Origin of the sequence: Undibacterium sp. RTI2.2 (assembly GCF_035018705.1) — a bacterium.
Taxonomy (GTDB): domain Bacteria; phylum Pseudomonadota; class Gammaproteobacteria; order Burkholderiales; family Burkholderiaceae_D; genus Undibacterium.
This window is the reverse complement of sequence record NZ_JASJXN010000006.1, coordinates 57,672-115,342: the sequence shown is the minus strand read 5'-3', so window position 1 is coordinate 115,342 and position 57,671 is coordinate 57,672. Positions and strand designations below refer to the sequence as shown.

Annotated in this window: 49 protein-coding genes (1 of these 49 only partly in view); 16 read left to right on the top strand and 33 right to left on the bottom strand. The window is 47.9% G+C overall.

The window, feature by feature from the left end; translation table 11 throughout:
• Positions 1-51: 51 nt before the first annotated feature.
• Positions 52-1,098 carry a LacI family DNA-binding transcriptional regulator gene (locus QN395_RS05255; RefSeq protein WP_323492638.1) on the bottom strand — a complete coding sequence of 349 codons (1,047 nt, stop codon included), beginning with the start codon at positions 1,096-1,098 and terminating at the stop codon, positions 52-54.
• 319 nt (positions 1,099-1,417) lie between these two features.
• Between QN395_RS05255 and QN395_RS05250 the strand changes: the two genes are divergently transcribed.
• Positions 1,418-2,773 carry a GH1 family beta-glucosidase gene (locus QN395_RS05250; RefSeq protein WP_323492639.1) on the top strand — a complete coding sequence of 452 codons (1,356 nt, stop codon included), beginning with the start codon at positions 1,418-1,420 and terminating at the stop codon, positions 2,771-2,773.
• 152 nt (positions 2,774-2,925) lie between these two features.
• On the opposite strand, the gene QN395_RS05245 is transcribed toward QN395_RS05250, so the two are convergent.
• Positions 2,926-4,128, bottom strand: a complete 1,203-nt coding sequence (locus QN395_RS05245; RefSeq protein WP_323492640.1) for a cation:proton antiporter — start codon at positions 4,126-4,128, stop codon at positions 2,926-2,928.
• Positions 4,129-4,717: 589 nt separating this feature from the next.
• Complete coding sequence (locus QN395_RS05240; protein WP_323492641.1) at positions 4,718-7,123, bottom strand: TonB-dependent receptor; 2,406 nt, start codon at positions 7,121-7,123, stop codon at positions 4,718-4,720.
• Between the two features lie 237 nt (positions 7,124-7,360).
• Between QN395_RS05240 and QN395_RS05235 the strand changes: the two genes are divergently transcribed.
• Entirely contained in the window at positions 7,361-8,941 is a 1,581-nt protein-coding gene (locus QN395_RS05235; protein ID WP_323492642.1) for a tryptophan halogenase family protein, read from the top strand.
• A gap of 564 nt (positions 8,942-9,505) precedes the next feature.
• On the opposite strand, the gene QN395_RS05230 is transcribed toward QN395_RS05235, so the two are convergent.
• The 4 genes from QN395_RS05230 to QN395_RS05215 all read right to left on the bottom strand — a co-directional run bounded on the left by QN395_RS05230 (position 9,506) and on the right by QN395_RS05215 (position 12,883).
• The gene (locus tag QN395_RS05230; protein WP_322120007.1) at positions 9,506-10,525 is read right to left on the bottom strand and encodes an alpha/beta hydrolase; all 1,020 of its coding nucleotides are present in this window, start codon (positions 10,523-10,525) and stop codon (positions 9,506-9,508) included.
• A gap of 415 nt (positions 10,526-10,940) precedes the next feature.
• Entirely contained in the window at positions 10,941-11,408 is a 468-nt protein-coding gene (locus QN395_RS05225) for a MarR family transcriptional regulator (protein ID WP_322120008.1), read from the bottom strand.
• 258 nt (positions 11,409-11,666) lie between these two features.
• Positions 11,667-12,077 carry a cupin domain-containing protein gene (locus QN395_RS05220; RefSeq protein ID WP_322120009.1) on the bottom strand — a complete coding sequence of 137 codons (411 nt, stop codon included), beginning with the start codon at positions 12,075-12,077 and terminating at the stop codon, positions 11,667-11,669.
• Between the two features lie 389 nt (positions 12,078-12,466).
• Complete coding sequence (locus QN395_RS05215; RefSeq protein ID WP_322120010.1) at positions 12,467-12,883, bottom strand: BLUF domain-containing protein; 417 nt, start codon at positions 12,881-12,883, stop codon at positions 12,467-12,469.
• A gap of 522 nt (positions 12,884-13,405) precedes the next feature.
• On the opposite strand from QN395_RS05215, the gene QN395_RS05210 reads away from it, so the two are divergent.
• Entirely contained in the window at positions 13,406-14,647 is a 1,242-nt protein-coding gene (locus QN395_RS05210; protein ID WP_323492649.1) for an MFS transporter, read from the top strand.
• A 228-nt stretch (positions 14,648-14,875) separates the two neighbouring features.
• Positions 14,876-16,447 carry an oligopeptide:H+ symporter gene (locus QN395_RS05205; protein WP_323492645.1) on the top strand — a complete coding sequence of 524 codons (1,572 nt, stop codon included), beginning with the start codon at positions 14,876-14,878 and terminating at the stop codon, positions 16,445-16,447.
• 297 nt (positions 16,448-16,744) lie between these two features.
• Here the strand turns inward: QN395_RS05205 and ybeY are convergent, their stop codons facing one another.
• The 4 genes from ybeY to QN395_RS05185 form a co-directional block, all read right to left on the bottom strand.
• On the bottom strand, positions 16,745-17,197 hold the full coding sequence (gene ybeY / locus QN395_RS05200; protein ID WP_322120012.1) for an rRNA maturation RNase YbeY: 453 nt from the start codon (positions 17,195-17,197) through the stop codon (positions 16,745-16,747).
• Positions 17,197-18,357 (bottom strand): PhoH family protein, encoded by a 1,161-nt coding sequence (locus QN395_RS05195; RefSeq protein WP_323492646.1) that lies wholly within the window; start codon positions 18,355-18,357, stop codon positions 17,197-17,199. Before QN395_RS05195 ends, ybeY begins: the two co-directional genes overlap by 1 nt.
• A gap of 83 nt (positions 18,358-18,440) precedes the next feature.
• Positions 18,441-19,784, bottom strand: a complete 1,344-nt coding sequence (gene miaB / locus QN395_RS05190; RefSeq protein ID WP_323492647.1) for a tRNA (N6-isopentenyl adenosine(37)-C2)-methylthiotransferase MiaB — start codon at positions 19,782-19,784, stop codon at positions 18,441-18,443.
• Positions 19,785-19,961: 177 nt separating this feature from the next.
• On the bottom strand, positions 19,962-20,324 hold the full coding sequence (locus QN395_RS05185) for a hypothetical protein (protein ID WP_322120015.1): 363 nt from the start codon (positions 20,322-20,324) through the stop codon (positions 19,962-19,964).
• A gap of 661 nt (positions 20,325-20,985) precedes the next feature.
• Between QN395_RS05185 and QN395_RS05180 the strand changes: the two genes are divergently transcribed.
• The 4 genes from QN395_RS05180 to QN395_RS05165 all read left to right on the top strand — a co-directional run bounded on the left by QN395_RS05180 (position 20,986) and on the right by QN395_RS05165 (position 24,577).
• Positions 20,986-21,282 (top strand): hypothetical protein, encoded by a 297-nt coding sequence (locus QN395_RS05180; RefSeq protein WP_322120016.1) that lies wholly within the window; start codon positions 20,986-20,988, stop codon positions 21,280-21,282.
• Between the two features lie 81 nt (positions 21,283-21,363).
• Complete coding sequence (locus tag QN395_RS05175; protein ID WP_322120017.1) at positions 21,364-23,535, top strand: tetratricopeptide repeat protein; 2,172 nt, start codon at positions 21,364-21,366, stop codon at positions 23,533-23,535.
• Between the two features lie 226 nt (positions 23,536-23,761).
• A complete protein-coding gene (locus tag QN395_RS05170; RefSeq protein ID WP_323492160.1) occupies positions 23,762-24,274 on the top strand; it encodes a flavin reductase family protein in 513 nt (170 codons plus the stop codon).
• 42 nt (positions 24,275-24,316) lie between these two features.
• Complete coding sequence (locus tag QN395_RS05165) at positions 24,317-24,577, top strand: SemiSWEET transporter (protein ID WP_323492159.1); 261 nt, start codon at positions 24,317-24,319, stop codon at positions 24,575-24,577.
• A 45-nt stretch (positions 24,578-24,622) separates the two neighbouring features.
• On the opposite strand, the gene QN395_RS05160 is transcribed toward QN395_RS05165, so the two are convergent.
• From QN395_RS05160 to QN395_RS05120, 9 genes are all read right to left on the bottom strand, one after another.
• Positions 24,623-25,660: an L-threonylcarbamoyladenylate synthase gene (locus tag QN395_RS05160; RefSeq protein WP_322120020.1), complete on the bottom strand. Its 1,038-nt coding sequence runs from the start codon at positions 25,658-25,660 to the stop codon at positions 24,623-24,625.
• A gap of 52 nt (positions 25,661-25,712) precedes the next feature.
• Positions 25,713-26,918 (bottom strand): 5-(carboxyamino)imidazole ribonucleotide synthase, encoded by a 1,206-nt coding sequence (locus tag QN395_RS05155; protein ID WP_323492158.1) that lies wholly within the window; start codon positions 26,916-26,918, stop codon positions 25,713-25,715.
• A gap of 486 nt (positions 26,919-27,404) precedes the next feature.
• A complete protein-coding gene (purE, locus tag QN395_RS05150; RefSeq protein ID WP_322120022.1) occupies positions 27,405-27,932 on the bottom strand; it encodes a 5-(carboxyamino)imidazole ribonucleotide mutase in 528 nt (175 codons plus the stop codon).
• A gap of 2 nt (positions 27,933-27,934) precedes the next feature.
• Positions 27,935-28,831 (bottom strand): phosphoribosylaminoimidazolesuccinocarboxamide synthase, encoded by an 897-nt coding sequence (locus QN395_RS05145; RefSeq protein WP_322120023.1) that lies wholly within the window; start codon positions 28,829-28,831, stop codon positions 27,935-27,937.
• A 102-nt stretch (positions 28,832-28,933) separates the two neighbouring features.
• Positions 28,934-29,998 carry a class II fructose-bisphosphate aldolase gene (fba, locus tag QN395_RS05140; protein ID WP_323492157.1) on the bottom strand — a complete coding sequence of 355 codons (1,065 nt, stop codon included), beginning with the start codon at positions 29,996-29,998 and terminating at the stop codon, positions 28,934-28,936.
• A 109-nt stretch (positions 29,999-30,107) separates the two neighbouring features.
• Positions 30,108-31,541 carry a pyruvate kinase gene (pyk, locus tag QN395_RS05135; RefSeq protein ID WP_323492156.1) on the bottom strand — a complete coding sequence of 478 codons (1,434 nt, stop codon included), beginning with the start codon at positions 31,539-31,541 and terminating at the stop codon, positions 30,108-30,110.
• Between the two features lie 74 nt (positions 31,542-31,615).
• The gene (locus tag QN395_RS05130; RefSeq protein ID WP_323492155.1) at positions 31,616-32,809 is read right to left on the bottom strand and encodes a phosphoglycerate kinase; all 1,194 of its coding nucleotides are present in this window, start codon (positions 32,807-32,809) and stop codon (positions 31,616-31,618) included.
• A 191-nt stretch (positions 32,810-33,000) separates the two neighbouring features.
• Positions 33,001-33,324: an AzlD domain-containing protein gene (locus QN395_RS05125; protein WP_323492154.1), complete on the bottom strand. Its 324-nt coding sequence runs from the start codon at positions 33,322-33,324 to the stop codon at positions 33,001-33,003.
• Positions 33,321-34,154, bottom strand: coding sequence for an AzlC family ABC transporter permease (locus QN395_RS05120; protein ID WP_323492153.1), 834 nt, complete (start codon positions 34,152-34,154; stop codon positions 33,321-33,323). Before QN395_RS05120 ends, QN395_RS05125 begins: the two co-directional genes overlap by 4 nt.
• A 301-nt stretch (positions 34,155-34,455) precedes the next feature.
• Here QN395_RS05120 and QN395_RS05115 point away from each other — a divergent pair, with 301 nt between their 5' ends.
• From QN395_RS05115 to QN395_RS05095, 5 genes are all read left to right on the top strand, one after another.
• Positions 34,456-34,668, top strand: a complete 213-nt coding sequence (locus QN395_RS05115) for a zinc-finger domain-containing protein (RefSeq protein WP_323492152.1) — start codon at positions 34,456-34,458, stop codon at positions 34,666-34,668.
• Between the two features lie 137 nt (positions 34,669-34,805).
• Positions 34,806-35,237: a nuclear transport factor 2 family protein gene (locus QN395_RS05110; RefSeq protein ID WP_323492151.1), complete on the top strand. Its 432-nt coding sequence runs from the start codon at positions 34,806-34,808 to the stop codon at positions 35,235-35,237.
• Between the two features lie 44 nt (positions 35,238-35,281).
• On the top strand, positions 35,282-36,238 hold the full coding sequence (locus tag QN395_RS05105) for a YheT family hydrolase (protein WP_323492150.1): 957 nt from the start codon (positions 35,282-35,284) through the stop codon (positions 36,236-36,238).
• Between the two features lie 17 nt (positions 36,239-36,255).
• A complete protein-coding gene (locus tag QN395_RS05100) occupies positions 36,256-36,867 on the top strand; it encodes a DUF2946 family protein (protein WP_323492149.1) in 612 nt (203 codons plus the stop codon).
• Positions 36,868-36,960: 93 nt separating this feature from the next.
• A complete protein-coding gene (locus QN395_RS05095; protein WP_323492148.1) occupies positions 36,961-37,935 on the top strand; it encodes a phytanoyl-CoA dioxygenase family protein in 975 nt (324 codons plus the stop codon).
• Between the two features lie 54 nt (positions 37,936-37,989).
• On the opposite strand, the gene QN395_RS05090 is transcribed toward QN395_RS05095, so the two are convergent.
• The 3 genes from QN395_RS05090 to QN395_RS05080 form a co-directional block, all read right to left on the bottom strand.
• Positions 37,990-40,329: a xanthine dehydrogenase family protein molybdopterin-binding subunit gene (locus tag QN395_RS05090; protein ID WP_322120034.1), complete on the bottom strand. Its 2,340-nt coding sequence runs from the start codon at positions 40,327-40,329 to the stop codon at positions 37,990-37,992.
• Positions 40,322-40,864, bottom strand: coding sequence for a (2Fe-2S)-binding protein (locus QN395_RS05085; RefSeq protein ID WP_322120035.1), 543 nt, complete (start codon positions 40,862-40,864; stop codon positions 40,322-40,324). The genes QN395_RS05090 and QN395_RS05085 overlap by 8 nt, the downstream gene beginning before the upstream one ends.
• An 88-nt stretch (positions 40,865-40,952) precedes the next feature.
• Positions 40,953-42,281, bottom strand: a complete 1,329-nt coding sequence (locus QN395_RS05080; protein ID WP_322120036.1) for a cytochrome c — start codon at positions 42,279-42,281, stop codon at positions 40,953-40,955.
• Positions 42,282-42,840: 559 nt separating this feature from the next.
• Here QN395_RS05080 and QN395_RS05075 point away from each other — a divergent pair.
• Both QN395_RS05075 and QN395_RS05070 read left to right on the top strand, forming a co-directional pair.
• Complete coding sequence (locus QN395_RS05075) at positions 42,841-44,118, top strand: MFS transporter (RefSeq protein ID WP_322120037.1); 1,278 nt, start codon at positions 42,841-42,843, stop codon at positions 44,116-44,118.
• Between the two features lie 163 nt (positions 44,119-44,281).
• The gene (locus tag QN395_RS05070; RefSeq protein ID WP_323492147.1) at positions 44,282-45,493 is read left to right on the top strand and encodes a DUF2252 domain-containing protein; all 1,212 of its coding nucleotides are present in this window, start codon (positions 44,282-44,284) and stop codon (positions 45,491-45,493) included.
• 513 nt (positions 45,494-46,006) lie between these two features.
• Here the strand turns inward: QN395_RS05070 and QN395_RS05065 are convergent.
• From QN395_RS05065 to QN395_RS05035, 7 genes are all read right to left on the bottom strand, one after another.
• On the bottom strand, positions 46,007-46,198 hold the full coding sequence (locus QN395_RS05065) for a DUF4177 domain-containing protein (RefSeq protein WP_322120039.1): 192 nt from the start codon (positions 46,196-46,198) through the stop codon (positions 46,007-46,009).
• Between the two features lie 239 nt (positions 46,199-46,437).
• Positions 46,438-46,926, bottom strand: coding sequence for an MgtC/SapB family protein (locus QN395_RS05060; RefSeq protein WP_322120040.1), 489 nt, complete (start codon positions 46,924-46,926; stop codon positions 46,438-46,440).
• 234 nt (positions 46,927-47,160) lie between these two features.
• The gene (locus QN395_RS05055) at positions 47,161-48,792 is read right to left on the bottom strand and encodes a methyl-accepting chemotaxis protein (protein WP_322120041.1); all 1,632 of its coding nucleotides are present in this window, start codon (positions 48,790-48,792) and stop codon (positions 47,161-47,163) included.
• Positions 48,793-49,249: 457 nt separating this feature from the next.
• Positions 49,250-50,155, bottom strand: coding sequence for a serine hydrolase (locus QN395_RS05050; RefSeq protein WP_322120042.1), 906 nt, complete (start codon positions 50,153-50,155; stop codon positions 49,250-49,252).
• Positions 50,156-50,317: 162 nt separating this feature from the next.
• Positions 50,318-50,848 (bottom strand): peptidoglycan-associated lipoprotein Pal, encoded by a 531-nt coding sequence (pal, locus tag QN395_RS05045; RefSeq protein WP_322120043.1) that lies wholly within the window; start codon positions 50,846-50,848, stop codon positions 50,318-50,320.
• 204 nt (positions 50,849-51,052) lie between these two features.
• Positions 51,053-52,471 carry an ATP-binding protein gene (locus tag QN395_RS05040; RefSeq protein WP_322120044.1) on the bottom strand — a complete coding sequence of 473 codons (1,419 nt, stop codon included), beginning with the start codon at positions 52,469-52,471 and terminating at the stop codon, positions 51,053-51,055.
• The gene (locus tag QN395_RS05035) at positions 52,468-53,130 is read right to left on the bottom strand and encodes a response regulator transcription factor (protein WP_322120045.1); all 663 of its coding nucleotides are present in this window, start codon (positions 53,128-53,130) and stop codon (positions 52,468-52,470) included. The genes QN395_RS05040 and QN395_RS05035 overlap by 4 nt, the downstream gene beginning before the upstream one ends.
• Before the next feature lie 725 nt (positions 53,131-53,855).
• On the opposite strand from QN395_RS05035, the gene QN395_RS05030 reads away from it, so the two are divergent.
• Positions 53,856-56,054: a prolyl oligopeptidase family serine peptidase gene (locus tag QN395_RS05030; RefSeq protein ID WP_322120046.1), complete on the top strand. Its 2,199-nt coding sequence runs from the start codon at positions 53,856-53,858 to the stop codon at positions 56,052-56,054.
• 89 nt (positions 56,055-56,143) lie between these two features.
• Here QN395_RS05030 and QN395_RS05025 read toward each other — a convergent pair whose 3' ends face one another.
• From QN395_RS05025 to ssuC, 3 genes are all read right to left on the bottom strand, one after another.
• Positions 56,144-56,359 carry a TOBE domain-containing protein gene (locus tag QN395_RS05025; RefSeq protein ID WP_322120047.1) on the bottom strand — a complete coding sequence of 72 codons (216 nt, stop codon included), beginning with the start codon at positions 56,357-56,359 and terminating at the stop codon, positions 56,144-56,146.
• A gap of 107 nt (positions 56,360-56,466) precedes the next feature.
• Positions 56,467-57,312 carry an ATP-binding cassette domain-containing protein gene (locus QN395_RS05020; protein WP_322121633.1) on the bottom strand — a complete coding sequence of 282 codons (846 nt, stop codon included), beginning with the start codon at positions 57,310-57,312 and terminating at the stop codon, positions 56,467-56,469.
• A gap of 164 nt (positions 57,313-57,476) precedes the next feature.
• Positions 57,477-57,671: the final stretch of an aliphatic sulfonate ABC transporter permease SsuC gene (gene ssuC, locus QN395_RS05015; protein WP_323492146.1), read on the bottom strand. The gene runs 732 nt beyond the window's last position; only the last 195 of its 927 coding nucleotides appear in the window; its start codon lies off the right edge, out of view; the stop codon is at positions 57,477-57,479.

Below are 57,671 nucleotides of genomic sequence, written 5' to 3'. Positions count from 1 at the left end.
AGCCTGATTTTTAGCTCTTTTTTGTATCAAGAATGTCATAAAGTAGCGACATCATCTGAAGCGACGTGTAGTTTCTCTGACAATCAATTCCAACTTGGGCAGCTCGACATCCACTTTTTTACCGCTGATCAGTCCGAGTAAAGTAGTCGTTGCCAGTAATCCCATTTCATACAAAGGCTGATGTATCGTCGTCAACGGCGGTGTAGTGTAAAGCGAGCCGGGCAAATCATCGAAGCCGATCAGGGAGATATCATCCGGTACCCGTATCCCTTTGCGGTACAAGCTCAGCCGTACACCATAGGCAATCTGGTCATTCGCAGCAAACACAGCGCTAAACTGCTGCTGAGTATCGAACAGACGATTGACTGCCACTAAACCGCTGGCCTCATGGAAATCGCCTTCAACCACCAGGTTCGCATCAAATTCCAGATTGGCGCTTTTGAGTGCGCGCTGGTATCCGAGCAAACGTTCGCTGGCATCAGAGTTATCGGCAGGGCCAGTGACGAAGGCAATGCGGCGATGTCCTAACTCAATTAAATGGCGCACAGCAAGGTAGGCACCGCTTTCATTGTCTAGCTTAAATCCAATCGCCGTCTCGCTTTGCAATGCACGCCCCGTCGCGACGATGGGCTTTTGATGTGAAAAATGCAGCACATCTTTATCCGCAATATGCCCTGACAGCAAAATAATCCCATCCACTTTGCGAGCCAGCAATAACTTAATCCGGGCCGCCTCTTCTTGCGCATCCCAATGCCCACTGACGATCACGGAGGCATAACCAGTTCCTTTTAAACCATCATCAACACCGCGTAAGGTCTCATCAAAAAACGGACTAGAAATATCTTGTACGACGATACCGATCGTCATCGAGCGACCGCTTTTAAGGCTTTGTGCCAGTTGGTTTGGCTCAAAGTGCATCTGCTCAATGGCGGTTTCTACTGCTTTACGTTTATCTGCAGAGACTTTGGCAGTGCCATTCAGAATCCGTGACACCGTGCTGGGCGAAACGCCCGCCTGACGCGCCACATCCATCAAAGTCACGGGATTATTGCTTGAAGCATTGTTATCCGAATCGGTATTGATTTGTTTCTCGACCACGTGTGCCTTCTCAACTATGCGAATTGAAGATGAATTAACGATGAATATCTTGGTAAGTCTGTGAAAAGCTTTTCGTAGCGAGAATAACATGGATTATTCAAGGTTTTATGAATTGATCAACTCATCACAAATAAAACCATCTTCCCCATCCGTTCCCCTCTGACCGCAGCTTCAAGATGAAAGCTTTCACTGCAGTTCAGCGCCCTCCAAAAAACGCAATGAAAATAAAGATTGTTGATTGACAGGCGATATCCCCAATGTTAAATTCTAAGCACTCGTGAAAACGATTTCAAACAAAAGAAATAGATGAGACCCACACATGCAAAATCACGACTCAGCAACAGAATTTTCTCCCGCATTTACCTGGGGTGTGGCAACCAGCGCCTACCAAATTGAAGGTGCTGCCGCCGTTGACGGACGCGGGCCCTCTATCTGGGACACCTTTACCCATACACCGGGCAAGATCATCGATGGCAGTACCGGCGACGTCGCTTGCGACCATTATCATCGCTACGCCGAAGACATCGACATCATCGCCTCGCTCAATGTCAGCGCATATCGCTTCTCTATCTCTTGGTCACGTGTGCAGCCTTTGGGCTATGGCGCATGGAATGAAAAAGGCTTTGAGTTTTATTCCAATCTGATCGCCAGACTGGCCGAGAAAAATATTCTGGCGCATGTGACTTTGTATCACTGGGATTTACCGCAAGGTTTGCAAGATCAGGGCGGCTGGCTCCATCGTGACACCCCTGCCCGTTTTGCTGACTATGCGGCAGAAGTAGCGCGTCGCTTTGGTAACCGGGTAGCCACCATCGCTACTCATAATGAACCTTGGTGTACTGCTAATCTGGGTTTTGGTAATGGGCAGTTTGCGCCCGGCATTGCAGATACCGCTGCATCAATTCAGGTATCTCATCACCTATTGTTATCGCATGGATGGGCGATGAAAGCGATGCGTCAAGCTCTGCAAAAGATCGGTAGTTCCGCAAAATTAGGTATCGTTTTAAACCAATGGACGGCCATGCCAGCAACCAACTCAGCCGCCGATATAGCAGAGGCAGAATGGGAATACGCACGCTCGGTGCAATGGTTTATGGATCCGATTTTTAAAGGTCGGTACCCGCAAAAAGCGCTTGATCGCATGGACATGAGCAAGTTTGACGTGCACGCTAATGACATGGCAAACATTCAGCAACCCATCGATTTTTTAGGTGTTAATTATTATTTCCGTTCTTTTATCAGTACGGACAATCCGCCTAAAAAACCGGAAGGAAAATTAGGTTTTACCGACATGGGGTGGGAAATTTATCCTGATGGTCTGACTGACTTGCTATTACAACTAAACGAAGAATATAAAGACTTACCACCAATTTATATTACTGAAAACGGGATGGCCGTTGCAGATCAAATAGTTGATGGGAAAATCCATGACCAAGCACGCATAGACTACGTTCGCTTGCATCTGAATGCCTTGCAAAAAGCGATAGCACAAGGTGTCAATGTCCAAGGGTATTTTTACTGGAGTTTGCTGGATAACTTTGAGTGGAACTCCGGCTACGCCAAGCGTTTTGGCTTGGTGTATGTAGACTACGACACACAAGAGCGAACGCTCAAAGACAGCGCACTTTGGTATCGCGATTTTGTAGGGACTCAGCGTTTATCCCGAGCTGAATAAAGTCTAGCGACCGGCAAAAAAATCTTCGCTAAACGCTGAGTTTTAAAAAATTAAATAGGCAAAGAAAAACTAATTTCTTTGCCTATTTTTATGATGAATATGTTCAACCGTATTTGGATAAAGTCATACAGATATTGACGCTATCAATTTCATCACGTTATCCGAAAAATCAATGCCTTCATTTTTTGCAGTTGAGGCGCCACCATCGGTACCGTCAGCATGGTGCTAGCAACAGCCATCATCAACAGCGCGGTGAACGTTTCGCTGGTAATGATTTGTTTATCCAGTAATACATTCGCAAAAATAATCATAATCAGCGCTTTGGTTTGCAATAACCAGCCTATGATCGATGCCTCACCTTTTTCCCATTGAAGGATTTTTCCGGCGATATGAATGCCTGCCAGCTTGCCCGTTACCGATGCCAGCAGCAATAAGCCTGCTGCGATAAATACGGTCGTTCCACCGAGCTGCCAGTTAGTCCGTAAGCCGGTACTCAAGAAAAATACCGGCATCATAATCATCAATACAAAATGACGCAGCTTATCCATGTCGGCCTGATCAAACCAGTCACTATCCATCACCATGCCCGCCAAAAACGCACCAACCATAAAATGCAAACCAGACCAGTCGGCAAAATAAGCACACACCGCCAGCCAGATAAAGGCAACATACCAGCGATCACTCTCTGGCAGCTTGCGCATCAAACGGCGGAATAGATAGCTCGCCAACGCAAATCCAGCTAAAAATAAAACTTGCCGCCCGACTCTCGTCCAGTCCAACAAAATCAATGCCAGCACGCCCCAGATCGCGACATCATCCAGGCTGGCATAACGCAAAATACGTTGCCCGATGGGCTGTCGTAAGATCGCCAGTTTTTCCATCAGCAAAATCAAAATGGGTAATGCCGTCACTGCGCAAGCCATGCCTATGCCAAGGACAAATTGCCAGGTAGTGGCTTTAGTTCCCATCCAGCCTTGGCTCAGATTGAGTAAACAGACTGCAGCGACACAGCCGAACAATAGCGGCATACCAAGTGCAAGCCCAGAAGTTATCGCGCTCTCTCGTTTGTAACGCCACATTTTTTTAAGATCTAACTCAACGCCAGCAATCATCACAAATACCATCACCGCCCACCAGGCAATCCCATTCAGCGCAGAGATCACTTGCGGATTAAATACAAATTGATAATAGTCGGGGAAAGCTGCACCCAATACGCCTGGCCCCAAGATGATGCCGGTAATGATCTGCACTACGACTAACGGCGCCCAATAATCAGTTCTGCCCACGCGCCAGATCAGGTAAGGTACGGTAAAAATAATCGCCATTGCGATCAAAAAAATTTCAGTCACGCTCATGATTTTATTCTCGTCATATTGGGGGAAGAGCAGCACAAATTACATCGACAACAGAATGAAATATTGGATCAAAGATGGGATCAAAAACTGCTTCAAAATTACGCTTTAAGTTAAAGTCAGTTAAGGGATATTTAGCAGAGTAATTAAATATACTCCCCATTATTTTTTAACAATATGCCTTTTTGTCCAATGATGATATGGACGACTAATATATACATACCATGAGTATATATATCAACATGACATATTCAGATTAAATATTGTTGATTCTTTTGTTAGTTACGCATTGCCTTTTTATGTCATTCCGGCATGGTCTCAGCCGGAATCCCGTGTCGCTATCCTGATAATCAGCATTATCGTTTTCAAGTCAGGGAAATGACTCCACAACCGTCGTTGGATTCCGGCTAAAACCATACCGGAATGACGCCCTGACCCTTTTGAATATGGATACGACGACAGCACTTTAGTCAGGCGAGTTACTACTACGGAGTTGGGACAATCTCGCGTAAGTTTTAAATAAAAAAACCCTCATCCTTGGTGAAGAACGAGGGCATTGAACTACCAGAGGTAGCAAGACGAACTAAAAAATTTAAAACTCTACGCCAGCGTTAATACCAAAAGTACGTGGTGGCAGATATTGCGATTGCCACACACCGCCAAAGCTATTTTGCGCACTGGTTTTGATGTTGGAATTTTCTACGTTACGAACGAAGGCATCAAAGTACCAAGCCTTGCCTGATGCGTAACGCAAACCCAAATCAGTTCTTGTGTAGGATTTTCGTTTATCGCCATCACCGAGATTAAATACACTGAGCCAGCTTGCGGTCTCGTAATGCATGCTGATGCGCGGCGTCAAGGTAGCACCATTTACCATGTTAAACGTATGTTGATACTGAGCTTGCGCAGAGAACTTAGGCGCATGCGGCATCTCATTACCGGTCACATCTAAACAGTTGCTAATGCCCGGGACAGCACAGACAGGCAAGACGTAATCGTTACTGCCGCCGATTAAGTGTCCCAGCTCAGTACGGGTGATTGCAAGAGATAACTGGACTTTATCGGCAGGGGACAACCTAGCAGCGATTTCAGATTCAAAGCCATAAATCTTGGCGCCATCGGCGTTGGATGTCACTAGAGAATGGCTGCCATCTGGGTTGGTTACTGGCGCGCTGAATTGGAAACCCTTAAAGTTTTCATAGAACAGCGCATTATTCATCTTGACCGTGCCGCCTAAGAAAGTGCTCTTGGAGCCCAGCTCATAATTGGTCAAAGTCTCAGCGCCGTATGGTTTGCCACCGTCTTGCAGACCGCCTGATTTATAGCCAGTAGAAACGCTGGCATAGACCATGTTGTTGCGATCAATGTCATAACCAACTCGTGCTAGGGCAGTCGTTTTATTGCCGCTAAAAGTACCATCGTTTTGACTAGGTACACCAAAACCAGAACCAGGCGCCGCTGGATTCACACTTGGGTTCACCGGAATTTGCGGTGCGCCATCATATGCCCAGCCATAACCACGACCGCCAACGTTTGTGCGGTAGTCTGCGGTATAACGGATACCGCCCGTCAGGTGCAAACTGTCGTTCACATTCCAGGTCGCCTGACCAAAAGCAGCCTTCGATTCAACCGTTTCTTTAGGTTGAATAAACGAACCCTGCCAGCTAACCGTGCCTTGTTGTGTACCATTAAAGATAGGAATATCAAAGCGGATATCGTTGGTTTCTGCGGCGTAGTACAACCCTAATAACCAGTCGACGTCTTTTTTACCGACGGATTGCAATTCGACTTCGTGGCTGTAATTCACATAGTGCGACGATACGGTATTGTCGGCCTGATAGGTCGCACCAGTGTTGAAGCTAGTCGGTACACTGGCACCGCCATCCTGATCAAAGGTCGATGATCCGCTGAAGCGTGAGTACCCTGCAATATAGGCCAAGGACATGCTGTCGCCAATCGCATAATCCAGACGACTGCGGAACGAATCTGTATCGCGGTGGACGGACGGCGCCGTGTCAATCAATGCAGACCAAAAATCCTGACCCGGACGCGGAGTTTGCATCAGATTCATGTTTGGCGTACCGCGATCCATGTATTTTTCGTAAGAGACATCCCACTTCAGATTAGGCGTCAGCTTCCACAACAAGCTCAAGCGCGCAGCGGTCTGATCTTGTGCACCGTACTTTTTAGCAGAACCATTTTGAATAAACAAATTGGAATTGATCGGCTGGAACGTGCTCAACGTTCCGCCGCCAGCAATATAAGCTGCTTGTTGGCTGGCTAAAGAAGGATTCGGTGCGTTCTGATAATCAACATAACCATCATGCTGCTCATGCACTACTGCTACTCGCAAGGCCATCGTGTCGTTAAGTGGAATATTAAAAGCACCACGTACGCCGAAACGGTTGTAACTACCAACACCAGCCTCAAAATTGCCAGAGTGGTTGCCCAGCACTGGCTTGACCGTCTGCATATTCACCGCACCAACGGAGGAGTTACGCCCCCATAAAGTACCTTGTGGACCGCGCAAGACTTCAATCGAATCCAGATCAAACAGCAACGAGGTTGCGCCTTCCGGGCGTGGTGAATAAATGCCATTCACAAAAGTAGCGACTTCTGGATCGGCGTATTCTGTCTTAGCACTATCATTACCAACACCGCGCAAAGTCATGGTGATGACACCATGATCGCCCTGCGTAGTCGCCTGGAAACCAGGTACCAGGTTGACGACATCTTGTATCGTTTGTACATGCGCATCATCGAGTGCAGCAGCGTTGATCGCGGTAATCGCCACTGGCGTACGCTGCAAGGACGTAGCGCGCTTAGTACCGGTGACAATCACCTCTGCAATCGCAGCAGAATCTGCTGCCGGAGCAACTGGGGCAACGGGCTGCGCAACTTGTGCATGAGCAGAGTTAATGCCCGCTAGCAAGGTGAGAACAGCTAAATGGATAGGTGAGCCCGAGATTTTTCGGGACGTGGGGGTACGGATTTTCATATGTCTCCTGTGCTAGGTTCATTTCATCTGCATGAATGCGATGATGTTAGAATTATGTTTTGAAACCGATTTCATATTTTGAAACCGATTTCATAATAGCGATTATTTAATATCAAAGTCAATTAAAAAAACCAAATCATTTGTTTTCAATGTGCGATTGTTGCCTTTTGTGATGTTGCTTCTAAGCAATTACAAGACTTGATAATTACCTCCACCTTCCAACTCTTAGGCTACGTCATGAACCCGATCAAACAAGTTTTAATCGTAGGCGGCGGTACCGCTGGCTGGTTAACTGCGGCATTTCTCGCTAAATCTGTTGGTGCTACCTCGGGTGAGAGCGTACAAATCACACTGGTGGAATCCAAAGAAATCGGCATTATCGGCGTCGGCGAAGGCACCTTCCCCTCAATCCGCGGCACGCTGGCAGCGATTGGTATTGATGAAGCGCGGTTTGTACGGGAATGCAACGCGACCTTTAAACAAGGTATTAAATTTGTAGATTGGGTACGGCCACAAGGTGCAGCAGGCATCGATCATTATTTTCATCCATTCAGCTTACCCAGCCAGCGTGCTGGCGGTCCCGAATTATTGCCTTACTGGTTGCAAGGTGCTGCGGGTGCGGGTGTACCTTTTGCCGAAGCGGCGACCATGCAAAAGCGTGTCGCTGATGCCTCGCATGCACCTAAGCGCATGGACGACGGCAACTTTTTAGGTCCAATGAATTATGCCTATCACTTCGACGCGGGACGCTTTGCCACTCTGCTGTGCGAGCACGGAAAATCGCTGGGAGTAAAACATATCCTGGCCAATGTTGAGCAGGTCGAACTGGACGCTAATGGCGCCATTAGCGCCATCATCACACAAGAGGCTGGCAGGCTAACAGCCGACCTGTATATCGACTGCACAGGCTTCAGAGCCAGGCTAATCGGCGAGGCTTTAGGCTCACCATTTCATAAGGTAGATGATGTCCTGTTTGCCGATCGCGCGCTGGCAGTGCAAGTGCCTTATCCACAAGCCGATACAGCAATCCCCTCCTATACAATTTCTACTGCCAAAGAGGCAGGGTGGATCTGGGACATCGGCTTGCAACAGCGCCGCGGGGTTGGTTATGTGTACTCCAGCCGCCACACAGACGATACCCGAGCAGAACAAGTATTGCGTAACTACATCGGCGCAGGGAACGAGAATTTGACACCAAGATCACTCAAACTCAATGTCGGTTATCGAGAAGCACAGTGGGTAAAAAACTGTGTCGCAGTCGGCTTGTCAGGCGGATTTTTAGAACCTCTGGAGGCCTCAGGCATTGGCCTGATCGAAACCGCCGCCTATCTGGTCAGTTACCTGTTCCCGTTCAACGGCGACCTGGAGCCCGTCGCTAAATTATTCAATCACCAAATGAAAGAACGCTACGAACGCGTGGTCGATTTTGTCAAAATGCACTACTGCCTGAGCCAGCGCACCGACAGCACATTCTGGACGGATAACACCAATCCCGCATCAATCCCCGACACACTGAAAGAAAAACTCGCAATGTGGCGCTGTCGTCCACCCCACCGCCTAGACTTTATCATCGACCTAGAAATGTACCCACCATCCAGCTGGCAATACGTGCTGTATGGAATGGAATTTCAGACCAAACTCAATGCCAACGCAGCCTCTTACCCACGCTTTGAAGAAGCAAAAAAAGAGTTCCAGATGATCGCCCAGATGTCACAACGCGCACTGGCAAACCTGCCACCGCACCGCACACTGATAGGACATTTATGTGAGAAGGATTATATGACTGCGTCGAAAGCGGCGGTGAAGCAAGTAGGTTGATTTAGCTGGTGTGAAAGCGCTACCTGCCAAAGATCGTAGGTGCGATTAGCGCAGCGTAATCGCACGCATGTCGATGTTAGTCAAGATATTGAAAGTAGATTCATGTTGATACGATTGCGCAATCACAGCTACGTCAGGTATGAAAACACAGAAAATTATTTAATATCTGAAAGTACTTGCGATTACGAATTTATAGAGATGACGGACTGAAACCAACAATTCCTCAGTTTTGACTATCCTGAAAATCGTGTTAATGTTGAGCAAGCGTTGGTGGCGATACACGTACCTGGCTGCATACAGAATTTAGATATTTTACGCCCAAAAATTTCAGAGTCATTATATATACTCCCATAATTTTTATTATAAATCGGCCTTTTGTCCATTAAAAAATTGGACATCTTAAATATACCCGGAAGGAGTATATTTAAAATCCGCTGTGTGAAACGGCTACGCGCCAACCAAATCTCATCACGCAACATCCATCACCTGCCCGTTATTACCGGGCTAGATGATGGATCGGACATCATTTCTCAACAAGCTTATTTCAACTTAGGCACTCACCATTTATTTCAAATTTTGCTTCAGCTCGTCACCGGCTTGTAGCATCGCTGAGCGGACTGCGGGTACTTTACTGAGGACATTGAGAAGGCCAAAATCATGGATCATCCCTTTGTAGCGTACGGTAGTGACAGCAACACCAGCGGCGTCGAGCTTGCGGCCATAAGCTTCGCCTTCATCGCGCAGTACGTCGAACTCGGCGGTCTGGATCAGGGTTGGCGGCAAGCCTTTTAATTGCTCGGTGCTGGCACGTAATGGTGATGCATAGATTTCTTTACGTTTAGCGGCGTCAGTGGTGTAGTTATCCCAGAACCATTTCATCATATTGCGGGTGAGGAAATGACCATCGGCAAATTGCTGGTACGAGCCGTTATCAAAATCAGCATCCGTCACCGGCCATAGCAGCACTTGTGCGCGTAACTTTGGTGCGGCGTTTTCTTTTGCCATCAGGCTGACCACAGTAGCCATATTGCCACCGACGCTATTGCCTGCAACGGCAAGGCGCGTGCCATCGACATTGATCTCTCTACCGTGTTCGGCAACCCATTTGGTCGCGGCATAGGCTTGATTGATGGCGACGCCGTAACCGACTTCTGGCGATGGTGTGTAGTTGACGAAGACTGCTACTGCGCCAGAGTTGGTGACCAGATCACGCACCAAGCGCTCGTGAGTAGGAAAATCGCCCAACACCCAGCCACCGCCGTGGAAGAACATAAATGCTGGTAAAGTTTTTTTGACACCCGCTGGTCGGACGATAGTAAGTTTGAGATCAACGCCGTCGACTTTAATGATCTTCTCGGATACATCAGCCGCTGGCAAAGTTAGTTTGACACCAGCTTGCGCACCGATCAGTACAGCACGGGCATCGGCAACAGATAATTGCTCCAGAGGCTTGCCACCGCCAGCCTCTAGTGCTTGCAGAAATCCTTGGGTCGTCGTCTCGACACCAGGGCTGCCAGCGGCGTAGGCGCTACCGATAGCAAGATTGATCACACTAGCAGCGAGGACAGTTTTTAAGTTAGTCATAGTAATTTCCTTTAAAGTAAATGCAGTGATGGACTGCGCAATGTTTTTAAGTACGATCTCTGGCACCCTTTATATACATCCGGCGGCCAGTCGCCGGTGTAATTTGTCACTAGCTGACGATGCTGCTCAGCCTTCTTTGATTTAAATTTTCAGTAATTAAATAGCGCACTATTTAATTACTTCGATTTCATTTTTATGGCCACGCTTATTTCTCATTGTGTAGCGGGCGATTTTTACTTACTCCCTTTGATTGAATGCTATTACCATTTTTATTTAATACACTATTAAATAGTGCACTATCTAAATAATATTGGAATGGGATTTGAGTTACACCATCAGCGCATCGAGTATTTCTTCCGGTTGATTCTGCGGCACCTCGATCAGCGGATACAACTCATACAGTCGCAACGTGTTACTAAGCAGTCTTCATAATCGATGCCCGCAATGCGAGTATCTGATCCTTTAAATTCTTTACCTCATCGGTAGAACATTCCGTCGCACACAAGACCGATACTGGTAAATCGGCTGCAGCTTTACGCAAATCATTGCCTGCTTTGGTGAGCGAGATAATCACCTGGCGCTCATCACTGGCAGCACGCACACGGGTAAGTAGCTCTTGCGCTTCCATCCGTTTTAGTAAAGGGGTCAACGTCGCCGAATCTAGTACTAACTTCTGACCGATATCATTCACGGTCTGCTCATCCTGCTCCCACAACACCATTAACACCAGATACTGTGAGTAGGTAATACCTAGTTTTTTCAGCAGCTTGCGATATAACTTGCTCATTGCTAGGGACGTTGAGTACAAAGCAAAACACAACTGATCACCGAGTTGAGGTGTCTGGTTAGCGTTGTCAGTGGTGGTAGCGGCTGGCGATTTCATGTTTTGAATAATATATAGCACGCTATTTAATTGCAAGCTATTTTTATCTTTTTCTGAGAAGATGGTGGCGGACGTAAGGACTTTTCATCTAGCTTGCATATTCAAAACTCGCAGATATGCGTCTAAGAATACCAAGATGATTACACATACTCCCTTAATATTTTTAAAAAATAGTCATCTAAACCAGATAACACATGGACACTTTAAATATACATATTAGGAGTATTTGCGATAGACAACAAATGTCGTTCATTACGATTACTTCGGCGCCCCCTCAGGAGCGGGAGTCAATATATCGTCGTCACTGGTCCAGGCGGGTGTGGTAATGGCATAAAACTCCAGTGCCTCACCTTTGCTTGCACGGATAGAGCGCACAACACTGGGCGGGATGATGATGAACGAGCCGGGGCGCACTGCGTGTGCCGTAGTCCCTGTCCAGACCTCGCCATGACCCTTGAGAATAAAGAACGATTCCTCGCCCACTTTGTTGTGACTCCATGCGCTGGCGCGACCCGGTTCCAAGTGGAATAACGCAACGCTACCCTGATCCGTCTTGGCGCCCGGCATCGCACTGCGGCCAGTGAGTTCTTTTAATTGCACTCCCGGCGAAACGGTAATCAATGGGATGTCGTCTGGATGGAAAACGGTTTGGGCATGGGTGCTTGTCATGATCGGAAGTAGCGCAAAGAGTAGGTGGGAAAGTTTCATTGGTGTCGACGGAGACGAATTGGCTGGAGAGTCAAGAATACACGGGAGGGCAGAAGTTCAACAAGCGTAAGGCGAATTTTAGGTGCTAAATCATGTCAAAACTTATCTATTACATCAGAAATCGTAGGTGAGATTAGCGCAGGGCAACTGCACGCGATCGCATACATGTGAACTCCGGTCGAGGCATTGGAAGTGGAAGTCGCCTTCACCCAATGGCAAAAGCTAGACTAAAGGGAAATATCAGAATCCGTAACTTTGCCTGGCATCTCAGTAAATAAATGCGCGATTACTCTTTGCTAATCGCGCCTACGGGTGCTTGTTAAACACCCCTTACTCGGTACTACTCATCACTAACTAAGCCAACGCGCACTGCTCATTACCTCTGTAAAAAACTCTTTGAGCGCATGTGCTGACATGCCGTAGGGATCAAATTCGGCAGTTGGGGAATACTTTAGGAACAAGGCTGTGTTTTCTGTGGTCGATGCAATCAAGCCCATATTCCAGCTTGTAAACTGGCGTTGAGTAATTTCCTCCAGGGACAGGACCTCTGGCTTGGTGTGACGTTTGTCTCGCAAAATGTGGTGGTAAACCGCGTTGACTGCGGAGCGCTCACCTTCCAGGCATTGCAAAAAGATGCCGTTGGATAAATTCAGTGCTCCGGTCACCGCTAGTTTCTGATTGTTGCGGCGGGAACTTGCCAAAATATCTTTTACATCTGCGGGGCCAAGGTTAACTGCGCGGCTCGCGTAAATCAGACGAATCATCATAATCAGACACTTTCAAAAATATAGTAAGAACACAAAAAATAAGCTTTCTGAACAGACATTGGGCTAATTCAGTATTGGATTTCATTTTAATGATTTTAGATTTGCTGGTGCCGCTGGTGACGGGATGGAATGTCAACACACCGGTACACGCGTCTCCATGATTAGAGGCAAGGGTCTTCCCCTCTGCTAACAACAGGAGCTTTAATACGTCACTGAGTACCAGAAAAATCCTCAAACAAAGTCAAAGATCATGCTATTCTGCTTTCTTGAAAAGGATTTCATAAATTTTGACTGGCGTAATTTGTGCCTGAATTCCGCTTAAAAATCTGGCAATAAAATAGTTTGCGGCAAAGACTGCAAACAAAAAAGTATCCTAAGGACGAGACTATGCAAAACACCCTTCCCGACGCCCTGCCTGGTGGCACGGCAATACCTCCTGCTGCGCATACGCCTGCAGAAAAAACCGCCCACACTCGGGTGAAACGCTCCCCGTTATTCTGGGTGCCTACCGGTTATTTCACGATGGCCTTGACGTATATGACGCTCACTAGCGTGACCGCCATCATGTTTAAGAATATGGGCATGGACAACGGTAAAGCGGCGGAATACGCCAGCTACCTGAATCTGGCGTACACCATCAAGCCGCTATTCGCGCCGTTTGTGGAGATGTATAAAACCAAGAAGTTTTTTGTGATCTGCACCCAGATTGCGGTGGCGCTTGGTTTTTTTGGTGTGGCGATCGTAATGTCCTTGCCTAGTTATATGGCGATTTTGATGGTGTTGTTCTGGATCATTTCATTTTTAGGCGCCACGCAAGATATTGCCTCGGATGGTGTGTATGTCACCTCGCTCGACAGCAAAACCCAATCACTGTATTGCGGCATACAGGGACTAAGCTGGAACATCGGCCCCATTATCGCATCCGGCGGCCTGGTCTATCTAAGTGGAAAATTGCATGCCGACGTGTTTCATCATGACCCAAAAGTATTCGGACCAGAATGGGTAGATGCCTGGCGAATCATTTTTTTCATCGTAGCAGGCGTGACTATTCTGATGGCGTTCTGGCATATGCGCGTAATGCCTGACGGCGCCAAAGCAGAGAACACACCAACCAACGCCCGTGCTGCGATGCATATTATGTGGGATTCGTTTGTCACATTTTTCCAAAAGCGCGATGTCTTGCTGATGATCGCATTTGCTTTTCTATTCCGCCTGAGTATCGGCTTTCTGGAAAAAATCGGTCCCTTCTTTATGGTCGATCCGATTGCTAAAGGCGGCTTGGGTTTATCCAATGAGCTGCTGGGGATTATTTATGGCACCTATGGATTGATCGCTGTGCTGCTGGGTTCTGTACTTGGCGGAATTTTTCTGGCACGCCGTGGCTTACAGCCTTCTTTATTTATCTTGTGCTGCTCAGTGAATATCCCTAACGTGACATTTTTGCTGATGAGCCTGTATCAACCAAGCAGCCTGCTAGCGATTACCGCCGGTGTGGCAATTGAAAAATTCTTTTTTGGATTTGGCTCAGTCGGCTTCATGATTTATTTAATGCAGCAGCTTGCACCGGGTAAATACACTACGACGCATTACGCTTTTGGTACCGGCTTAATGGGTTTGTGCATGCTGGTGACTGGCGTTATCAGCGGTCACTTACAACAGTTGTTGGGCTACACCAGCTACTTTACGTTTGTGATGATCGCGACAATCCCCTCGTTTCTGGTGTGCTGGTTTGCGCCCTTCCATCAAAAGGAAAAGACTGACTAGAACGCAGCGAATCCAGGTAATCCAGGCACTTTGTCTGACAACTCACAGAACTAGGTAGACATACTGCTTGACATCCATTTGTTCGACTGGCGATACTGCGTTGCTGCGACAAGTGCTCTAAATCTCAATTATCCATTGAGATCTTCGATCACTAAAAATAAAACGGCCCAGCAATGACTGAGGCCGTTTTGTTGTCCATCACCATAAAACTAAAAAATGGAGAAATGCATGAGTCAAACAATAGAAGAAACCCACACGCCGACAAACCCGGCAAAAATGCCAAAGCAAATTCCCTACATCATCGCCAGCGAGGGCTGCGAGCGCTTCAGCTTTTATGGCATGCGCAATATTCTCACCCCATTTTTGATCACGAGTTTATTGTTGTCGATGCCAGAAGCGATGCGCAAAGATATGGCAAAAGAAGTATTCCATACCTTTGTGATTGGCGTGTATTTTTTTCCTTTGCTGGGCGGTTGGCTGGCAGATCGGTTTTTCGGTAAGTACAACAGTGTGTTCTGGCTGAGTCTGGTGTATTGCGCGGGGCATGCTTGTCTGGCGGTTTTTGACGATAACCGCAACGGCTTTTACACCGGATTGTTTTTAATCGCGCTAGGCTCAGGCGGGATTAAACCATTAGTTGCGTCGTTTGTGGGTGACCAGTTTGATCGCAGCAATAAACATCTGGCGCAAAAAGTGTTTGATGGCTTTTACTGGATTATCAATTTCGGCTCATTCTTTGCGTCGCTTCTGATGCCGATATTTCTGAAGCAGTTTGGTGCCAGCGTGGCGTTCGGCATTCCGGGTATCTTGATGTTGATTGCTACGATCATCTTCTGGTCGGCACGTAAGCGCTATATACATGTGCCTCCCGTAGCGAAAAATCCTGACTCCTTTTTAAACGTAGTCCGCACTGCGTTGATGAGCGCAGCACCAGGACAAAGTCGTAATGGCCTCATCCTCGCAGCGCTGGGTGGCGTGCTCGCGGTTGGTGGTTTATTGATGACACCCAATATCGGCATCGTTGCAGCATTATGTTTAGGCTTGGTGCTGGTGCTGGGCTTTGGCGGGCTGGGCGCCTGGATACAACTGGATCGTGCACGTGGCGTACATCCTGATGAAGCCGTAGATGGAGTGCGCTCCGTATTACGTTTGCTGGTGGTGTTTGCTCTGGTAACGCCGTTTTGGTCGCTGTTTGATCAAAAGGCATCGACCTGGATTTTGCAAGCTGATCAGATGACCAAGCCAGACTGGTTTCAATCAGCGCAGATGCAAGCCCTAAATCCTATGCTGGTGATGTTATTAATTCCGTTTAACAATCTGATCCTGTATCCGATTCTAAAACGTATGGGTATTGAGCTGGCTGCGCTACGCCGCATGGGATTAGGGATCGCCTTCTCAGGACTTGCGTGGATCGTCGTTGGTCTGATGCAAGTGGCGATTGATGGTGGCAATCCTTTGTCGATCACCTGGCAAATCTTGCCTTATGCTTTGCTAACGTTTGGCGAAGTATTGGTGTCGGCAACTGGCTTGGAATTTGCCTACAGCCAGGCACCGCTGGCAATGAAAGGTGTGATCATGAGCTTTTGGAATTTGTCCGTTACCATCGGCAACTTATGGGTGCTGTTAGCCAATTCCAGCGTCAAGAGTGAAGCAGTTACCACGCAAATCCAAAGCACAGGGATGAGCGTGACTGCATTCCAGATGTTCTTCTTTGCTGGCTTTGCATTATTAGCAGCGCAGGCATTTGCGCTGTATGCGAAAAGCTATTTGCTAGTCAGTCATTATCGAAAAGCGGTGTGACATTGCATCTGACTTGACCGCAAATAAGCTACATGTAAGCTAGAGATATACTCCCTCTCACGCCTGCGGGCGAGGGGAGCTAAATGCTGGGGGTTTTTAGTTGTGGCAAGGATAGAAGAGATTGCTCAAAAATCCGCTTAAATCAATATACTCCCCACTATTTTCTTAAAAATAGGCTCATTGTCCAGTTAATACCTGGACAATTAAATATACATAGTGGGAGTATGATTTAATCTCGAATAAAGACAAGACCAGATTCAGCGTTCAGAAGTAGTGACAACCACCTACAACCTAGGATTACAAATACGGATTTGGCCAACCCAAGTCAGCCAGAATCTCGATCTCTAAGGCTTCCATCTCTTCTGCTTCTTCGTCGGTCTCGTGGTCATAACCCTGGGCGTGTAAAACGCCATGGACGACCAAGTGAACCGCATGTTCTTCTACCGATTTTTTTTGCTGCTGTGCTTCACTCAGCAAGACATCTGTGCAAAAAATGATGTCTGCCTGCGTTACTTCGGCGTCTTCATCTTCGGTGTAAGCAAAGGTCAGTACGTTAGTCGCATAGTCTTTGCCGCGATAATCACGATTTAAGGTCTGGCCTTCTTCTGCATCCACAAAACGTAAAGTCAATTCTGCGGGAGCAAACAGCGCCGCCTGTATCGCTTTGCGTAACAAAGGCCGCGGTAGATTTTCTTTTAAACGAGGATCAGGATATTGAACGGATAAACTGAGTTTGTGTTTTGCTGCCATTATTTTTTACGTCCGTGCGCCGAACTCAACGGCGTCGCTTGTTTTAAAGTGCCGAGATCGGCGTTATGTGCATTGGCTGTTTCATAGGCATCGACAATTCTGCCCACCAGGGGATGCCGTACCACGTCGGCACTAGTGAAGCGGGCGAAACCGATGCCACGGACTTCATTTAGCACCTGACATGCATCAACCAAACCGCTACGCTGACCGCGTTGTAAATCGATCTGTGTGACATCGCCGGTAACTACGGCTTTACTACCAAAGCCAATACGGGTCAAAAACATTTTCATTTGCTCTGGCGTAGTATTTTGTGCCTCATCCAGAATAATGAAAGCATGATTTAAAGTGCGACCACGCATGTAAGCCAGCGGCGCAATTTCTATCGCCTGTTTTTCAAACATCTTTTGCGTGCGATCGAAACCGAGTAAGTCATACAGCGCATCGTATAAAGGTCGCAGATAAGGATCAACTTTTTGTGCCAGATCGCCCGGCAAAAATCCGAGGCGCTCACCCGCTTCAACCGCAGGACGGGTCAAGACGATACGCTTGACCGCATCGCGCTCCAGAGCATCTACCGCGCAAGCAACTGCCAAGTAAGTTTTGCCGGTACCGGCAGGACCTATGCCAAATGTGATGTCGTGCTCAACAATTGCTTTGAGGTAGAGATTTTGATGTGGTGTACGTCCACGCAAATCTGCCCGGCGAGTTTTGAGGATAGGTCCTTCTGCCGCTGCATCTAGGTCAAACTCAGCGTCACCATCCACACCGTCCGTATCGACTAAAGGCGCAACGACTTTAACGATTTTCTTCGCTGCGCTGGCTTTCGTGGCCTTGCCCACAGGGGCGGTAATGTCAGGATTGTTCGCCAACTTAGCCTTGGCATTATTGGTTGCCCGTTGCTCGACCAAGGCTAATTGCACTTCATCGATAGAGATGATTTTTTTTGCTTTGGTATAAAAATGCTCAAGGATGTCCAGCGCATTTTGCGCATTGTGACCACTAACGACAAACTTATCACCACGCCGGAAAATACTGACATCTAAAGCGGCCGAAATCTGCCGCATGTTTTCATCCAAAGGCCCGCACAAATGAGCCAATCGGGTGTTGTCCATCGGCTGCGGCATGAAGTGCAAAACAGGAACAGGCATTTTTGGTTTCATCAATAGGTTGTTGGATCGGTTGTTGAAGAGATGCTTAGACTCATTCTGATCTTACGTTAATCGAATTATTTAGCCCTGCTGGCTCAGTTGACTTCCAACAATTCGGAAATCAATTCACCGCGCAAAGAGTAATTGTAGGACTCCGTAATTCTGGTATTCACTAGCTGCCCGATCAGGCTTGCTGGCCCGGCAAAGTTGACTACACGATTGTTCTCAGAACGGCCTTGCAATTCATTCGAATCCTTAACCGATGGACCCTCAACCAGAATGCGCTGCACTGTACCGATCATTGCGTTACTGTATTTTTTGGTATTGCTGTCGATCACTGCTTGTAGATGTTGCAGGCGTTTTAATTTAAGCTCATGCGGCGTATCGTCAGCCAGACTGGCTGCAGGCGTACCCGGGCGCTTACTGAAAATAAAACTAAAGCTGTTGTCAAAACCGATGTCGTCAATCAACTTCATCAAGGCATCAAAATCTTCTTGCGTCTCGCCGGGGAAGCCAACGATAAAATCAGACGAAACAGAAATATCAGGACGCACCGCACGCAGGCGGCGCAGAACTGACTTGTATTCAATCGCTGTGTAGCCGCGTTTCATCGCGGACAAGATGCGATCCGAGCCATGCTGTGCCGGCAAAAAAACATGATTCGCAATTTTAGGAATCTTGGCAAACGCATCGATCAGGCGCTGGTTAAATTCTTTAGGATGGCTGGTGACAAAACGAATACGTTCAATCTGCGGGAACTCGGCAATATATTCCAGCAACAGCGCAAAGTCGGCGATTTCGCCATCGTCCATTTTGCCGCGATACGCATTGACGTTTTGGCCCAGCAGCGAAATCTCTTTGACGCCCTGCTCTGCCAGCCCGGCAACTTCTGCCAGAACATCGTTAAACGGACGTGAGACTTCTTCACCACGCGTGTAAGGTACAACGCAGTAACTGCAATACTTACTGCAACCTTCCATGATCGATACAAACGCCGTCGCGCCTTCTACTTTCGCAGGCGGCAAATGATCGAACTTTTCAATTTCAGGAAAACTGATATCGACTTGCGAACGTCCGCTGGTACGACGATCATTCAGCAATTGTGGCAAACGATGCAAAGTTTGCGGACCAAATACCACATCAACATAAGGCGCACGCTTGATAATCGCCGCACCTTCTTGCGAGGCGACGCAGCCACCGACACCGATAATCAGATCAGGCTTGTTGCGCTTAAGTTCACGCAAACGACCCAGATCAGAAAACACTTTTTCAGAGGCTTTTTCACGCACGCTGCATGTGTTGAGCAGAATGACATCGGCATCTTCTGCTTTATCAGTTTTGATCATACCCTCGGAGGCATGGAGCACATCGTTCATCTTGTCCGAGTCATACTCGTTCATCTGACAACCGAAGGTTTTAATAAATACTTTTTTTGGCATGACGGTTTGATTCTTCTTAATATTACTTATTTAGTTTTGTTTTAGTTTTGCTTTGGGGAGCTTCTAAAAACCTCTTAATCGAGATGCAGCGCTAGGCGCAAAACATAGCAATACGTCGGTATTGCGAGGCTTTGCAACAACGCGATGCGCTCGGGTAAGAGGTTTTTAGAAATCCCATTAGTTTTGTTTTAGTTGTTTGCTTATATCCACATTCGCTTCTTGCACAGTCAAAATCCAGATACGCTCTATCTCACCATACTCATTCGCAAGATAGTTAATCTTTAAGGTGGCGTTCGGCAAAGTAGCGGGCAATACCAGCAAACCTAGTTCGTTAAAAATACGGGTAGAAGGCCGGGTAACTTGAACCTTGCCATCAATCACAATGTCCGGATAAGCAGAGGCAGTTAATACGCCACGCTTGGTACCAATTGGAAAAGTGCGCGGATCGGCATGCGCCACACTCAAAACCAAGCTTAAACTACCCAATAACATCATTGCGCAACAACGTCGCAGCAGGGAAAATACAGGCATTCTCAACATAGGATTAGCTCTTCCAAAATAGACAAACAAATCAACAACTTATGCAAATTCTGCAAGGTCGTTTGCAGGGTCTTTTGAGGGCGCAAGTTTAACACATGCGGGCTGAACCGCTTGTTAGGCCAGACAAGAACTTTTTAGCTGGTTTTATTATGAGCTTACAAATAAGCAAACGCTTCTTATTCCGGGCTGAAATATATGTTTTTAGAATTTATAGTTTGATGACTGAGTGAATAAACCGTAAGCCTGACGCCATCTCTGACTATTTTACTGGTTTGGGAACCTTCCTCTGCTCATTTATACTTACCAAGTAATTTCAGTTAGATTGTATTGTGCTAACGTATTTTTAATGGCAGCCGACTTGAGCTTAATCGTATTAAGATCATCATTGCATTTTAGCCAACCAGTGATGAGGAAGATGAGAGATTTGCAGCTTAGCAAAAATAAACACATCAGAATGCCATTGCCGTGGACCAGCTTTTGCTAAACTATAATCGTTTGAATTTGCTGCAATTCTGTCGAGAAAATTGAATTTCTCTAAAAATATTTTTATCAATCGCATCAAAGATGATTTTCGAGATTCTCAAAAACTCCATATGTGTAAATCTGAGTTTAACTAAATAAACTTTCGTTTTTTAATTATCAAATAGTCTGTGAATTACCCATGAAAATATTTAGCTGGTTTGACGCTACTGAAGAAAAACAATTTGGCCAAATATTGGCGGAAGCTTTAATTGAGCGGACTCCTGTTGAAAGCGCAGTTGGCAAAATTCTAAATAAAAAACACGAAGCGATGCTAAATAAACTCAGTCAACTTGTGATCGAATTTAAACAAGACCGTAAAATGAACACGTATAAAAAAGCTGCCTTAGGAAATACCTTCAAATGGGAGCTGATTAAAAAGGGGTACGACAGAGAGTATGTTGATCAATTAACAAATTGGATTATCTTAAAGTTGTAATGCTTCTTTTATTTCTATTTTCAATATGGCAGTAAGAATGAATACTAATTAAATCGAAATTTATAGAAAAAACTTAAAAATATGTTCACTTGGCTAAAAAAAATTCTTACTCCACCAGTGCCAAGTAAGGATTTAGATCCGCAAATTTCAATTATAAAAAATCAAATTCCTGATGTTCGTCCTCCAGAAGTGGAAAAAACTCATAAAGAAATAGCTAATGCCTTATTAGACGCAGGGAATTTGGCGGAAGCTGAAATACATTACCAAAAAGCCATAAAGCAAAATAAAGCGGATACAAATGCATATGTGATGCTCGGTTATGTATTAAAAGAGCAAGGTAAAAGTTATGCAGCGGCACAACAACTCGAAATAGCGCTGCAATTATCGCCAGAGGACTTTGATGCCCACTACATGCTCGCATCGATGGCCAGCATCGCTGGGAGGAGGCAAGAAGCGATTCAAAGATATGAAAAAGTCATAGATTTGAAACCACAGTTCCAGCTGGCATACCGGGAATACAGTTATTTAATGGCTCAAACTGGAGATCTTGAGAAGGCGCAAAGTATTGTTGATTTAGCGCTCACTCATATCCCAGATGAAGCTGATTTTTATTTAATTAAAGGCGATATATTTATACGTCAGCATCTTGTTGACTCTGCTATTTTGGCATATCAAAAAGCAATTTCTATACGCTCAGACTTCAGTCAAGCTTATCTGCAATTAAGTCTCGCATTTGAATCTAAAGGAAAATTAACCGATGCTTTTGAAAATGCGGACAAAGCGACTTCATTAAATCCAGAAAACTTAGCGGCCTTAGTTACACGCGGCAATATGTTAATGTTACTTGAGCGAGGAAATGAGGCTTTGGCTAGCTTTAAAGCAGCTCTAAAAATAAAGCACGATTGTGTCGAGGCATTAGTGAATAGTGGCATTTTATTGCAATTGCAACATCAAAATTCAGAGGCTTTAAAATATTACCAGCTAGCATTAGATGCCCAGCCTAATTTAGCGATCGTTTGGCATAACAAAAGCGTCATAGAGTTCGATCATGGTCATTTAGATATGGCGATGAAAGACGTAGAATGCTCACTTGAGATTGATCCCAGATTTTGTGATGCAGTTCATCATAAGGGATTAATTCTTACCGCTCTAGGCCGTTATTACGAGGCGCTTTCTCAGTTTGCGAAGGCTTTACAGATAGATTCTCAGCACTTGTTGACGTTTTTTAACCGGGCAAAAACATATCAAAAACTTGAGATGCACGAAGAAGCTTTGCTTGATTTTGCTGAGGCCATACGCATTCAACCTGATTTTGCTAAGGCTCACTTTGACGAAAGCTTTAGTCGCCTGGTGCTAGGCGATTTCCTGAAAGGATGGGCAAAATACGAATGGCGCTGGAAATGCTCGCCATTCGTGGAAGGAAAGCGACATTTTATTGTGCCTTTATGGCTAGGTGAGCAACCGTTAAAAAATAAAACCATTTTGCTTTATGGTGAACAAGGGTTAGGCGATACGATTAATTTTGTGCGTTATGTCACATTAGTAGCGAAATTGGGCGCGCGCGTGATACTCGAAGTGCAGGCATCATTAAAAACTTTACTCAAAAATTTCGATGGAGCCGCAGAAGTATTTGCTCAAGGTGAAGTGCTGCCGTCTTTTGATTACCATTGTCCGCTTCCAAGTTTACCTTGTGCCTTTAATACAGCTTTAGAAACGATTCCGGTACAAGAAAAATATTTTGATATTGATGAAATCGCACCCGATGCAGCAACACGCTGGCAACTTAAAGTTGGTCAGTCAACAGATAAAAAGGTAGGCATAGTATGGTCAGGCAATCGAGATCACCAAAACGATAAAAATCGATCCATCCCTTTTTCAGAGTTTTCAAAAATCATTGTAGAGAACGTACAGTTTTTTAGTCTTCAAAAGGAAGTTAGATCACGAGATCAGACGGCTCTAGATCAGCAGACTTCGGTCAAGCAATGGGGTGGTGAATTAACAGATTTTGTGGAAACTGCGGCGCTCATTTCAAAACTGGATTTGGTTATTGCTGTCGATACTTCGGTCGCACATCTTGCAGCATCGCTTGGAAAACCTGTATGGCTACTTGTCCCGTTTAATCCTGATTGGCGCTGGATGCATAACAGATCAGACAGCCCATGGTATAAAACCGTAACCCTATTTCGACAAAAGGAAACTGGAAACTGGAATGATGTTCTTGAAGAAATCGCCATGAGATTGGCCTCAATTTAAATTAAAGTCCTCGTCTCAAAAATGTATTTTTCTATACTGTAATAGCTCAGACAGGACTAATCGATATATGTCACTCCATATTTATGGACACTGATTAGATAATTAATTAAGGAGCAAAATAAAACTACTAGTTTGATGCATAGATTAGTTGGCATACGGAGCAGAATGGGCGTGAGCAATCTAATGAAAAATACCGGATAATGCCCAAAATAAATCTGGAAACCCAATGCATACTCGCTCCCCCCGCGCTGCTAAGCGCGAATTTGATACCCCCCACTTTCGTCAGGCTTTGTCGCAGTTTGCGACTGGCGTGACGGTGATTACGACTCGTCTGGCAGACAGGACTTATTTGGGTCTGACAGTCAGTTCCTTCAATTCTGTCTCACTCGATCCGCCGCTGGTGTTGTGGAGTCTGGCAAATACGTCAAGTAGCATGGACGCTTTTAGCGGCAATTCTCACTATGTTGTGAATATTTTGTCATCCGAACAGGCTTGGGTTGCAGAACAATTTGCCAGTCGTAAAAAAGATCGGTTTGAGGGGGTAGATTATCGTTTGTCTCGCACCGGTCATCCTATTTTAGTTGGTGCATCTGCTTGGTTTGAGTGTCATAATCGCAGCCGCTATCCAGAAGGTGACCATGTGATTTTTGTCGGCGAAGTAGAGCATTGTGAATTTACTCCGCAAGCCCCGCTCATTTATCAATCTGGTCAATTTTTGCCGCCGCAATCCACACCGTAGCGATAGCATAACTACGGCAACCATACTGATACTGCCAAGTAAATGATGCCTCAACTGACTGATCTGATCGGCTATATTGCCGCCAGCATGACGACAACTGCCTTTATTCCCCAAGCATGGATGACCTGGCGTCGCAAGCGTGCTGACGGTGTGTCACTGGGCATGTACATCATCCTGGTAGGTGGGATTGCCATGTGGCTGGCGTACGGCCTGATGCTGAACGCGCTACCGATCATCATTGCCAATTTTATTACTCTGGTGTTGGCAATATTTATTCTAGTGATGAAGCTGCTGTACAAATAGTCGCTAAGGTTTCTGTAAAACCGCGACTTAGTTCGCTTAGTTCGCTCAATTAGTGAGCAGCTTTTGTAGTACGTCACGCGAATCAAACGCAGCACGTCGCAAGCGATCGTTAACGCCTTGCCAGGCGTGATCATCCGGTAGCATTTCAACCAAAATCACATCGGCATGCGCGGCATCCAGTTCGCGCAAACCAGCATACAGATCATGCGCATACACTGACGGATCAGCAACGATCACTTTTAATGCCTGCACGTTTTGCTGAACATGTTCCTGGTAACGCATGACCGCCACTTTTTTGCCGCTATCCAGCAATTGCTGTATGGTCGATTCCAGCGTGTCTTCTGCGATTAAAACAACCGGCGTGTTTGGAGCGTAGTGCGCATCCAAGGTACCCGATGCTCTTGGTGCGGTGATATCAGGCGCGGATGGCTGTATTCCTAATACGCGTGCCAGTTCGGCGGCAGAGATGTGGCCGGGTCGCAATAATACTGGTCCGTGGGTTTCCAATCTCGTTAAATCCAAAATTGTTGACTCTATACCGACATCACTCTGACCACCGTCTAGCACTGCTGTGATCATCTGGTTCGCAAGCTCGGCTGGAAATTCATCTCGAACATGCTGCGCTGTGGTCGGACTAACATGTCCAAATTTATTTGCCGATGGCGCTGCGATACCACCTTTACCATTTTTAAACGCGCGTAACAACTGCTGTGCAACCGGATGTGAAGGGCAACGTAATCCTATTGAATCCTGACCGCCAGATACGGCGCCTGGGATATGCGCGGCACGCGTCAAAATTAAGGTCAATGGTCCCGGCCAAAATGCGGCAATCAGCCGATGTGCCTCGGCCGGAATATCGGCAGCCCAATACTGAATATCGGCCTCCGGCGCCAGATGTACGATCACAGGATGATTGGCAGGACGGCCTTTGGCTGCATAAATGGCAGCAACAGCGGACGGATTCTCTGCATCAGCACCAAGTCCGTACACGGTTTCAGTCGGAAACGCGACTAACTGCCCCGATTCCAACTGGCGGGCGGCAGATTGTATTGAGGCGTCAAACGTATTGTGCTTTGTTGACATCGTCAAACTATTCTCGCTATTCATCGTAATTTGGTCTTAAACTCGTCTGACATTAGTTCGCGATGCCAAGAATGTCGCAAGCAAGTGCTAGCGTCGCTTGTGCGTCCGCCAACTTGGGGGCAATAAAGGTGACGTGCCCCATTTTGCGTGCGCGTCGCGCTTCAGATTTGCCATATAAATGCAAATGCGTACCCGGCAAAGCGAGTAGCTTGTCCCAAGCAGGTTCGCGTGGACTGACAGCTTCACCTTCAAACCAAACGTCACCTAAAATATTTAGCATCACCGCTGGCGAATGCTGACGTACGTCAGCTAATGGCAACTGTGCCAGCGCCCTGACCTGCTGCTCAAACTGACTGGTAACACAGGCGTTGATGGTGTAGTGGCCGCTATTGTGGGGACGTGGTGCCATTTCATTGACGACCAGGGATCCGTCCTGCAATACAAAAAATTCGATGCATAAAACGCCGACGTAGGCTAATTGAGCAATGATATCCAGCGCCGCCTTTTGCGCCATCTTCGCGACGCCATCCGTGACATTTGGGCTAGGGACCGTGGTGGTGAACAAGATTCCATCGCGATGGACGTTTTCCGCAATCGGATACACCACGGCTTGACCATCAACACCGCGCGCGACTAACAACGATACTTCGTATGCAAGCGGCAGCATTTTTTCTAACACGCAGAGCTGGCCGTTCATACCGGCGACGGCTTCCACTAACTCATCGCGGTTACGGACTCTGACCTGTCCTTTGCCGTCGTAACCCATGCGTACCGTTTTTAAAATACCGGGCAACAGATCTTCACTGATCAGAGCGACGTCATCCTGATTCTCGATACGTGCATGTGGAGCCGGAAATACACCGGTGTGCATGGCACAGCGGGTGAAAAAATCTTTCTCTTGCAAGCGATCTTGTGCAACCGAAACACAAGCGCCAGAAGGAGCAACGAAGCCGTCTTGCGCCAGCATCGTCAAACTATTGGCCGGGACGTTTTCAAATTCGGTCGTTACTGCACGAGTCAGTTTGCGTAACGCGGCCAAACCAGCGGCGTCATCATAAGCGGCTTGGATATGGTGCTCAGCGACTTGCCCGGCTGGACAACCCGCTTCTGGCTCTAATACGGCGACCTGATAGCCCATGGTTTGTGCAGCATGCGCAAACATGCGCCCGAGTTGCCCACCGCCTAAAATGCCGAGACAGCTTTGCTCAGTATTCGGTAACAGGGGATGGCGCGGAGTTGTTTGAGTATCGATAGTCATGATGTTAGGCAAATATAAAACGTAATCTAAAACGGAGTCTAAAACGAAATTTGAAAATTAAACTTATGCCGGTGACGCGCGCAAAAACAGTACATACTCAGCAAATAAGTTTGCGCGACTGGCGGAGCAACGAAGATTGATCAAACACATCATGAGCCACGGCGCTTTATAATGAAACAGCGCAGAAAAACATATACTCCCCGCAAAATTTACAAAATATGGCCAATTGTCCAATGATTCTCTAGACGATTAAAAATACACCATAGGAGTATTATTTTAAGTCGCTAGAACGCTTGCTAGTTTCATCGTCTGCGCAGCAGCAAATTCAGCATCTGTTTCGATCTTTCTGCGCCTGTACCCAGCTTAATTCCCGCATGCGCTGGAATGGCGAATCCTGTAATTTTGCGTCGCGTATTTGTATTGAGTTTCACTGGGAATAACCGTGGGCGAATCAAATACACGCTCATGCGAACTCATACAACTACACTAATCCGGCAACACCATGTCACGCGCTACTTGTGTTTGCTTCAGGCGAAAATCCATCAATTTTTGTGCCAAACCTTCGTCGGTTGTCGCCAGCATAGCAATCGCTGCCAGTGCCGCATTGGCAGCACCCGCCTCGCCAATCGCAAACGTCGCTACCGGAATCCCTTTTGGCATTTGCACAATCGAGAGCAAAGAATCTTCACCGCGCAGATATTTGGATGGCACTGGCACACCCAGCACTGGAACGATGGTTTTTGCTGCGATCATCCCTGGCAAATGTGCCGCACCGCCAGCACCGGCGATGATGGCACGCAGTCCGCGCGTTCTGGCAGTTTCTGCATAGGCAAACATCTCATCCGGCATGCGATGCGCAGAGACGACCTGCGCTTCATAAGGGATGCCAAACTCTTTCAGAACAGCGACGGCATGTTGCATCACATCCCAATCGGAGGAAGAGCCCATGACGATACCGATGATCGGCGATATCAACAATGATTGCGATGGTGACTCGTTACTTGCTTGATTCATGATTAGGCCTTCAGCGTTTCGCCAGTCAGACGTTCTAATGCCTCACGATACTTTGCGGCGGTCTTTGCAATCACTTCTTCTGGCAGGGCTGGCGCTGGCGCTGTCTTTTTCCAACTCGTAATCGTTTCCAGGTAGTCGCGCACAAATTGCTTGTCAAATGACGGTGGTGATATTCCTGTTGCGTAAGAATCTGCTGGCCAGAAACGGGACGAATCTGCGGTCAAAACTTCATCCATCAGATGCAACACGCCACTGTCGTCCAGACCAAATTCAAACTTGGTATCCGCAATGATGATGCCACGAGTAGCAGCATATTCTGCGGCCTCGGTGTACAACTGAATACTGATGTCGCGGATTTTTGCAGCGAGTTCTTTACCAATCAGTTCTTCTGTTTTGGCATAGCTGATGTTCTCATCGTGCTCACCCATTTCTGCTTTTGCTGCTGGGGTAAAAATCGGTGCTGGCAACTTTGCTGCCTGTGGCAAACCGGCTGGCAAGGTGATGCCGCAAATTGCACCGGTATCCTGATAATCTTTCCATCCAGAACCGATAATGTAGCCGCGCACGACCGCTTCTACCATGATCGGTTTCAGGCGTTTTGCCACGACCGCACGACCGCGCACTTGCTCCACTTCTTCAGCAGCGACAACACTTTCCGGCGCAATACCCGTCAAATGATTTGGCACGATATGTCCGAGTTTTTCAAACCAGAAATTAGCCATCTGATTGAGTACGCGACCTTTTTCAGGAATCGGTTCATTCATGATCACATCAAACGCGGACAAACGATCGCTAGTGACGATCAGGAGTTTGTCGTCGCCGACGGCGTAGTTGTCACGGACTTTCCCGCGGCCTAGCAGCGGCAAGGAATGCAGAGTGGAATTGATTTGCGTCGTCATAATATTTACTTTTTAAAAGTACGCAGGGCGCACTGTGCGCCCCGTCTTTTTCAAATTAATTTACTGATTTGCTGCACTGATTTTGCTTAAGTAGTTACCGGCTTATTTAACCAACTGAGCCAGGCTACCTTTTTTGTATTGTTCAGCAATTTTTTCCAAAGGCATAGGCTTGATCTTTGCTGCCTGACCTTCGCAGCCAAATGACAAATAACGCGCTTTGCAGACCAGTTTAGCGGCTTCGCGCGCTGGCTTGAGGTAGTCGCGCGGATCGAACTTGCCTGGATTCTCAAACAAATAACGACGGATTGCGCCGGTCATTGCTAAACGGATGTCGGTATCAATATTGATTTTACGCACGCCATGCTGGATACCGATCACGATTTCTTCTACTGGTACGCCGTAGGTTTCTTTCATATCGCCACCGAACTGGCGAATTTCTTCCAGCAGTTCTTGTGGCACTGAAGAGGAGCCGTGCATTACCAGGTGGGTATTCGGAATGCGCGCGTGGATTTCTTTGATACGGTCAATTGCCAGAATGTCGCCAGTAGGCTTACGTGAAAACTTGTATGCACCGTGTGAGGTACCGATTGCAATTGCCAATGCGTCGCATTGTGTTTGCTTGACGAAATCAGCAGCCTGATCGACGTCGGTCAGCAATTGTTCACGAGTCATTTTGCCGTCAGCACCGTGACCATCTTCTTTGTCGCCCATCATGGTTTCCAATGAACCGAGTACGCCCAGTTCTGCTTCTACCGTGACGCCAATTGAGTGCGAGAATTTGACGACTTCACGCGAGACTTCGACGTTATATTCGTAGCTGGCAACGCTCTTGCCGTCTTCCATCAATGAACCGTCCATCATCACCGATGTAAAGCCCGATTTAATCGCTGCCATACATACCGCAGGCGACTGACCATGATCCTGATGCATCACCACGGGGATATGCGGATAAGCTTCTACCGCAGCTTCGATCAGATGGCGCAGAAAAGCTTCGCCAGCATATTTACGCGCACCGGCGGAGGCTTGCATAATGACGGGCGCGCCGACTTCATCCGCTGCTTGCATGATGGCGGTGACTTGCTCCAGATTATTGACGTTGAATGCTGGTAAGCCGTAGCCATTTTCAGCGGCGTGGTCCAACAATTGGCGCATAGATACGAGTGGCATAATTTACTCCAGAGTACGATTAAAAATCTTGAATTAAAAATATAGAATTAAAAACCTCGAATTAAAAACCTCAATGCCGCATTAAAGAATCATTCAAGCTGACAGAGAATTAATGATCTCCGACCTTGACGATTTTCAGTGCATTGGTTCCGCCAACCTGTCCCATAGGCTCGCCCCAGGTAACAACGATCATGTCACCTTTGGTGACGATGCCGTTTTGCAGCAAGATGGTTTCTGCCGATTTCAATACGGCTTCGCGGTCGCTTGAATGCGGCAAAGTATAGGTTTCTACATTGCGATATAAAGCTACTTTGCGCTGAGTCGCGATACTCGGCGTCAGTGCAAATAAAGGAATATCAATATTGTGACGACTCATCCACAGCGCGGTGGAGCCGGACTCAGTCAGCGCCACAATCGCTTTTACGCGTAAGTGATATGCCGTGAATAAAGCACCGTAAGCGATGGACTGATCAATCCGGGTAAAGGTCTGATTCAAAAAATCTGCATCCAGTTTGCACTCCTGAAATTTTTCCGCCTCGACACAAATCGATGCCATTGCCTCGACTGTTTCTACCGGATATTTACCAGATGCGGTCTCTGCGGAAGTCATCACAGCATCCGTGCCATCCAACACGGCATTGGCGACATCGGATACTTCTGCACGAGTAGGTACCGCGTTAAAAATCATCGACTCCATCATCTGGGTTGCGGTGATGGCTAATTTGTTAGAAGCACGCGCCATTTTGATCATGCGTTTTTGCAGGGCAGGCACAGCTGCATTACCTACTTCTACTGCCAGATCGCCACGCGCTACCATGATGCCATCGGATGAGTCGAGAATTTCCTGCAATAACGGGATCGCTTCTGCGCGTTCGATCTTAGCGATCATCATCGGCTTATGACCATAAGCCTCTCCAGCAATATTAGATAACTGGCGCGCCATTTCCATATCAGTCGCGTTTTTAGGAAAGGACACGGCAATGTAATCTGCCTGGAACGACATCGCGGTCTTAATATCTTCCATATCTTTGGCAGTCAAAGCAGGGGCAGTTAAACCACCGCCCTGGCGATTGATACCTTTGTTATTGGATAGCTCACCGCCGATTTTAGTAATCGTGTGAATTTCATTACCAATAATTTTATCGACGATTAAAACGATCAGACCATCATTGAGCAACAATACGTCGCCTGGCTTGACGTCACGTGGCAAGGCTTTGTAATCGAGACCAACGCGCTCTTGGTTACCCATGCCACAGTCGGCATCCAAAATAAACTTGTCGCCGTTAGCGATCTCAATTTTGCTATTTTCAAACTTACCGATACGGATTTTGGGACCTTGCAAATCAGCCATGATGGCGATCTCACGACCGCACTCTGCCGCGGCCTGGCGCACCAGAGTCGCACGATCAATGTGATCTTGCGCCTTGCCATGCGAAAAATTCAGACGTACTACATTGACACCCGCTTGCAGCATGCGCTTGAGTGTCGCCAAATCACTGGAAGCTGGGCCTATCGTTGCAACAATCTTGGTTCCGCGTGCCATCTGGTCTCCTGATATTGATATCGGTTTTTAGTTTTTTACCTTGCCTTACAACTTGATCATCTTGCTTAATTTGATTACTTTGCTGCTCGTTGCAATAAAATATCGACCGCTGGCAAGGTTTTACCTTCCAAAAATTCCAGGAAAGCACCGCCGCCAGTAGAGATATAACCAATTTTGTCGGTGATCTGATATTTTGCAATCGCGGCCAAAGTGTCGCCACCGCCAGCGATGGAAAATCCCTTAGAGTCTGCAATCGCCTGTGCCAGCACTTTGGTGCCGTTACCAAACTGATCAAACTCAAATACGCCGACCGGACCGTTCCAGACGATGGTGCCAGCTTGTTTGATTTGCGCCGCCAGTAAGACAGAAGTGACTGGACCAATATCCAGAATCATGTCATCCGCTTCAACCTCATGGACTGACTTAACGGTAGCAACAGCCGTTGGAGAAAATTCTTTAGCGCAAACAACATCGGTAGGAATAGGCACCGATGCACCGCGTTTTGCCATCATATCGATAATGGCTTTGGCTTCATCCACCAGATCCGCTTCTGCCAGTGATTTGCCGATCTTTAAACCAGCTGCCAACATAAACGTATTCGCAATGCCGCCGCCGACAATCAGGTTGTCCACTTTGTCCGCAAGCGATTTAAGAATCGTGAGTTTGCTTGACACTTTGGAACCGGCAACGATTGCGACCAGAGGACGTGCCGGATGACCAAGCGCTTTGCCCAATGCGTCTAGCTCAGCGGACAACAAAGGGCCGGCACAAGCGACTTTGGCGTATTTGGCAATCCCATGGGTCGTGGCTTCTGCGCGATGGGCAGTGCCGAACGCGTCATTCACATAGATATCGCATAAGGCGGCCATTTTTTGCGCCAGCGCATCGTCGTTCTTTTTTTCGCCTTTATTGACGCGGCAATTTTCTAGTAAAACAACTTCTCCTGCTGCAACATCCACGCCGTCTACCCAATTTTGTTTCAGCTCGACAGCCACACCCAGCAGCTCGGATAAACGCACGGCAACCGGCGCCAGGCTGTCAGCAGGTTTAAACTCGCCTTCCGTCGGACGTCCTAAATGCGAGGTCACCATCACTGCTGCACCGGCTTTTAAGGCTTGTTGTATCGCAGGAACCGAGGCGCGGATGCGCGTGTCTTCCGTGATATTGCCATGATCGTCCTGCGGCACATTGAGATCTGCCCGAATAAATACACGTTTGCCCTGGAGTTGATTGGCGGCGATCAGGTCGCTGAGTCGATTAAATTGCATGGAGTTGGCGAATGAAAGAGGTGGGAGAAAAATCTAAGTCCCGTATTCTACCAAACACCCGTCGCCGACTACACCGTTTTTAGCTGGAATTAGTGCACTTTATTGCAAATTTGCAATTAAATAGGGATTACGCAAAATTGTCGCTGCAACGCGGCTGGGGCATTTTTGCGTAAGTCCTATTAAAATCACAATCACAATCCCAATCGTACATAGGTGTACACCGCCATCCCAAAGAAAATCGTTAGTAACATATTTCGTTTAACCAGAAAGAAACCACCTGCGGCGATGGCAGCGATTAATTTAAGGTTATCGAGCGCAAACGATAACTGGCCGTTGCTAAGCAACACATCCGGCACAATGATCGCTGCCAAGGCGCAGGCAGGCGCATAGCGTAAAGCTTCTTGTACCCGTTTTGGCAAATTAATGTGATGCCCGACCAGCCAAAACGTACTGCGGGCAATAAAAGTCGCAACAGCCAATGCAAAAATAACCAGCCAGATTTCAAGGTCGCTCATCGTTTCTCCTCGTTGGTGGCAACAGGTTGCGCGGCGGTCTTGGGCTGAATTTCCGTCTGAATTTCCGTCTTAGTGTCAGTCTTAGCATCAATCTTGTGCAGTGTTTCCAGCCACTCTTCCACCACCATGGCAGTGATCATCCCCACAATGACGGCGATCAGCAGTCCCAGCTTGTATGGAAAATTAACGCTTACCAAGGCAACCACACTAGCCACGACCACACCTGCCAGGGCAGCCTTATTCATCACCAGCGGTAACATAATGCACAGGATTGCCAGCGTACCGGCAAAGCCCAATCCCCAGCTCATCGGCACCTGGCTACCCAGTAAAATACCGATCAGCGACCCGATTTGCCATGCCGACCAGTTTGGCATGATCAGACCCTTTAGGTAGGCGAGCTTGTTTTCAAGTGTCACCACTGATTGCTCAGACGATACTTCTTCCTGAACATCAGAATGGGGGAAGCGCAGCATAAAAAATGCAACCGACACGTCACCGGAAAAATAACCCAGATAAGCGCGCACCCGCAAAGGCAAGCTAGAAAAATGCGGTGCCAGAATCGCAGAAAAAATCACAAATCGCAGATTAACAACCAAGGCCGTGGCGAAAATAACCCAGATGGGTGCATGCACAGCGATCAAAGGCAAAGACGCGAGTTGCGCAGAACCGGCAAACACCAGCAGCGTCATGCCAATAGCTTGTGGCACGGTTAAACCCGCTTTGATCATGGCAACGCCTACCACCAAACCCCATGCACCAATCCCAAACAAACTTGGCACGCCGATTTTAAGTCCCTCGCGGAAGGCGTGTTGCTTAGATTGAAAACTCATGGAGGGCTTTGAAAAATCAGAAAAGGTGCTCATTTTAACGACGATAGGCAATCAATGCTGGCAGCATTCGCTAAATCACTTTCGCCATCGAAGAGGAAACTTCTAAAAACCGCAAGGCACAGACGCCGCAATCCGTTAAAATCATGGGACTTTGAATAGTTTGTATATTTAAAAGACTTGCACAAAATCATCCCAGCAACGCGCAGCGACAAAGACAGTACTTTAGTACCAAAGTAACTAAAACCCGTCGGTGCAACGCAGCTGGGGCATTTTTGTGTAGGTCTTACCTCAGGAGAATTTTATGTCTGCAACTACATCCCCAAATAAAACCCCAGCCGCTGTCGTCGAATTACAAGCTAAGGATTTACCGGCGCACTGCCCAAATCCGGCGATGCCCTTATGGTCTTCCCACCCGCGAGTTTATCTGGATTTATCCCATGGCGGCTCAGCGACTTGCTCTTATTGCGGCACCCAATATAAATTAGCACCAGGCACTGTTTTAAAAGCGCATTAATATGGCAAATCAGGGAGTATAGGTATTGATAGCTAAATACTCCAGAGAATGATTGGACAATATGACATTGTTTCCATATACCTTAGTCCAGTATCATTTATCATCATCCTCGCCGACAACCTCAAACAGAATCCATCATGCCAGCCAAAAAGCAATTGAACGGAAGTGCCGACGAAACTGAAAACGCCTTTTATGATGCAATCAGTCGCGCTGATCTAGATGCCTTGATGGCATTGTGGGCGGAGGATGAGGAAATCGTCTGCATCCATCCCGGTGGCCCCAGGTTGATCGGACATGCGGCAATACGCACATCTTGGGAAGCGATTTTTGAGCGCGGCAGCGTGCACATCCGTCCAGCCCAATTGCATGCCTCGCACAATATGCTGACAGCGGTACACAATATTATCGAGAACGTGCAGCAACATAACGACGTTGCGCCGGACGTACACATTTTAGCCACCAACGTGTATGTCAAAACCCCGCGTGGCTGGCGGATTACGGCACACCATGCCTCAGTTGCCTCGGGAAATGCGCCTTTAGATATGTTTAAAGCGAGCGTGCTGCATTAAAGGGAGCATCAAATTTTTGTATCAGTCAGGCTAAACCTAAACACATGAAGTACGACGCTCCAAAATGGCTGCCGTCCGGCCACTTACAAACCATCTACCCTGCCCTGTACATCAACAAACCCAAGGTCGATTTCCGGCGTGAGCGCTGGGACACGCCTGATGGTGATTTTATCGATGTGGACTTTGTTGACGGTCAGGCCGGACAGCCGTTTGTCGTGCTGTTCCACGGCCTCGAAGGCTCTAGCGACAGCCACTATGCACGGGCGCTGATGGCACTGGTTAAAGAACGGGGATGGTCTGGCGCGGTGCCGCATTTTCGCGGCTGCTCTGGCGAGTTAAATCAAGCGCCGCGTTTTTATCACTCTGGCGATGCGCAAGAAATCGCCTGGGTCACTCAGCGCCTGCAAGCCGCCTATCGCGCACAACATCCCAATGGGAAATTCTATGCAGCAGGTGTCTCGCTAGGCGGTAATGCGCTGCTACGCTGGCTAGGCGAATCGCCAGATCAGGCGGCGATTGTCGACGCAGCTGTGTCGATCTCAGCGCCGCTGGATCTGGCGCAAGGTGGCGCATCCTTGTCGAGCGGTTTTAATATGGTGTACACACGGATGTTTTTAAAAACACTAAAGCCAAAATGCCTGAAAAAATTGGATCAGTTCCCAGGCTTATTCAATCGCAATGCGCTGCTTGCTGCCAAAAATTTATATGAATTCGATAACGTGGTCACCGCACCTTTGCATGGCTATCTGGATACCGACGACTACTGGAATCGCGCCAGCGCCAAACATGTATTACCCGATATCCGTGTACCGACACTAGTGATGAATGCGCTGAATGACCCGTTTTTACCTGGTCACCATTTACCGCACAAGGCCTCGTCACATGTTACGCTGGACTACCCTAGACATGGCGGCCATGTCGGCTTTGCAGTGGGCAAACCACCTGGCAGTTTGCATTGGCTGCCAGAAAAAATATTGCATTTCTTTGAACGGGGTCGTTAGAATTTTGAAGGTAGCTCATGGATGACATCGTCAAAGCCGCATTACAAAAATGGCCGAATGTACCGCATTGCTTCGGCTGGCTGGCATTGGATGCGCGTGGTCACTGGCGCATGCGGGATGAGCGCGCGCAGGCGCAGCATTTGCCAGGCGATAAGATCGTCAACGCTGCCTTGCTCGGTTTTATCAATCGTAATTATCAGCATGATGAACAAGGTCGCTGGTATTTTCAAAACGGTCCGCAACGGGTCTATCTGGATCTGGAAGCAACGCCGTATATCGCCAGAGTAACGCCGCAAGGTTTGGTCTTGCACACCGGTGAGGCGCTGACTCATTTACAGCACGCCTATCTGAGCCAGCAAGGGACATTATTTTTAATAGCGGCAGATCAGCTGCTGGCGCAAGTTGATGACAGAGATATGGCAAGCTGTCTAGAATGGATCAGAGTGAACGGTCAACCAGTCAGTGATGAGTCGCTGATGACATGGCTGGATGAGGCTGGGAATGATATTGCGCCTGTACCAGCACTTGAATTACTAGTGCCAGGACAAGTTGCCATGCCGATCAAGCGAGGAAGTTTGTCCGGCTTGATGGCAGAATTCCACTATATCAGTTCGCCTATGGCTGACTGAGGACGATGGTTGGTTAGCATGCGCGAACATTTTTAATGTCTATTGAGACTTAGTTATAAAAATTCATCAGAGTAAGCAAATAGGAAACACGCAATGCCCACGGATACCGCTACATTTGAACAGAATATCAACACTAATGAGCAAGGCAAGCACTTGGCTACAAAAGGCCAAACTACCCAGCTAAAAGACATACAGAAGACGAAGCCCTTGCGGGTTCTGAGTGAAGCCGACTGGCAGCATTGGGTGACCAAGGGTTACGTGATTATTCGTAAGGCGGTTCCACCGGAAAAGACTGCGGCAGTGGTCAATATGCTCTGGCAGTTTAGGGAAATGAACCCTGTTGATGATACGACCTGGTACCCGCCGCACCTGAGCGAACAGCAGGCAAGAGAACTGAGTAATTCAGGCATGGTGGAAGTGTATAACCACCAGTCTATGTGGGATACACGTCAGCATCCTCGTGTCTACGATGCGTTTGTTGATATTTGGGACAGAGAAGACTTATGGGTGACGATTGATCGCGCCAATGTGAATCTGCCTGACCGTGACACCAAAATATCGGGTCAAGTTGATGGATTTATCCATTTCGATGTGGATGTATCAAAGCGACCGTTGCCCATTTCTGTACAAGGCGTACTTTCGCTGCTAAAGCAGGATCTGGAGGTTGGCGGGTTCCAGTGCGTCCCCGGCATATTTGCACAAATCGATACCTGGTGGAACTTTCAACCAAAAGACAGCAATCCGTTCCAACCCGATACGACGAATTACGAAATCATTACCCCCGAGCTGGATGCAGGGGATCTGGTAATCTTTAACAGCTTGCTAGCTCATGGCGTTCGTCAGAATCGATCTGAGAACCGGGTTCGCATGGCGCAATATATAGCGATGTCGTCTGCAGATGTTGAGGATGCGCCTTTGCGGCAGGCTCGCATACATACTTGGTCTGAGCAAACCCATCCTACAGAAGATCCATTCCCCGGAGACCCCCGAGGATTTGAGAAAAAACACTTTGCGCGTGCTCAGTTAAATCCTTTGGGTCGCAAACTGCTTGGATTAGATGCCTGGTAAAAACCAGATGCTGTTTTGCATCAGGCATATCAACGATTAATCTAAGTAATCAATCTAAGCCTTTTTACCCAATGCTGCCAAAATCGCCTCTGCACGCATTGGTAAATGTCGCATTCTGACGCCAACTGCAGCAAAAATTGCATTGCCAATTGCAGGGCCAACGACAGTGGTTGGTGGCTCGCCCATGCCGGTTGCGGTCTCTGTGCTGCTGATAAATTCGAACTCCATCTCTGGCACATCCGCCATCCGCAAAGGTGTATAGGAATTTAAATTCGTGTCCCGGACTTCGCCATTTACAAACGTTGTACCCTCGTGCAATGCCATGCTCACGCCCCACAAAGCGCCGCCCTCGGCCTGTGCCAGCGCGCCATCTGGATGAATGATGGTGCCAGCGTCGATCACCATAACGAGTTTCTCCACCTTAACCACACCAGTTTTACGGTCTACTTTGACGCGTGCTACACACGCAGTCCAGGTCGGCATGTCGCGCTCTTGCCCAAAGGTGCTGGCAATGCCCATTCCAGTATCAGGCGGCATTGCCGATCCCCAGCCCGCCTTTTCGGCAGCACGTTTAAGTACATTGGCCAAGCGCGCTGCACCGCCAACGGCGTTCGGTGCGCTGCCCACGTTGATCCCTTTGGCGTCCAGCATCGATAATCTGAATGCTAGCGGATCGGCCTTGATCAGCTGCGCTGCCTCGTCCATAAAACTCTCTACCGCCCAGTTCGTCCAGCCAGGTCCCACTGATCGCAACCAGCCCGGACGAAACGTGCTGTTCGCCAGATCATTGGAAATCGCCCGTACCCGATGCGCGCCCACGGTGTACCAATGATCAGCACCAGAGATAGAAAATGGATCGTAAGGCTTGCCATCTTTTCCCTTGGCTAAAAATGCGGGAATCATCACCTGCGTCGGCCAACCAGCGCAGGCATGATGCTCCATCGCTGTCACGGCATTATTCTCGCCAAACGCCATTCGCACATGCTGAATCGATGCCGAGCGGGGCGAATCAAAACGTGCATCATCAGCGCGGGTACAAAGCATTTTGACGGGACGCCCCATCGCTTTGGCAGCCAGCGCAGCAGGAACGGCGTAGTCACCATTTAAGCGACGACCAAAACCGCCGCCTAACAAATAGGTATGCAATATGACCGAAGTTTCGGCCACACCGAGCGCCTTAGCTAGAGTTGGAAGTATCAGCGATTGCCACTGGTTGCCGGTATGAATATGCCAGACGCTATCTTTAAATAGAGCGACCGCGTTGACCGGTTCCAACTGAAAATGCAGCACGGTACTGGTGGTGTAATCTTGCTCCAGCGTTTGCTTGGCTTTAGAAAAAGCATCTTCAACACCGCCATCAGCAACGACCAGCGTACCAACTGCTTTATCGGCAATCAGCTTAGTGCCATGCGCGATAATGTCGTCTTCTGATACGGTGGCAGCGGCACCGGCGCTCCATTTAATATTGACTAATTCTGCCGCACGATTGGCAGCGCTAAAAGAATCAGCAAACACCATGACCCAGCCAGGCACGGTGTCTGACGGATCGTCTAATGCGATCGATTTGATATACCCTTTGATCGCTTTGGCGGCAGAATCATCTATCGATACGACCTTGGAGCCATTGCGCGTAGGCGGCAAACGTGGTCTGGCGTAGACCATGCCCTCGATCACAGCATCAATTCCGTACACTGCACTGCCATTGGTTTTGGCGGGGATATCGATTGCTTGCAATGTCAGATCAGCATGCCCAATCAAGCGCCGTTGCTCGGGCGTTTTGAGAACGATGGCTTTGAGTTGCTCTGGTGAATATTTGCGACTGAGATTGCCTTTGCGAATGATGTCGGCATACGATATCGTCTTGCTACCGGCACGCACAACACCGTCGCGTGCTTCACAGGCATCTACTGACGCGCCCATGAGTTTAGCGCCCTCTTCGATCAGCGCAATTCTACCAGCGGCACCGGCACGGCTGAGTGCCTCAAAACTTTGCCAGACCGACCAGCTACCACCGGTGACCATGGTGCCCCATTTAGGATCGCTGTCTACATAATGTAAGCGGATGGCATCCCAGCTGACTTCCAATTCATCGGCGACGATACGCGCTAATGCGGTACCGACATGCTGACCCATTTCTGCTTTGGCGATATTCACAGTGACCATACCATCACGATCCATCTCAAACCAGATGGTGGGATCAAACATCGGCAGAATAGATTTTTTACCGGTTGTAGCCGCCAAGTCAGTATCAGCAAATGACATGTCAGCCCGCAAAAACGCCAGCGTAAATCCAGCGCCTGCAGCGGTGATCATAAAGCTGCGACGCTGTAGAGATATTTTCTGATTGTCTGCTTGCGCTTTATTGGACAGAGCCTTGGGTAACTTATTAAGCATGGGTCTGCTCCTGTTTTGTTTCTTGCACGCCCGTACTTTGCGTACCTTCGGCAGCTAGCTTGATCGCTTTACGAATCCGCACATACGCCATGCAGCGACACAAATTTCCGCTCATTACTGCATCAATATTGGCGTCGGTCGGGTGCGGATAATCTTTTAATAAAGTCGCCGCCTGCATAATTTGTCCTGACTGGCAATAACCGCACTGCGGTGCCTGAGTCGCTATCCATGCGATTTGCAGCGGATGCTGACCGTCTGCACCGGAGCCAGTGCTTCCACCTAAGCCCTTTCCACCCAAGCCTGCACCCAGCCCTTCTATCGTCGTGATCTGCGCATCCGCCACGGCGCTGACTGGTGTAATACAAGAGCGGACCGCACGGCCATCCAGATGCACCGTGCAGGCACCACACATGCCTATACCGCAACCAAACTTGGTACCTTTTAAACCGATTTCATCCCGGATTACCCAGAGCAAAGGCGTCGCTGGATCAACATCGACGGTGACGGATTTACCATTGACGGTCAATTTATTCATGCTGGTCTCGTTTCACGAAATAGGTTCGTTGTAAAAGCTGATTAACAATTTGCTGACTAAAGTTGATAGAAAACTCGCTAAGCAACATTTATTCGGATTTTGAAGATTTACGTAGCTTTGCTACCGTCACATCTACCGCAGGCCAAGGCGCAAGTTCGGTGCGGCTACGGCGTAAATAGCTTGCAATTTGCGCGATATCGTCATCGCTCATAGTTGCGGCAAAACCCGGCATGACCAGACTGGGTTGCGCCTCACGCTTAGCGATGCCATGCAAAATTACCTGTATCAGATTGGTCGGCTCCGCCGCAGTCAATGCACTATTCAGACCAAGCTCTGGCCGGATAGCGGATGGTTTGCCGTTGCTGTTAGAGTGACATGAGGCACAGGCGGCAAGATATAGATTAGCGCCATGGTCATTGTATTGACCGCCGACTTGCGAGGACTTTGACATGATTTTTGCCAGCGTAGCTTCCGATTTGATCGTATCAAGGCTCAGCAATTTAGACTGTTTGGCGTCGGGTGAACTGCCATTCATATCCGCAAAATAAATCGCCATCGCGCGGATGTCGCTGTCCGGCGCTTTGGCCAGACCGTCATAGATCACGCCCGCCATCGGACCTGATGCAGTGCCGTGCAAAGCAGTCATGCCGCTGCGCAAGTAGGTATAAATCTCATCCTCAGTCCAGGGTAAAGGCGCGGTATTGGCATCAGTTAAAGCAGGTGCAAACCATGCGTCAATATTGGCACCGAGGTAAGGTGAATTTTTTAGCTCCGCACCCAACTTGTTGCGTGGCGTATGGCAGGCAGCGCAATGAGCAACGCCCTCAGACAAGTAGCGGCCACGATTCCAATCGACGCTTTTACCGACCTCGGTTTCGTAACTGGCTTTTTTGAAATAAAGCAGCTTCCAGCCGGCTTGTAGCGGGCGCAAGCTGAGAGGGAATGGCACGGTATTGGCAATGGCCGGAGCGACAACCGGCGGGCGGGTCATCAAATACGCATACAGCGCAGTCACGTCTTCATCTGTGATCGTGGTGAAATGGGTATAGGGGAAAGCCGGGAACAAATGCGCGCCATCAGCACGCACGCCTTCGTGCATAGCACGCTTAAATGCCTCTTGCGACCAGGTACCGATGCCGGTCGCCGGGTCTGGCGTGATGTTGCTGGAATAAATTGTGCCGAATGGTGTTGCCAGGCCGTAACCACCCGCAAATGCTTTGCCGCCTTTGGCCGTATGGCAAGACGCACAATTACCCAGACCTGCCAGCACCGCACCTTTTTCTACTAACTGCGGAGAAAAGCTGTTGGCTGCGGGAACCGGAACAGCTGCCAATGAAGGCCGCCAGAATGCGCCATAAACACATAAAGCAGCGACAATCATGGTCGCTACCAGAGAAAGTAAAATTCGTCTTAGCAAGGCGGACTCCATTGATGTTGTGTTGAATTTGCGCTGAACATGAGCTGAACATGAGCTGAATATGAGCTGCACTACCATTACATCTGCACTAAGACTTGATTACCTGCGCAGAGGCAATATGTGATGTCGCTATAGCCATAAGAACTGATGATAAGAGTGGCGTAGCTACATGTATGTCTGCTACCGAACACAAAAGGGCTTAAGTTAGGACTTATCGGAACTTCTAAAAATCCAGTCGCGTTGCGCTCAGGTATCGTTTTTAAAAAAGCGCCCGGCAATAATGGTTGCGCCCATTGCTACGGGTTTTCACTTACTACTTTCTGACACACTGGGCAATAGTCGCTCAGCTATAATTGCCGCCTATCACTCTGGACAAGAATCTAGGGGATGCGAAGCGTAACTCTTCGCAGAGCGTTGATATAACAACTGAGTTAGTAGCCGGATTAATATCAAGCACGTTAGCTAATACAGTAACTTAGCCAGTCGCTCAAATAACAGTTGGCATACCGGTTTATCCTTTGCCAACAATAAAATAGTTTTACTCTTAAAGGGACAGCAAATGGAGACTGCAGCACCACGCCAATCGCAGCTCGGGATGGTTTTCCGCGTCACTAGCGGCAACTTTCTGGAGATGTTTGATTTCTTCCTGTTCGGCTTTTACGCCACCTATATTTCCAAGACGTTCTTCCCTGCGGCGGATGACTTCAGTTCGCTGATGTTTACCTTTATGACGTTTGGCGCGGGATTTTTAATGCGTCCGCTAGGCGCGATTATACTGGGCGCCTATGTCGACAGAATTGGTCGTCGCAAAGGTCTGATCACTACTCTCGCCATCATGGCGTCGGGTACGGTGTTAATTGCGTTTGTACCGGGCTACGCCACCATCGGCATACTCGCACCAATCCTGGTCTTGATCGGTCGCTTGCTGCAAGGCTTTTCCGCTGGTGTAGAACTGGGCGGCGTATCGGTCTACTTGTCAGAGATGGCTACCCCAGGACATAAGGGTTTTTATGTCAGCTGGCAATCCGCCAGCCAGCAAGTTGCCATTATCCTGGCAGCCGCGCTGGGCTATGGTTTAAACCATTGGCTGTCGCCAACGGAAGTGGCTGACTGGGGATGGCGTATTCCATTCGCGATTGGCTGCATGATCGTACCGTTTATCTTTTTGATCCGTCGCTCTTTGCAAGAGACGACAGAATTTCTGGCTCGCAAACATCGCCCGACGACAGCGCAGATTTTCCAATCCATGAAGAAAAACTGGGGCATCATCGTCGCAGGCATGATGCTGGTATCGATGACGACAGTATCGTTTTATCTGATCACGGTCTATACACCAACCTTTGGCAAAACTGTTCTGAAATTAACTACCAAAGATAGCTTGGTAGTGACCTTCTGTGTCGGCATTTCTAACTTCATCTGGCTGCCTATTATGGGCGCATTATCTGATCGGGTTGGTCGTCGTCCTCTACTGGTTTTTTTCACCGTATTAACTATCTTGACTGCCTATCCAACCATATATTGGCTGGTAGCTGCACCAAGTTTTGACCGCATGTTGATCGTTGAGTTATGGCTCTCCTTCTTATATGCCAGTTATAACGGCGCAATGGTAGTAGCCTTAACCGAAGTGATGCCAGTTGATGTGCGTACGGTCGGCTTCTCGTTTGCTTATAGTTTAGCGACCGCCATTTTTGGTGGATTTACACCCGCCATCGCCACTTGGGCGATTGAGGTCACTGGCGATAAAGCGGCACCTGGCTTGTGGATGACGTTTGCTGCCATTTGCGGTTTGGTTGCTACACTTGTGCTATACCGCCGTAAGAGTGCGGCGACTGCATAAAGCTTCAACCATCTGTCAGCAAGGCTGGCGAAATGCAATATCCTTAAAAGCCGTTCAGCACATCACTGAGCGGCTTTTTTTCGTAACAAATATTAAGTTTTTCAGATTTGGTAATGTGTCTGCAATATGATGAATCTTATTAATTTAAATAATTAAAAAAATTATGCAAAATGTCGTCGATCACATTCTTAACTTTAATGCCGGGCGGGATTCTGAACGTCTAACGATGAAGTATCGTAACATGCGGCAGGATGCTTTTGTTTTTTTGCGTGGCACCTGTCATCTGTTTTATGCCCGCTTGCCTAAACATAAGCTCTTGCAACAAGCGCCGCTGGCATGGTGTTGCGGCGATCTGCATCTGGAGAATTTTGGCAGTTATAAGGGCGACAATCGCCTCGCCTATTTTGATATCAATGACTTTGACGAAGCAGCACTGGCACCGCTAAGCTGGGATTTAATTCGCGTACTTGCAAGCATTTTAGTTGCTGCACCTACGCTCGGCCTGACGGGTACCAACGCCAATGCGCTATGCAAAATTTTTCTAGAATCCTATAGCTGCGCATTGGGCAATGGCAAGAGCTATTGGATAGAACGCGACAACACCACTGGCATGGTGCATCAGCTATTAGATAGTTTAAAACACAGGCAACGCGTAGACTTTTTAAACAAACGTAGTGTAGTCGTCGGAAAAAAGCGCCAACTGATTATTGATGGAGTGCATGCCTTAGCGCTCACACCAAAACAGCGCAAACGGATTACCGAATGGATGGCCGCTTTTGCAGAAAAACAGGCAGATAAAAAATTCTTTAAAGTGATTGATGTCGCCAAGCGCATCGCAGGTACAGGTAGCCTCGGCGTGGATCGTTACATCTTGCTGGTACAAGGCAAAGGCAACCCGGACAATAATTATTTACTCGACTTAAAACAATCATTACCATCTTCACTGGTTCCCTACCTTGGTAATTTCAGCAAAGTACAACCCGCATGGAAAAGTGAAGCAGATCGTACCGTCACATTACAACGTCGCATGCAAGCAGTATCGATGGCGTTTTTACAGCCCGTCCATGTGGGCAAACAATCCTATATTCTGCGTGCCTTACTACCGACGGAAGACCGCGTCGCACTAGCTAAAGCTAAAACCTCAACGCAAGAATTACAAGATGTAATCAAAATTATGGCTGGCCTGCTAGCCTCAGCACACTTACGTAGTTCTAGCCGACAAGGTTCTGCCATCGCAGATGAATTGATCGCCTTTGGACAACAGAAAAAATGGGGAAAGCAAATGCTGACTCTAGCGCAAGGAGCTGCTGCACAAGTCAATCAAGATTGGCAGACTTATTGCAAAGCATATGATGCTGGTGATTTCGAGTGCTGATAATTAAGAATCGCAGCTGAGTTCCGAGACCCCAGCATTCGCAAAAAATATTACGACTTTTTTTCTGAGAAAAAAGCACCAACAAAACAAATAAGCATTCCGATTGGTACAGTGAAGAACGAGAATACAAACGCGGGCGTCGCGAACCCTATAAGCCAATCAAAACTAATGCCAAAAGCTGTACACCCACCTGCAGCCCCCCCCGATCCACCAAGACTACAACCGGGCATCAACGACGAGAGACTGGCTGTAACAATAAAGGCTGCAGGGCATATAGCTGCGACGATTAGCCCAACTTTTAATGAGTTTCGTGACATTTTTTCGCTTAATTTGTTTTAATTTGTAGTAACCAAACGGTCAGCGTACTTTGAAAGCGTAGTGCATCTTTTGTTCAAGTGATTATAAACGGGTAAAGTTCAGCCAGCCATAACTGGTTGATAAAAGTAAATTGCCGCCGGTGGTCAATTTTAGGGAAATGAGGCTATCCTGCGAATGACTTTAAATGGCATATATCTAAATTGCGCGTTTGAATGTCAAAACGGGCGAAATAGCATGTCGCGCACTAAGCCCCTCCATAGCCACCAGTTCCCAGCCTTGCTGCCCCATGGAATTTAATTTATCTTCAACTACTTTCAAGTCAAACTGCCTCGTCCAAAAGTTACGTTTCGCATGTACCGAAACAATTTTGTATTCCCACTTGTTCATGATTCTCCTTAATAATTTTTTATTGTGAATGTGGTAAAAAATATCGCATTTCTGCTAAGGCGATATATGATTGCTTCTGCCTTTTTACCATCACAAAAAACTCCAACGAATCTGACAATCCTATTCATTTCAGGTCAGAGTCACTACAAATAACAAGCAGATTTAAATCGCATTGTAATTAACAACCTGCCCCTCAATAATGAACACTCATCATCGAGCTGGCGAATTTGATTTTAAATTTACTCTTCGTGACGAGTGATTGCAGCTTTTTCTTCTGCGCTTTTATCCAGCCATTTTTGATGCAACATTCTTTCTAATGGCCGGCCGATCAAAAACAGCATTAATACAATAATCATCGCTACACCGGCAATTTGCCATGATCCCATACCGCATACGATCCCCAGTGCGGCGGTTACCCAAATAGAGGCGGCGGTGGTCAGTCCGCGAACCTTGTCATTCCCTGCTTCATGAATGATCACGCCAGCGCCCAAAAAGCCAACGCCAGTAATTACACCCTGAATCACGCGGCTCACCGCGGATGGATCATATTTACCTTGCGACAGCGAAAAATCCATACTCGCCATGGTTAATAGCGAGGCGCCCAGCGCCACTAGACCTAGTGTTTTAATCCCGGTTGGCTTGCCATGTAAATTGCGATCTAGCCCGATGATGCAACCGACCAGCACAGCAGATAAGAGTCGAAATGTGATTTCACGATAATCAATCATAGAAATTTTTATTGTTAGAGTTAAGGGATATAAAGCTTAACAGTATGCGGCAGGATTGTGAGCCATACTGACGCTGTCGATAGATAAAATTTAGGCGCATCAAGCGGATGCGCCTAGCAACAATCTAAAAAAATAATCCTGTTTTTGGATTTCTTTGCAACTGACAAAACTAAGTACGCACCGCCAGACGACAATCTTCTATCCGCCTGAAGTTACCCTGAGATCAGTCTGAGATCAGCCGGGAATCAACTTTAGATTTGATCCGATCCGCTTCGTCGCCGCTGCCTGATTCGTATTTTTATGCGTCACAAACACACTGACCACGGCAGTTAAATGCTGCGCCTGCTCTTGCAAGGATTCGGTTGCTGCCGCTGCTTGTTCGACCAACGCTGCGTTCTGCTGGGTGACGTTATCCATCTGGCTAATTGCCTGACTGATTTGCTCTATCTCGGTATTTTGCTCATGATTGGTCGAGTTGATTGTGATCAAAACGTCGCTGACGCGTTTAACGCTCTCGACCACTTCTACCATCGTATTACCAGCCTGATTCACCAGCACAGCGCCCGCCTCTACCTTGCTGACAGAATCGTTAATCAAGGTTTTAATTTCTTTAGCAGCACTGGCAGAACGCTGCGCCAGATTGCGTACCTCGGAGGCGACCACCGCAAAGCCGCGTCCTTGCTCACCAGCTCTGGCGGCCTCTACTGCGGCATTTAAAGCGAGGATATTGGTTTGAAAAGCGATGCCATCAATGACCCCAATAATATCCACAATCTTTTTGGAAGACTCGTTAATCGACGCCATCATCTCGATCACCTGGCTGACTACGGATCCACCTTTGGAGGCGACTTCAGACGCGACAATTGCCATGCGACTAGCTTCACTCGCATTGCCGGCATTTTGTCGGACATTGGAAGTCAGTTCCTCCATAGAAGATGCTGTTTCTTCTATCGAGCCGGCCTGTGCCTCTGTTCGTGCAGATAAATCTAGATTACCGGTAGCGATTTCTGAGGATGCCTCATGAATAGCATCCGTACCGCCGCGCACCTCGTTGACGATATTCGACAGACTCTGGTTCATTTCTTTGAGGGACTTCATTAATAGACCAATTTCGTCCGTACCGTTGACGGTGATTTTTGATGTCAGATCACCCGATGCTGCGGTTTGCGCCATGTTGACTGCCTGAAGGAGTGGTCTGGTAATGCCACGGATCAGCCAATAAGTAATCGTGCCACCCAACACCAAGGCGAGCAAAATACCACTCCAGAGTAAGCGGGAAGAAAACTGATAACGTGCCTGAGCATCTTTTTCTGATTCTGCGACCAGGCTGTCCGCCTTCGCCAAAATAAAATCTACAATGCCATCAATTTTTTGGGTTGGCGGTCTGTCCATACCATTAACCAAGGTATCAACGATATGCGCACTATTTTGATCCGCCTGATCGTATTTTTTAAGTGCATCGAGGTATTTCCCCTGTAGTTCCTGGTGCGTAGTCAGCGCCTCATCCACCATCTTGGTATCTAAATCGAGTTGCGCGAATAGCTTCTTCAATTGCTGAAGATTGGTTTGTGTCACTTCACTTTGCTTTACAAAAGCTTCGGAATATTTGGTGAAGTTGGCGGGATCATTGCCGCGTAGTAGCAGATTTTTCCATTCTTGCACTTGCTTCTTAAATTCAACCTGAGCTTTTCTGGCGGTATTCACGGTTTGCGTCAGCACATTGTCTCTGTGCATGTTCGCAATATTGGTCGTACTGCTAAGGCTCAGTGCGCTTTGACCACCAATACCAATACTCACCACTGCCAAAAGAAGAATGCCAGACAAGGCACCCAACTTCACTCCGATTTTAATATTAGCGAGCTTCATTTGATTTCCTCTTTGCAAGAAAGAACATCGAACTACTTAAGTCAGGACTGATGCAAACTAGCATACAGCATGCCACGAAGCATCATATTTGAAGTCCGAATATATTTATCAAGCAGTTTGGTTTGTGCAATTGTTGTCGCACGGAAAATACAATTATGACTGAATTCAGAACCGAAACTTTAAGCGAAAGTTGGTCATGAAAAATAGCACTCTTTTGCAAAAAGTACATTGACGTAAGCCGCTACAGATTTGCATAAATGCACGGGGCGGCTATTCAGCAAGATATGTAAACAGGAGGTTGCAACGAGAAATCAGACTTTGCCATCAATATACTCGCCATGGGTATATTTAAATTATCCATACAATCATTGGACAATCAGGCATATTTAAGAAAAATAATGGGGAGTATATTTAACCGATATTTTCCATCAGGTGCGCCAACGGCGCACTAACGGTACTATCGGAGTGGCGGAACGATTGCCTCGGCAGACATAACGACAGGCTGTGCATCAGGATGTTTTGCTAAAAACCGGCGGATATTTAAGGCGTCTAAAAAGCGGGAAGAACTGGCTCTGGCGTTCAGCAACACTAAGGTCGCCTTTTTACCGGCAAGCTTAAAGCGCATGATCAGGCAATTGCCTGCCTCATTAGTAAAGCCGGTTTTAGACAAGAGAATATCCCAGCCTTTGCTGCCAACCAGACGATTGGTATTGTGGAAATTGACGTTACGTCCGTTGATCTTGATCAAATCAGATTGGTCTGTCGTAATATCGGCAATCTCAGGGTAACGGGAGGCGGCTACTGCCATTTTGATCAAATCTGCGGCAGTGGAAGTGTTGCCCGGCGAGAGTCCTGTAGGCTCATTAATCACCGTGTTGGTCATGCCTAAAACTTTAATTTTTGCTTTGACCGCCGCGGCAAATGCAGCAGTGCCGCCAGGATAAGTGCGGGCAAGCGATGCGGCGGCACGGTTATCGGACGACATCAGCGCTAGTTGTAAGACATCGCTTCTGGCAAGCTTGGCACCGACGGGCACATGAGAAGAACTGTGTTTAAGCATATCGACATCGGCCAGTTCTATGGAGATTTTCTCATCCATATTAGGCTTGCTGTCCAACACGACCATTGCCGTCATTAGCTTGGTTAAAGAGGCAATCGGGACGATATCTTTGGAATTTTTTTCCAGCAAAATCCGGCCAGTACCATCCTCCACCACGATCGCATGTTGCGAGCCAAATGGCAGGGTGCTGGCGTCTTTGCTATGAGAGTTTGCAGCGTTTGCAAAGCTAGCTAAGCTGGTGAACTGTACGGAGAAGAGAAGTACGAGAAAGGAAATGACGCGCAGCGAAATCAAATTATTCATTTAGGAGATTGTCATCTGAAGAATTACATCTGAAAAATTACTAAAGCTCTGGTCAGAGCCTAACCGGAAAACCTTTATACGATTTTCCGGTTAGTTTAATGCAGAAAGAGTTGTAAATTCAACTGTCGAACGTAGTGTTACAAATCACCAACTACTCACGACTTATTTTGCTGTGTAAACGATATCAGCACGGCGATTTTCTGCCCAGGATGCTTCATCATTACCAGTCGCTTTTGGCTTTTCTTTACCGTAGGATACTGCTTCCATTTGGGCTTCTGGCGTTCCCAGCAAAGCCATCGCTTTGCGAACTGCCTCTGCACGTTTTTGTCCCAGTGCGAGGTTGTATTCGCTGCCGCCGCGCTCATCGGTATTGCCCTGGATCAGAATTTTCCGGGTTTTACTGCTCGCAACATACTTGGAGTGTGCATCAACCACGCCGCTAAATTCTGGCTTGACTGTGTATTTATCAAAATCAAAATAGACGCTGCGTTTCGACAAAATATTGTTTGGATCGTTTAAAGGATCGACCGTCGGTGCGACGACCGTTGCTACTGTGCGCGTGTCTGGAGCGGTTGGTTTTGGTGTTGCGGCAACGGGTTCTGTAGGTTTGTCAGCGACTTTGACTGGTGAGCTGCACGCTGCTAAAAGAACAGCACCAGAGACGATAGTGGTGAAGGTGGCAATAGCGCGCATGTAAATTTCCTCTAAAAGTCAGTTTGAATTAATGGTGTTTGGATGAATTTAAAGTTTGAATACCTTGCTAAAGCGCCGATCTTTTGCGCCGTTGAACAACCGGTATCATCTTTAAAGACCGCCAATGATCCAATAAAAGACTTAGGCGAAACTTAAATGGACTCTGTTTTTTAAAAAAAATTATTGTTGATACGACGAGTAATCTCAGTCAGGCAATGCGGGAAAGTCGATCTGCACAGACAAACCACCAAGCTTAGAATCTGCCAAGCTGATCGTCGCTTTATGTCGGTCTGCAATCGTTTTAGCAATCGCTAATCCAAGTCCGCTACCGCTGGGTGAGGTACCCGGTACACGATAAAACCGATCGAAGATTCTCGTACGTTCTTCCGGTCGGATACCGTTGCCAGAGTCCTGGATAGTCAGTGTGATTTTATTCGCCGTGGCTAGGATATCAAGTTGTACTTGTCCAGATTCAGGAATATAGCGGATGGCATTGTCCAGCAGATTACAAATCATGATGCGCAAGCTATCGGCATTGCCCAAAATATCAATATCCGGTTCTGAGTTTGATCCCGAATCCATTAGCGTGCTGCTATCCAATTGGATATGGCGAGACAACGCGAAAGGGCCGAGGTCTGAGATCGCCTGCTCAACGCAAGAGGTCAATGCAATCCTGCTCAGCTCACCATTTTGAGAAGACGGATCTTGCCTTGCCAGCGCCAGCAATTGCTCTACCAATCGGGAGGCGCGATCAACGCCGCCCAGTAAGCGCCCCACTGCTTGCGAAATCGCAATATCATCTTTTGAACGTGACAGAGTTTGTACTTGTAAGCGCAGTGCCGTGATCGGCGAACGCAATTCATGCGCGGCATCTGCCACAAATCGCTGCTGCGATTGCAATGCCTGTAGCATGCGCGCCAGCAAAGAATTTAGTTCGGTTACTAGTAGGGATACTTCTTCTGGCACCCCGGTATCGGATACCGGCTCTATCGAATCGGCATTTCGGTTAGCCAACTCTAATCCGATCCGGTTCAGCGGCGCAAGTGCCGCTGTCACCAACCACCAAGCCGCGACAAACAATAACAGCGATACCGGAATAATCGGCCACAGCGAGCTGGTGACCAAGGACAAAGCACGGTTGCGACGCGCATCAATTTTTTGGGCGATTTGCACTACGTGATTATCGGCCTGTGCCGCGTAAATCCGCCATTCGCCATTTTCCAGATTGACCGTGGAATAGCCCAATGGCGCTTGCTTTGGCAGAAAACGATAGGTGTGCGATTGATAGACACGCACGCCTTTGTCGGACCAGACTTGTACGACAAAATCAAAACTATTACTTTCGATTCCAGGCATCGTATGCCACTGCGCCTCCTCAAAATCTCTGTCTTGTAAAGCCAGCGCCATTTGCTGCATGTGATAATCAAATAGTTTATTCGCCTGCCGCATCGCTGCCTGAAATGACGTCGCAAATTGCAGCGCCGCGGCTAGAAAAATCGCAACGCCAAATAACAAAATCAGACGGACCCTTAAGGACCGAAAGGTGCTAAATGACCGAAGCGAGCGGAATACGGACGACAAGCGCGTCACCTTGACAGGCTTACCAGGCTTGATCGGCGTCATTGGCTTTTCTCCAGCATATAGCCGACACCACGCACATTGACGATAAATTTTTGACCGAGTTTTTTGCGCAGGCCATGGATATACACTTCCACCGCATTGCTTTCTACCTCGCCCGACCAGCCAAATAAGCGTTCTTCCAACTGGCCGCGGGATAAAATCGCACCGGGTCTGGTGATCAGCGCATCGAGAATAGCCCACTCCCGCGAAGACAAAATCACTTGTCCCTGGCTATTGCTAACCTCTTTGGTAATCGCATTGATTAGCACATCGCCATGTTGGTAAAGAGGTTCAACCCGTCCGCGGGCACGGCGCACCAGCGCATGTAAGCGTGCGATCAGCTCATCCAGATCAAACGGCTTGACCAGATAATCATCGGCACCGTTATGCAAACCCAACACACGCTGCGGGACGGTATCTCGTGCTGTCATCACCAGCACAGGGATCGCGTCTCCGCGGGAACGTAGCTGGCGCAAAATGTCCATGCCGTCACGTGAGGGCAAGCTCAGATCGAGTAGCAAGGCATCGTAGGCGTGCTGATGTAAGGCATTTTCTGCGGCGGCACCATCGGTCAGCCAATCCACCAAAATCGCCTCACCTTCCAGCGCGATCTGGATATTTTCGCCAATCATAGGGTCGTCTTCGACTAACAGAACTTTCATATTTTCTTAAAATGTTTGCGGCAGATTAGGCAGCTAGTCAGATCGCTAGCAATGTGCGGATTGTAAGCGAATCGCAAAAACGAACGATGCATCGTCATTTTTTTCATGCCATTGTCGAGCAGCGTCTTTCGATTACCCCATCCCGTTGCTAGCTTGCGACTCATCGTTCGGCGGACACCGATGAGCATGCCAATCAATTACAAAAAAACAACAACATCCAAGTAATTGGCAAGAACCGCAAGCTAAGCCGAACGCCATCCGGCAAACAGTCTCATCGCCATCATTGATCCGATCAAAGTGCGCCATATTTCATATACTCCCCTTACTTTTTATAAAAATACCATCATTGTCCAATTAATATATGGACAATTTAAAATACTCCCATGCAGTATAAATTAATAGACTCTAGTAACGCGCTAGTTTGCTTGCATCTTTGTTCCTCAATTCTTCCCTGCCAGCATCAACTTCATTTGCGCCAGAGCATCCAAAGCTTGCTCCGAAGAACATCATTTTGTTCGATGAATCAATATATTAAAAGACGCTTGATAAACTCTTTTAGTTGCAATATATTTAACAAATTAAATGACTCAGTGAAGCATCGCTGGGATTTAAGGGTGGCAATTCTGGTTCCATGTGTTGTGGTTTGTGTCCTCCCGTTTTGGTTTCAACACACCTAAGCAGACTCATTTTTTCAATTGTTCTTTTCAATTTTTTGAGGAAAACGCATGAACACAGTGGACAACTCCCCCTCCCTTAAACGACGCACGCTGCTGAGCGCCGCGGTCAGTCTGTTATTTGTCTCGGGCAGAACATTCGCTGCCGATAGCAGTGCGGGCAAAGCCATGCTGGCGATGGCACCGATTGCAAAAAAAGAACCGGTTACCGATACCTATTGGGGCATGCAAATTGTTGATCCCTACCGCTGGATGGAGCAAAAGCCTGCAAGCGCTGAATGGACTACCTGGCTTAAGGAGCAGAATAATTACACCCGGGTCGCGCTAGAAGCCTTGCCAGCCAAAGCCTCATTCATGAAGTCGCTAGAGACCTATACCAAAGCAGTGGACACACTGGGCTTTATACAATCCGCCGGCGATAAATTATTTATCTCGAAGCGAGTCATTGGATCGCAAGTAATCGCGCTGTTTGTCAGAGATGGCGGAGGCAAAGAGCGTTTACTCTTTGATCCCTCAGCCGGTGTAGAAGCCGGAAAACCCACACGTACGATGGATTATGCGATGCCCTCGCCAAGCGGCGATTATGTGGCTTATGGCGTCTCCGAGGGCGGCTCAGAAATGACTGCTAGCTACATCCTCAACGTCAGTACGGGTGAAACAACAGAAGTGAGCCGTATCTTTTCACGCGGTACTGGCTGGACTGGTGACGGTAAAGGATTTTTTTATTACCGTCTGAGAGCTGATGCGGTTCCCGGTACCCTGGAATTTGGCAAAGGTGGCAGTTGCTGGCTGCATCGTATTGGTCAAGCCGGCAAGGATGTTGAGTTATTTCGCAGCGGCGAAGGGCCAGACTTTGAAGAAATTGAAGACGACCAGCCGCATCTGGCAAGTGCGCCACACAGCAAATGGGTTCTGGCTAGCCATGTTTGCAACGGCAATGAAATCGCCTCCCTCTATGTGTGCCGCTATGATGATTTGTTGAAGGGATCACCAGCATGGCGCAAAGTCGCCAACCGCAAAGATGGCGCACTACAAGCCAAACTTGTTGGCGACGATATCTATGTTCTCGCCAACGGACGGGCTGATCGCGGTGAGATTTACAAATTCACCGCCCAAAACGGTAAGATCGACGCTACGACTAAAGTGATCAGCCAAGGCAGCTTCGTCATCAACGAATTTGTCACTGCAAAAGATGGCGTCTATGTCCGCACCTTTGAACATGGTGTTAGTGGATTGATGCGGCTCTCAGCCAAGGGCAAACTCGATAAAATCAACATGCCGATGCAAGGTTCAGTATGGAGCATGGCAAGCAATCCTGATCATACCGGTCTCTGGTATCTGATCGACGATCTGACAACGCCTGCTACCTCCTATTATCTGGACGGAAAGATGCTCACATCTACCAGCGTGGAACTGGTCAAAGCGCCGCCCTACAGCACCAAGAATTTTCTCACCACCCGCACCTCGGTCAGCGTCAGAGATGGCACAAAAGTACCGGTGGAGATTTTATCGCGCAAAGATACGCAACGCGATGGTCACCGACCCGTGCTGTTGATCGCTTATGGTTCTTACGGCTCTATTCTGGATCCTGGCTATAACAGTTCGATGCTGTCTTTGTTAGATGCTGGCGGGCTCGTCGTATATGCCCATGTGCGCGGCGGTGGCGAGCTTGGTGATGATTGGCATCGCGCCGGACAAAAAGCGACCAAGCCTAATACCTGGCGGGATGCGATCGATGTCGCAGAATTTTTGATCAAAGAAAAATGGACCTCGAAACAACAGGTCGCTCTGTGGGGTACCTCGGCTGGTGGGATCATGGTGGGACGAGCAATGACGGAACGACCTGATCTCTTTGGCGCTGCCATCGGAGAAGTTGGCGCATTCAATACCTTACGGTTTGAACTGACCTCCAATGGTCCGGGCAATGACGCCGAGTTTGGCACTGTAAAAAAGGAAGACGAGTTCCACGCGCTACTCGCGATGGATTCGTATCATGCAGTACGCGATGGGGTCAAATATCCGGCCACTTTGTTACTCACGGGTGCAAATGATTTACGCGTAGAGCCATGGCAGATCGGTAAATTCGCAGCGCGTCTGCAAGAAGCCAACGCGGCCAGCACCCCTATTTTGCTCAGAGTAGACTATGACTCTGGCCATTTCGCCACGAGCCGTAAATATGCGATGGAAAAGTATGCAGATATTTTCAGTTTCGTTGTGAATTATTGCAATACTACCAGCGCCAGAAGCTAACCTCACCAACAACGATAGTAAGCAGAAATCAAAAGCCCAGGCATCTGTTGATAGACACCTGGGCTTTTTGTGTTTAATGCAAAAAGAACTTATAACTTAGCGATGGATACCTCAGTCGCCTTCACCAGCGCGACCACTTCCGTGCCGATGACCAAGCCCAAATCTTTGATTGAGCGTGTCGTGATGACAGAAGTCACGATCCCTGCCGGGGTTTCCACATCGACTTCAGAGACCACAGACCCCTCGATAATCGCTTTGATTTTGCCGCGAAATTGATTACGTACATTGATTGCCTGTATGCTCATCATAACTCCTGTGAAGATGAATAAGAGGATACTCCCCCATTAAATTACAAAAACCACCAGATTGTCCAGACAATACCTGGACAATTTAAAATACCCACTACCAGTATCTAAATCGCCCAACTCACCTGACTGACTGTGCGCAATAAAGAAACATCACCTAATGTATTGTCCCGCTCCCCATCTACTACAGGTGCCGGATGACGTAAAACCCGTTTTAAAATCCGTTCCTCCAATTCGGCAAACGCTGGATTACCGCGCGCCCGTGGCCTGGCAAAACTCACCCGTTCATCCAAGGTGATCTGACCGTCTTCAATCAAAATCACCCGATCAGCCAAGGCGATCGCCTCTTGCACATCATGTGTCACCAGCAAAGCGGTAAAGCCACGCTGCAACCATAATTCTTCAATCAGACTTTGCATCTCGATGCGGGTTAGTGCGTCCAGCGCGCCTAAGGGTTCGTCCAACAGCAACAACTCTAGCTCGTGTACCAAGGCGCGTGCCAAGGCAACGCGCTGACGCTGACCGCCAGACAACACGGATGGCCATTCTGTCGCACGTTCCGACAATGCGACTTTTTCCAGCGCGTTTTTTGCGGCTAGCGCACCCTTGTTTTTATCCAGACCCAGCGCGACGTTGTTAAGCACATTCTTCCAGGGGAGCAAGCGTGAATCCTGAAACATCACGCGGGTCTCCGGCTTTTTTTGACCCTGATTAAAACGGATCTCACCGCCATCAGCTTTTTCCAGACCAGCGACTAGCCTTAACAAGGTACTCTTACCGCAACCGCTCCGACCAATCACGGCAACAAATTCACCCGCTTTCACATCCAGACTCAGCGCTTTTAATACTTGTCTTTCGCCATAGACTTTTTGGATTGCGCGCAGCTGTATTGCAGCGCCTTTAGTTTTAGCTTCTTGCGGATTCGGTACGCCAGACGGCTCTGGCAAAGGCATTTCTTCAGGCCATTGAGCGGCAGCAGCGTCGGTCCAATCTGCATCAAGTTCTTTCTTCAGCGCCGTAATATTGTTGACACTATTCACAGTCAATCCATTGCTTGGCGGGCGATGTGCTAAGGCAGCATTTTCTATCACTCGTTTTGGTGTCAGTGCATGAGCAGTCATGAGGTTTTCCTTTGATAGCCGGGATGCCAGCGCAACCAGTAATGTTCTAATCCACGAGATAAGACATCTGCCAGCTTTCCCAGTAAGGCGTATAAGAGTATGCCGACCAATACCACATCCGTTTGTAAAAATTCACGCGCATTCATCGTCATATATCCAATCCCCGCCTGCGCTGAAATTGTCTCTGCCAC

Coding starts and splice junctions, on each gene's coding strand:
- QN395_RS05110 (WP_323492151.1), top strand. CDS start 34,806: ATGCCAGCCAAAAAGCAATTGAACGGAAGTGCCGACGAAACTGAAAAC.
- QN395_RS05170 (WP_323492160.1), top strand. CDS start 23,762: ATGCATACTCGCTCCCCCCGCGCTGCTAAGCGCGAATTTGATACCCCC.
- QN395_RS05215 (WP_322120010.1), bottom strand. CDS start 12,883: ATGATGATTCGTCTGATTTACGCGAGCCGCGCAGTTAACCTTGGCCCC.
- purE (WP_322120022.1), bottom strand. CDS start 27,932: ATGAATCAAGCAAGTAACGAGTCACCATCGCAATCATTGTTGATATCG.
- QN395_RS05160 (WP_322120020.1), bottom strand. CDS start 25,660: ATGTCAACAAAGCACAATACGTTTGACGCCTCAATACAATCTGCCGCC.
- QN395_RS05240 (WP_323492641.1), bottom strand. CDS start 7,123: ATGAAAATCCGTACCCCCACGTCCCGAAAAATCTCGGGCTCACCTATC.
- QN395_RS05030 (WP_322120046.1), top strand. CDS start 53,856: ATGAACACAGTGGACAACTCCCCCTCCCTTAAACGACGCACGCTGCTG.
- fba (WP_323492157.1), bottom strand. CDS start 29,998: ATGCCACTCGTATCTATGCGCCAATTGTTGGACCACGCCGCTGAAAAT.
- QN395_RS05065 (WP_322120039.1), bottom strand. CDS start 46,198: ATGAACAAGTGGGAATACAAAATTGTTTCGGTACATGCGAAACGTAAC.
- QN395_RS05165 (WP_323492159.1), top strand. CDS start 24,317: ATGATGCCTCAACTGACTGATCTGATCGGCTATATTGCCGCCAGCATG.
- QN395_RS05230 (WP_322120007.1), bottom strand. CDS start 10,525: ATGACTAACTTAAAAACTGTCCTCGCTGCTAGTGTGATCAATCTTGCT.
- QN395_RS05115 (WP_323492152.1), top strand. CDS start 34,456: ATGTCTGCAACTACATCCCCAAATAAAACCCCAGCCGCTGTCGTCGAA.
- QN395_RS05225 (WP_322120008.1), bottom strand. CDS start 11,408: ATGAAATCGCCAGCCGCTACCACCACTGACAACGCTAACCAGACACCT.
- QN395_RS05155 (WP_323492158.1), bottom strand. CDS start 26,918: ATGACTATCGATACTCAAACAACTCCGCGCCATCCCCTGTTACCGAAT.
- ybeY (WP_322120012.1), bottom strand. CDS start 17,197: ATGGCAGCAAAACACAAACTCAGTTTATCCGTTCAATATCCTGATCCT.
- QN395_RS05245 (WP_323492640.1), bottom strand. CDS start 4,128: ATGAGCGTGACTGAAATTTTTTTGATCGCAATGGCGATTATTTTTACC.
- QN395_RS05145 (WP_322120023.1), bottom strand. CDS start 28,831: ATGACGACGCAAATCAATTCCACTCTGCATTCCTTGCCGCTGCTAGGC.
- pyk (WP_323492156.1), bottom strand. CDS start 31,541: ATGGCACGCGGAACCAAGATTGTTGCAACGATAGGCCCAGCTTCCAGT.
- QN395_RS05085 (WP_322120035.1), bottom strand. CDS start 40,864: ATGAATAAATTGACCGTCAATGGTAAATCCGTCACCGTCGATGTTGAT.
- QN395_RS05100 (WP_323492149.1), top strand. CDS start 36,256: ATGGATGACATCGTCAAAGCCGCATTACAAAAATGGCCGAATGTACCG.
- QN395_RS05235 (WP_323492642.1), top strand. CDS start 7,361: ATGAACCCGATCAAACAAGTTTTAATCGTAGGCGGCGGTACCGCTGGC.
- QN395_RS05205 (WP_323492645.1), top strand. CDS start 14,876: ATGAGTCAAACAATAGAAGAAACCCACACGCCGACAAACCCGGCAAAA.
- QN395_RS05075 (WP_322120037.1), top strand. CDS start 42,841: ATGGAGACTGCAGCACCACGCCAATCGCAGCTCGGGATGGTTTTCCGC.
- QN395_RS05090 (WP_322120034.1), bottom strand. CDS start 40,329: ATGCTTAATAAGTTACCCAAGGCTCTGTCCAATAAAGCGCAAGCAGAC.
- QN395_RS05250 (WP_323492639.1), top strand. CDS start 1,418: ATGCAAAATCACGACTCAGCAACAGAATTTTCTCCCGCATTTACCTGG.
- QN395_RS05070 (WP_323492147.1), top strand. CDS start 44,282: ATGCAAAATGTCGTCGATCACATTCTTAACTTTAATGCCGGGCGGGAT.
- QN395_RS05220 (WP_322120009.1), bottom strand. CDS start 12,077: ATGACAAGCACCCATGCCCAAACCGTTTTCCATCCAGACGACATCCCA.
- QN395_RS05180 (WP_322120016.1), top strand. CDS start 20,986: ATGAAAATATTTAGCTGGTTTGACGCTACTGAAGAAAAACAATTTGGC.
- QN395_RS05130 (WP_323492155.1), bottom strand. CDS start 32,809: ATGCAATTTAATCGACTCAGCGACCTGATCGCCGCCAATCAACTCCAG.
- QN395_RS05040 (WP_322120044.1), bottom strand. CDS start 52,471: ATGACGCCGATCAAGCCTGGTAAGCCTGTCAAGGTGACGCGCTTGTCG.
- QN395_RS05210 (WP_323492649.1), top strand. CDS start 13,406: ATGGCCTTGACGTATATGACGCTCACTAGCGTGACCGCCATCATGTTT.
- QN395_RS05175 (WP_322120017.1), top strand. CDS start 21,364: ATGTTCACTTGGCTAAAAAAAATTCTTACTCCACCAGTGCCAAGTAAG.
- QN395_RS05105 (WP_323492150.1), top strand. CDS start 35,282: ATGAAGTACGACGCTCCAAAATGGCTGCCGTCCGGCCACTTACAAACC.
- pal (WP_322120043.1), bottom strand. CDS start 50,848: ATGCGCGCTATTGCCACCTTCACCACTATCGTCTCTGGTGCTGTTCTT.
- QN395_RS05125 (WP_323492154.1), bottom strand. CDS start 33,324: ATGAGCGACCTTGAAATCTGGCTGGTTATTTTTGCATTGGCTGTTGCG.
- QN395_RS05055 (WP_322120041.1), bottom strand. CDS start 48,792: ATGAAGCTCGCTAATATTAAAATCGGAGTGAAGTTGGGTGCCTTGTCT.
- QN395_RS05050 (WP_322120042.1), bottom strand. CDS start 50,155: ATGAATAATTTGATTTCGCTGCGCGTCATTTCCTTTCTCGTACTTCTC.
- QN395_RS05185 (WP_322120015.1), bottom strand. CDS start 20,324: ATGTTGAGAATGCCTGTATTTTCCCTGCTGCGACGTTGTTGCGCAATG.
- QN395_RS05035 (WP_322120045.1), bottom strand. CDS start 53,130: ATGAAAGTTCTGTTAGTCGAAGACGACCCTATGATTGGCGAAAATATC.
- QN395_RS05025 (WP_322120047.1), bottom strand. CDS start 56,359: ATGAGCATACAGGCAATCAATGTACGTAATCAATTTCGCGGCAAAATC.
- QN395_RS05060 (WP_322120040.1), bottom strand. CDS start 46,926: ATGATTGATTATCGTGAAATCACATTTCGACTCTTATCTGCTGTGCTG.
- QN395_RS05020 (WP_322121633.1), bottom strand. CDS start 57,312: ATGCCTTTGCCAGAGCCGTCTGGCGTACCGAATCCGCAAGAAGCTAAA.
- QN395_RS05120 (WP_323492153.1), bottom strand. CDS start 34,154: ATGAGTTTTCAATCTAAGCAACACGCCTTCCGCGAGGGACTTAAAATC.
- QN395_RS05195 (WP_323492646.1), bottom strand. CDS start 18,357: ATGAAACCAAAAATGCCTGTTCCTGTTTTGCACTTCATGCCGCAGCCG.
- QN395_RS05095 (WP_323492148.1), top strand. CDS start 36,961: ATGCCCACGGATACCGCTACATTTGAACAGAATATCAACACTAATGAG.
- miaB (WP_323492647.1), bottom strand. CDS start 19,784: ATGCCAAAAAAAGTATTTATTAAAACCTTCGGTTGTCAGATGAACGAG.